Origin of the sequence: Streptococcus suis, from assembly GCF_029616525.1 — a bacterium.
GTDB lineage: Bacteria > Bacillota > Bacilli > Lactobacillales > Streptococcaceae > Streptococcus > Streptococcus suis_AF.
In genome coordinates, this window is the sequence record NZ_JANFME010000001.1 from 62209 (window position 1) to 119879 (window position 57671).

Below are 57671 nucleotides of genomic sequence, written 5' to 3' on the forward strand. Positions count from 1 at the left end.
TACTTAAATAAAAAAATCAGTAGTGAGAGTGAATAGGAAAGGGAAAGACAACTATGGCAACAACTATTACAATGCAATCTAGTACCATTCTTGGAAACTTTATCTTGGTAACAGCCTCATTTGCAGTACTTATTATTCTTATTCGTGTTTTTGCATGGGATAAAATTACAGGTATTTTTGAAGAACGTGCCAATAAGATTGCGAACGATATTGATGCTGCAGAAGAAAAATTAACAGCAGCAGCAAACCTTGTTCAACAACGTGAAGACGAGTTGGTACAGGGACGTATTGAAAGTCAAAAGATTATTCAAGACGCGGTTGAACGCGCAAAACTAGAGAAAAAACGTATTCTTGAGCAAGCAGATGTTGAAATTCAAGGATTGAAGCAAAAAGCTCAATTGGAAATTGAAGCTGAAAAACGTGAAGCACAAGAAAACTTGCGTGTTCAAGTTGCTGAATTGGCAGTTGATCTTGCAAGCAAAATTATTTTGGAAGATTTGGACCAACAAGCTCATAGTAACTTGATTGACCGTTATTTGGACAAACTAGGAGACAAGTAGATGAACGCTAGAGAAAATGCCATCGTGCAAAAATATGCTCTATCATTTGTTGAAAAAGTCAGTGATCATGCAGATATTTGGGATATGTATGACCAGATTTCTGACTTGATTTCCATCATTCATGATAGTAAGCTGAATCGACTCTTGCTGTCAGCGACAGTATCGAGAGAAGAAAAGGCTGATTTTGTAAGGACGGTACGTCAATCTAGTTTCTGGCAAATCAATGACTTGATTGAAGATGTTATTCGTGATGGTCATGCAGACTTGCTTCTTGAAACCCTTGAGCGTGTCCAATTACAAATCAGTAAATTTAAAAATGAATTTGAAGCCCGTGTGGTTTCAGTCTATCCGTTGACAGAAGCTCAAAAAGAGCGTCTCCGTCACTTGGTAGAACAACGATTTTCCTTGCGTGTACGCAATATCACGGAAGAACTTGATCAAAGTCTCCTCGGTGGTTTTATTGTAACGGTTAACCATAAGGTAATCGATGCAAGCGTTCGGACACAGTTGAAGGACGTTAGAAAAAAACTTTAGAAAATAGAAAGTGGTGTTCTTTTGATTAATGCACAAGAAATTAGCGCTTTACTAAAACAACAAATTGAAGGCTTTCAGCCTGACTTTGACTACACAGAGACTGGTGTCGTAACCTATATCGGTGACGGTATCGCCCGTGCGCAAGGTCTTGACAATGCCATGAGTGGAGAGCTTTTGGTATTTGAAAATGGCACCATTGGTATGGCACAAAACTTAGAAACCAACGATGTTGGTATCATCATTCTCGGACAATTTACCGATATTCGTGAAGGATCAGTTGTTCGTCGTACTGGTAAAATTATGGAAGTACCAGTTGGTTCGGCTTTGATTGGTCGTGTCATCAACCCACTTGGTCAACCGGTGGATGGTCTTGGTGAAATTCGTACTAGTAAGACTCGTCCGATTGAATATCCAGCACCAGGTGTTATGCAACGTAAGTCGGTTAATGAACCGCTTCAAACTGGTCTCAAGGCTATTGACGCTTTGGTTCCGATTGGTCGTGGTCAGCGTGAATTGATTATCGGTGACCGTCAGACAGGGAAGACATCTGTAGCTATTGATGCTATTCTCAACCAAAAAGGCCAAGACATGATTTGTATCTATGTGGCTATCGGTCAGAAAGAGTCAACTGTTCGTACTCAGGTTGAAACCCTTCGTCAATATGGTGCTTTGGATTACACAATCGTAGTAACTGCATCTGCTTCACAACCGTCTCCATTGCTTTTCTTGGCTCCTTATGCTGGCGTTGCCATGGCAGAAGAGTTCATGTATGAAGGCAAACACGTCTTGATTGTTTATGATGATTTGTCAAAACAAGCGGTAGCTTACCGTGAATTATCTCTCTTGCTTCGTCGTCCTCCGGGTCGTGAAGCCTATCCAGGGGATGTATTCTACTTGCACAGTCGTTTGCTAGAGCGTTCAGCAAAGGTTTCAGATGAATTGGGCGGCGGCTCCATTACAGCTCTACCATTTATCGAAACACAAGCGGGAGATATTTCAGCTTACATCGCGACCAACGTGATTTCAATCACGGATGGACAAATCTTCTTGAAGGACGATTTATTCAACTCTGGTATCCGTCCAGCCATTGATGCGGGTTCTTCTGTATCACGTGTAGGTGGCTCTGCACAGATTAAGGCCATGAAAAAGGTGGCAGGTACCCTTCGTATCGACTTAGCTTCTTATCGTGAATTAGAAGCCTTTACGCAATTTGGTTCGGATTTGGATGCAGCAACTCAGGCCAAACTCAACCGTGGTCGTCGGACTGTGGAAGTGTTGAAACAACCATTGCATAAGCCACTTCCAGTTGAAAAACAGGTTTTGATTTTGTATGCTTTGACAAATGGCTTCTTGGATTCAGTGCCAATTGATGATATTTTGGCATTTGAAGAAGAACTGTACGCATATTTTGATTTGCACTACGATGGTCTTTTGGATGTTATTCGTACAACAAAAGATCTTCCTGATACAGATGAATTGAATGCTGCTATCCAAGCTTTCAAAGACCAGTCTGTCTTTAAGTAAAGGAGTGAATAATGGCAGGTTCTCTAAATGAAATCAAGTCAAAAATTGCATCAACTAAGAAAACCAGTCAAATCACCGGTGCCATGCAGATGGTTTCGGCTTCTAAACTAGCCAAATCAGAGCAATTAGCGCAATCCTTTCAGATCTATGCTAGTAAGGTTCGTCAGATTACAACGGATCTCTTGCGTGGAGAATTGATGGCTTCAGATACAAGCAATCCAATGCTGATTCGTCGTCCAGTTCAAAAATCTGGTTATATTGTCATTACATCTGATAGTGGACTAAAAGGTTCTTATAATTCCAGTATTTTGAAGGCTGTGATGGGAATGATTGAACAGGACCATGACTCAAAAGATGAGTATGAGATTATTGCTATTGGTAGCATGGGAGCTGATTTCTTCCGTGCCCGTGGTATCAATCCTGTCTTTGAATTGCGCGGTTTAGCAGACAACCCAAGTTTTGAAGAGGTTCAAAAAATCATTTCTAAGTCTGTTGAGATGTACAAGAACGAACTCTTTGATGAGTTGTATGTTTGTTATAACCACCATGTCAATAGTTTGACCAGTCAGGTGCGTGTACAGCAGATGCTTCCTGTAGAAGATTTGGACCACAATGAAGCAGATGGTTATACATCTACTTTTGAATTGGAGCCAAACCGTGAAGTCATTTTGGAGCAATTGTTGACCCAATATGCAGAATCAACCATTTACGGAGCGATTTTGGATGCTAAAACTGCTGAAAATGCGGCTGGTATGACGGCCATGCAGACAGCAACGGATAATGCTAAGAATGTCATTAATGATTTGACAATTCAATACAATAGGGCTCGTCAGGCAGCTATCACTCAGGAAATTACTGAGATTGTAGCAGGTGCCTCAGCCCTTGAGTAATAGAAATAGAGGAAATAGAATGAGTTCAGGCAAAATTACTCAGGTTGTCGGACCAGTTGTAGACGTTGCGTTTGCAGCAGAAGATAAACTTCCTGAGATTAACAACGCACTCGTTGTATATAAAAATGATGATTCCAAACAAAAAGTCGTGCTTGAAGTGGCTTTGGAACTTGGTGATGGCGTTGTACGGACCATTGCCATGGAATCAACGGATGGATTGACACGTGGGATGGAAGTTCTCGATACAGGTCGTCCCATCTCTGTTCCAGTCGGTAAAGAAACGCTGGGTCGTGTCTTCAATGTGTTGGGAGATACCATTGACCTTGAAGAGTCTTTTCCGGCAGATTTCGAACGTGAGCCTATCCATAAGAAAGCGCCGGCTTTTGACGAATTATCTACTTCAAGCGAAATTTTGGAAACAGGGATTAAGGTTATCGACCTCCTAGCACCTTATCTAAAAGGTGGTAAGGTTGGTCTCTTCGGTGGTGCCGGTGTTGGTAAAACCGTCCTTATCCAAGAATTGATTCACAATATTGCCCAAGAACACGGTGGTATCTCTGTATTTACCGGAGTTGGCGAGCGTACCCGTGAAGGGAACGATCTTTACTGGGAAATGAAAGAATCAGGTGTTATTGAAAAAACGGCCATGGTATTTGGTCAGATGAATGAGCCACCAGGAGCTCGTATGCGTGTTGCTCTTACTGGTTTGACCATTGCGGAATACTTCCGTGATGTGGAAGGGCAGGATGTTCTTCTGTTCATCGATAATATCTTCCGTTTCACTCAGGCTGGTTCAGAAGTGTCTGCCCTCTTGGGTCGTATGCCATCAGCCGTTGGTTATCAGCCAACACTTGCGACGGAGATGGGACAATTGCAGGAGCGTATTACCTCAACCAAGAAGGGTTCTGTTACATCTATTCAGGCTATTTACGTACCTGCGGATGACTATACAGACCCAGCTCCAGCGACAGCCTTCGCTCACTTGGATTCAACAACTAACTTGGAACGTAAGTTGACTCAGCTTGGTATCTACCCTGCGGTGGATCCATTGGCTTCGTCATCACGTGCACTTGCTCCACAAATCGTTGGTGAAGAGCACTATGCAGTAGCTATGGAAGTAAAACGTGTCCTTCAACGTTATCAAGAATTGCAAGATATTATTGCCATTCTCGGTATGGATGAATTGTCAGATGAAGAGAAGACCTTGGTTGGTCGCGCTCGTCGTATCCAATTCTTCCTCTCTCAAAACTTCAACGTTGCGGAGCAATTTACAGGTATGCCAGGTTCTTATGTGCCAGTAGCTGAAACGGTGAAAGGCTTTAAGGAAATCTTGGACGGCAAACACGACCATCTACCAGAAGATGCCTTCCGAAATGTTGGTTCAATTGAGGATGTGGTCGCTAAAGCTGCTAAAATGAAATTCTAGAGGTGGCTTATGGGACAAATGACTGTACAAATCGTAACACCAGACGGTATCAAATATGACCATCATGCAGCATTTGTTTTGGTCAAAACGGTTGATGGTGAGATGGGTGTCTATTCTGGACATGAAGAACTGATTGCAGTTTTGGAAATCGGTGAAATGAAAGTGCGTCGTGTTGATGATGAAAACCATGTAGACTGGATTGCGGTCAATGGTGGAATCATTGAAGTCAACAAGGATATTATTACGGTCATTTCTGATTCCGCTGAGCGGGAACGGGATATTGATATTAGTCGTGCGGAACGTGCCAAATTGCGCGCGGAACGTGAATTGGAAGAAGCACAGACTGCTCGTAATATTGATATGGAGATGCGTGCAACAGTCGCCCTCCAACGTGCGATAAATCGTATTCGTGTTGGGAAACATTAATCTATATGGGATTGAACTTGGTTCAGTTCCATTTTTTAATTTCATGGTATAATGGAAACATGGTAATTTCAATTTTACAGTTTTTTAGTCATATATTGTTTATCTATCTGGCTCATCATCTCTTGGTTACAACAGTTGATTGGTCGCGGTGGTTGAAGGTGACTGGGGACAATCAGCGTAAAATCAATTTGCTGATTCTCTTTCTGGCAATAGCACTGGGGTACTTAGTCTCGACTTTCTTTTTAGAATTATTGATGGTGGGACGCTCTTTTGCAAATATGTGATTTAAGTAAGAAAAGGATAAGAAATGGATACAATTATTGTTACAGGTAGTAAAAACGGTTTGAAAGGACAGGTTGAGATTGAGGGGGCGAAGAATGCCGTTCTGCCTTTATTGGCAGCAACAGTTCTAGCAAGTCAAGGGCAAACCAAATTGACTCAGGTTCCTATTTTGTCTGATGTCTATACAATGAATAATGTTGTACGTGGTCTGGGAGTTCGTGTGAAATTTGACGAGGAAACAAAGACTATCGATATTGACGCAACAGGTAAACTTGGTAGTGAAACGCCTTATAAGTATGTGAGTCAAATGCGCGCCTCTATTGTTATTCTTGGTCCGATTTTGGCACGCAATGGCTATGCTAAGGTTTCTATGCCAGGAGGTTGTACAATTGGTAGTCGTCCAATTGATTTGCACTTAAAAGGTTTGCAAGCTATGGGGGCTAAAATTAAACAACGCGCTGGTTATATTGAAGCGAGTGCAGAGAACTTGCAGGGAGCTCAGATCTATCTTGATTTCCCAAGTGTTGGGGCAACGCAAAATTTGATGATGGCTGCAACTCTGGCGCAGGGTACAACGGTATTGGAAAATGCAGCACGAGAACCTGAAATTGTTGACTTGGCTATTTTCCTAAACAAAATGGGGGCAAAAGTTAAGGGGGCAGGTACAGAGACGATTACGGTTACTGGTGTAGAAAAATTGACTGGCGCAGAACATCAAGTGGTGCAAGATCGTATCGAAGCGGGTACCTTTATGGTGGCAGCGGCAATGACTGGTGGCGATGTCTTGGTCAAGGATGCTGTCTGGGAGCACAACCGTCCACTTATTTCTAAGATGTTGGAAATGGGAGTTGAGGTGACGGAAGAAGCTGAAGGGATTCGAGTTCGTTCGCAAGTGGATAAGCTTAAACCTGTAACAGTAAAAACTTTGCCACACCCAGGCTTCCCAACGGATATGCAGGCTCAATTTACAGCTCTAATGGCAGTTGCAAAGGGTGAATCTACCATGATTGAAACGGTATTTGAGAATCGTTTCCAGCATTTGGAAGAAATGCGTCGGATGGATTTGCATTCGGAAATTTTACGAGATACAGCTATCATCACGGGAGGACAAGCTCTGCAAGGTGCTCAGGTTATGTCTACTGATTTACGAGCAAGTGCCGCTTTGATTCTGGCTGGTTTGGTTGCTGAAGGTGAGACGATTGTAGGTAAATTAACGCACTTAGATCGAGGTTACTATCGTTTTCATGAGAAATTAGCTGCTTTAGGTGCAACGCTTGAACGTGTGAGTGGAGAAGATGAAAATGGATAAGGATAATCTTAGCTATGTTGGTAAAAATTTAATCTTAGTAGCAGTTGTTTTGTTGATTGCTATTTTGGTGTTTATTTTAGGATTAATGGTTGGTTACGGTGTCATAGGAGATGGAGACAATGTATTTGCGGTGTTGTCACCAGCTAAGTGGCAAGAATTAATCGGTAAATTTACAGGAAAGTAGGCTGGACCTGCTTTTTTGATGGAGAGAAAATGGCGAAGAAAAATGTAAAAAAACAAGCAATGAGTCTGCTCAGCTTATTGGCTACGATTGTTGTAGTAGCGGGTGGTTATCTTTTAGGCGATAACAAGAGCAGTAACGTTGCCGATTATTCCTATTATGTCAATCAGTCTAAGGCAAGTGAAGGCACACCTAGTCAGGAACTGGCTAGTTCGGTATTGACAGAAGATGTAAAAAAGCAACTGGGGAATTCGATTGAATGGAATGGTGCTGGAGCATTTATTATTAACGGTAATCAAACGGATTTAGATGCATCGGTTGCCAGTGTTCCTTATGGTGATAATAAGACAAAGACTGTCCAGGGAGAGACGGTTCCAACCGTAGCCAATGCGCTTTTAGCTAAATCTACACGTCAGTATAAGGATCGTGAAGCAACTGGTAATGGTAGTACCTCATGGACACCTGCAGGTTGGCATCAGATCCATGATTTAACTGGAGAGTATGATCATGCGGTTGACCGTGGGCACCTACTAGGTTATGCTTTGATTGGTGGATTATCTGGTTTTGATGCTTCAACCAGCAATCCTAAGAATATTGCAGTTCAAACAGCTTGGTCTAACCAAGCTAATGACCAAACTTCAACTGGGCAGAATTATTTTGAAAGTCAAATTCGGCGGGCCTTAGATAAAAATAAGCGTGTCCGCTACCGTGTAACCCTTATCTATGCAGAAAACAATGACTTGATTCCAGTAGGAAGTCATCTAGAGGCAAAAGCAGCAGATGGTAGCTTAGAGTTCAATGTATTTGTTCCAAATGTACAGAGCGGCCTCAGCATTAACTACCATAGCGGTGAAATCACGGTGAATGAGTAAATAATCAGATGAATTCCTTCTTGATAACTCAAATATATCAGACGATTTTCACGTAAAATCGTCTTTTTTTTGCGTATAATTAAAAATATTTACAAAAGCAGTTGACAAATCATCTGATGAATATTAGAATATAGTTATAGAAAACGCTTACGACTTTGTCGTAGAAAAATTTAGGAGGACTTTCCGATGGAAAAACATGTTGAGCAACGTGTCGAAGACGTTACTTATAACAAAGCCAAGTTATGGCAAATCATATTATTTGCGATGAACAATTCATCGACGAATATTTATTTGGTTGCTTTTACTTTCGTGACTTATTTATCGACAGGGGTACTTGGTTTAGCAGCGCTATTTGTTAGTCAGCTCATGGGCTATATTCGTATCTTCGATGGATTTATTGATCCTACAATTGGGGTTATCATTGATAAAACGGATACTAAGTTTGGTAAATATCGTCCTATCTTGGTTTTAGGGAATATCATTACAGCAACTTCTCTTTTTATGATGTTAGGCCTAAGTGGAGTTAGCGAAAATTTGCGTCTACCATTGTTCTTAGTTGTTTTAATTATTCATAAAATTGGTTATTCATTGCAACAAACGATTACCAAAGCAGGACAAGTTGCGCTTACCAATGATCCAAAACAACGTCCGATTTTTAACATTGTTGATGGTATCGCCACAACTGTGTTGATGACAGGTAGCCAAGTGGTCGTGTCAGGAACCTTGGTTCCAAAACATGGTGGTTTTACCCCGGGATTCTTCCAAGAGTTATTCCTTGGTGTAGTAATAATTTCAGCTGTACTGGGTATTCTTGCTATTATCGGTATTTGGGAAAAAGACAATAAGAAATACTTTGGTCTTGGTGAGAAGACACAAGAAACTAAGTTGAAAGACTACTGGAAAGTTATCAAAGGAAACAAACCTTTGCAGGTTCTTTCAATCTCTGCAGCTTTTGTAAAATTTGTTGCTCAACTGTTTGGAGATTCCGTTATCGGGGTTATGCTGTATGGTATTATCTTCGGTGACTATGCTCTTTCTGGAAAAATGTCTATGCTCTTGATTTTGCCAGGTATTCTTGTAACAGTTGGTGCAGCGCAATTGGCTCGTCGGAAAGGTTTGCGTTTTGCATATGTAACGGCCCTTCAACTGGGAATTACAGGTTTGATTATTCTTGCTGTTATGCTTCTTTCTGCTGAACCTGGAATGTTAGATTTAACGAATTGGAATCTCTATACAATCGGATTCTTTGTTGTCTATATTGTAGCACGCTATGCATCTACTGCTCCATCTGGCTTAGTATTGACCATGGGTGCAGATATTACAGACTATGAAACTTCAGTATCTGGTCGTTACTTGTCAGGTATGATTGGGACTATCTTCTCATTGACGGACTCAATTGCTTCTTCATTTGCTCCGATGGTGGTTGGTTTTGTATTAGCAGCGATTGGATTTGGCAAAGAATACCCAACCGTTGAAACAGCCTTCTCTACAGATTTGAGAATGGCATTGATTGTCCTATTGACAGTAATTCCAGTAGTAGTTTTGAGTCTATCCTTGTTCTTGATGAAATTCTACAAACTTGATCGTGAAGAAATGGCCCGTATTCAAGAGAAAATCCATGTTATGAAAGCGGCAAAAGATGAAGAACGTGTGCGTGCAATCGCGAAAAATGTTCCATTATCTGATATGGATTATGTAGATGTTACTCAATATAAGGTTGACCAATACGATGATAAGTAACTAATATCGAATAACTGACCTAGTTGGAGGATTCCAGCTGGGTCTTTCATCTAGGAGGCGGTATGAAAAAAATATTAGCGTTTGGAGAAGTTTTATTACGGCTATCTCCTCCTCAATATCAAACTTTGACACAGGCATCTAGTTTAGAATGTCAATTTGGTGGCTCAGAGTTGAATGTCTTGGCCAGTTTAGCACAGTTGGGGCATTCAGTTGAGTTGGTGACGGCACTTCCGGAAAATGAAGTGGGAAAAATGGCAGAACACTTTCTCTTTGCACGGCAGATTGGACAGAAGCATCTGATTCGAAAAAAAGGAAGGTTGGGGATTTATTATTATCAAAAGGGCTTCTCTCTTAGACCTAGCCAGGTGACCTACGACCGTGATTATTCTGCCTTTAGCTTATCCAAGGAAGAAGATTATGATTTGGAAGGAATATTTGAAGGTGTAGACTGGTTCCATGTTAGTGGTATAACGGTCGCTTTGAATCCAGATATTTATCGACTGGCCTTTCGTTTAATGGAGATAGCAAAGGAGCAGGGTGTAAAGGTTTCCTTTGACTTGAATTATCGCGAAAGTTTGTGGTCTTCTTTTGAAGAAGCGAGGGAAAAACTATCTCCATTTGTGCAATTGGCAGATATTTGCTTTGGTCTAGAGCCTATTCAACTCTTCAATGAATCTGGAAAAGATGTGAAGGATGAATTGGGGCTGGAACGTCCTTATGAAAATAAAGAAGTCTTGTTAGCGGTGGTTAAAGGTCTGGCGGAGACTTATTCTTTGCAGGGTCTTGCTTTTACCCAGAGGGAAATGACCTACAATAATGAATATTTGTTGAAGGCATACTTGTATCAAGATGGTATTCTTTATGAAACGGAAAAAGAATCCATTCAAGTTCTGGACCGAGTTGGGACAGGGGATGCCTTTACAGCAGGAATTATTTTGGGCTATTTGCAGGAAAAAACGGCACAGGAAATACTCGACTTAGGTATGGCTAGTTTTCAATTCAAGCATACCATTGAAGGGGATGTCAATATCATCAGTCAATCAGATATTGATTTGTTATTGAAAAAAGGGTCACGTGAAATAAAACGATAGAAAGAAGGAAAAAGTATGTTGTATCCAATACAGACAAAAACACGCTCAGTTTATTCTTTAAATGGAATATGGAAATTTAAGCAAGGACAAAATGATGCTCATACTCTGTTAGATACAGATGAAGTAATGGTTGTACCAAGTTCTTTTAATGATCTTGTTGTTGATAAGGACAAACGTCGTTTTGTCGGAGATAATTGGTATGAACTTATGGTAGCTCTTCCAGTCGTATCAGCTGATGAAGAGTTGGTTGTGCGTTTTGGTTCGGTGACACATCAGGCCAAAGTCTATGCAGATGGTCATTTAATCGGGGAGCACAAGGGTGGTTTCACACCTTTTGAATGCTTGATTCCATCAAACTTATACGATGCTGATCAATTCCGATTGACAGTCTGTGCCAATAATGAGTTGAATTACACAACCCTCCCAGTAGGGAATTATAGTGAAGAAATGGATGAGAATGGCCAAATTGTGAAGACCGTCAAGGAAAATTTTGACTTTTTCAACTATGCTGGTATCCAGCGGACGGTTCATCTCTATAAACGTCCAAAAAATAGGATTGAGGATATTGTTATTCGGACGGAGCTAAATCAAGATTTGACTCAGGCGGTAGTGAATGTTGATGTGAAGACAGTTGGGCAGTACGATTCCATCCGTATGTCTATTTTAGATCAAGAGGGACAGGAAGTGGGGATTCTTGAAAATGGACAAATGGTCATTGAACATCCACGCCTTTGGGAGGTCTTGGATGCCTATCTCTATACTGCTAAAGTTGAATTATTTGACGGAGAAAACTTGCTAGATACCTACTCAGAACAATTCGGTATTCGTAGTGTTGCGGTTGAAAATGGGCAGTTTTTCATCAATGGAAAACCTTTCTATTTCAAGGGATTTGGTAAACATGAAGATACCTTCATCAATGGGCGTGGTTTCAATGAAGCAGCCAATCTGATGGATTTGAATTTGCTTAAAGATATTGGAGCAAATTCTTTTAGGACCTCCCATTATCCTTATTCAGAAGAAATGATGCGTCTGGCAGATCGTTTGGGAATTGTCGTCCTTGATGAAGTGCCAGCAGTTGGCCTATTCCAGCTTTTCAATGCAGCCTTGAATTTGACAGGGGATTCTGAAGAGGTAAAAAGCACCTGGGAAGTTATGCAAACCAAGGATGCTCATGAATTGGTGATTGATGAATTGATAGCGCGTGATAAGAATCATCCTTCTGTAGTGATGTGGGTTGTTGCCAATGAACCGGCAGGGCATGAAAAGGGAGCGCGTGCTTACTTTGAACCTCTGATTCAGCGCATGAGGGACAGAGATCCTTCTAAGCGTCCTGTGACCTTGGTCAATATCATGACGGCAACACCTGATAAGGATGAGGTTATGGATTTGGTCGATGTTGTCTGTCTCAATCGTTATTATGGCTGGTATGTTGCTCATGGTGACTTGAAGACAGCAGAGAAGGGACTTCGTAAGGAATTAGAGACTTGGCAGGAACTTTATCCAGATAAGCCGATTTTGATTACAGAATATGGTGCAGACACCTTGCCGGGCCTACATTCGATATGGGATATTCCTTATACGGAAGAATTTCAGGTGGATTACTACGATATGAACCATCGCGTTTTTGATTCAATATCGAATTTAGTGGGTGAACAAGTCTGGAATTTTGCAGATTTTGAAACTACAGTTGGTATCATTCGCATTCAAGGAAATCACAAAGGATTGTTCTCAAGAAATAGACAACCCAAGCAAATTGTAAGAGAAATCAAGAAACGTTGGACTGCCATTCCAAACTACCATTATAAGAGGAAATGAGCTATAATAGTAGCAAATAGAAAGTTGTATTGGAGGACCAAGCACATGGCGAAACCCTTGGTAGAAAAAGCATCGGAACGCTTATTGGAATTGATTTTGGAAAGAGGATATGAAGTTGGTGATAAGCTTCCAAATGAGTATGAATTGGCCCAAGATTTAGAAGTTGGACGTTCGACTGTTCGTGAAGCTGTTCGAAGTTTGGCTACTCGAAATATTCTGGAGGTGCGCCAAGGGTCGGGAACCTATATCAGCTCTAAAAAGGGAGTATCAGAGGATCCTTTAGGTTTTTCTTTGGTCAGAGACCGTGTGAAGTTGACGACAGATTTGTTTGAAGTGCGGTATTTGCTTGAACCGAGAATTGCGGAGCGTGTTGCACAGTTTGCCTCGGATGAAGATATTGCAAGGTTGGAAGAAATTGTCGTAGCTATTGAAGAGGCGGTAGCTGCTGGAGATTCGAAGCATCTGGAATTGGATGTACAATTCCACTGTATGTTAGCTGAGATGAGTGGGAATCTGGCAATAACTAGTCTCATGCCTGTCATTAACCAGTCTATCCATCTAATCAATGAAAACTATTCAAATCGTCAGATGAAAGCAGATAGTCTACAGGCACATAGGAATATCTTAATGGCTATCAAACAACGGCACCCTGTTGCGGCATATGATAGCATGTTGGCGCATATTATAGCAGTAAGACAGGTTGTGTTAAGTGAGTGGTTTGATAAAGATATGACCATACATGGTCTGAATAATCATAAATAGAAATAAAAAATATACTGCCCAGAATAATTTTCTGGGTATTTTTTGCTTTTTTTATTGACAAATCATCTGATGAATTGTATACTATAGCTATAAATGACAACGCTTTCTAATTGGAGGTCAAGATGTTAAAGCAATTAAAAGAAAATTACTTTTTTGCAGTGATTCGCGGAAAAGATGAAGAAGATGCGAAAGAAATCGCTCGCCATGCGATTTTGGGAGGTATTCGAAATATTGAAATTACATTTTCGACTCCAAATGCCGCGACAGTTATCAAAGAATTACAAGAGGAGTTCTCAGATGATTCATCCGTAGTCATTGGTGCAGGAACTGTAATGAATGTATCTCTCGCACAAGCGGCCATTGATGCAGGTGCTAGTTTCCTGGTTAGTCCTCATTTTGATAAAGAAATTCAAGACTTGGCACAAGAGGCTGAGGTATTCTACTTCCCAGGCTGTGCAACTGCAACAGAGATTGTCACAGCTAGTCAGGCGGGATGTCCTATTATCAAGCTTTTCCCTGGTGGTGTCTTGGGGCCTGGATTTATCAAGGATATTCACGGACCAGTGCCCCAAGTGGATTTGATGCCTTCTGGTGGCGTATCAGTTGAAAATGTTGCAGATTGGAAGAAGGCAGGTGCTTGTGCTGTTGGAGTCGGTTCGGCTCTGGCAAGTCGAGTGCAGGCTGAAGGCTATGAAAGTGTAACGACGATTGCTCGCAGTTTTGTTGCTGCTTTGGAGGGATGAAATGAGTTTTAATGATAAAAACTTTATGCTAAAAAACGAGCCTGCTAAGGAGCTTTACGGGAAAATAGCAGAGCTTCCTATCTATGATTTCCATTGTCATCTGGATCCTAAGGAAATTTTTGAAGATAAGGTTTATGAAGATATTGTTGATCTGTGGCTGGGGGGTGACCATTATAAGTGGCGCTTGATGCGGGCTAATGGTATCTCAGAAGAAGAAATCACAGGTTCAGCAAGTAAACTAGATAAGTTTAAGGCCTGGGCAAGAACCTTGGAACGGGCTTTCGGAAATCCTCTCTATCATTGGAGCCATTTGGAATTGCGACAGGTTTTCGGTGTTGAGGAATTGTTGACCGAAGAAAATGCAGAGCGACTCTATCATCAGCTCAATGCTTATTTGCAAGAACATCAAGTTAGTCCACGTAAGCTGATTGCGGATGCTAGGGTGACCTTTATTGGGACAACTGACCATCCTCTTGATAGCTTGGAATGGCATAAGCGCTTGGCTGAGGACTCGACCATAGATACTGTAGTGGCACCGACTTTCCGACCAGATGAAGCCTTTATAGAACATCGAAATTTCAATCCATTTATTAAACGCTTGGAGGAAGTAACAGGGGTAACAGTAAGAGACTTTGCAAGTTTTGTAGAAGCACTTGGTCAGCGCGTTTCCTATTTTGCTCAACACGGTTGCCGAGCAAGTGATATCAGTTTTACGGCTATTTCATACGAAGAAGCAAGCCTTGAAGAGCTTGATGATATTTTACTAGCAAGACTTGCAGGTAAAGAGGCTGGTCAATCCAGTATCAATAAATGGCAGACTGCCATCTTTAGAGAATTGTGCCGATTGTACAAGAAACATGGCTTTGTGACACAAGTTCACTTTGGTGCCTTACGGAACAACCATACCGGACTGTTTGAAAAACTTGGAGCAGATGTAGGTGTGGATTCGATTGGAGACCAGACATGTCTGACTGTGAATTTGAATCGTTTGTTAGATAACTTGGTCAAGGAAAATGCCCTTCCAAAAATGATTTGGTACAATCTCAATCCAAGTTACAACATTGCTCTGGCCAATACTTTGGCGAATTTCCAGTCCAATGAGGAAGGGCTTCGTAGTCAGCTACAATTTGGTGCTGGTTGGTGGTTCAATGACACCAAGTTGGGCATGATTGACCAGATGAATGCCTATGCAGAACAGGGTATGCTTGCTAATTTTGTTGGTATGTTGACAGATTCTCGTAGCTTTTTATCTTATCAACGGCATGATTATTTCAGACGGATTTTAGCGACCTATGTCGGCCAATGGATTGTTGATGAAGAAGTGCCTGAAGATTACAATCGTTTAGGGCAGTTTGTAGAAGCCATATCCTATTACAATGCCAAAGAATTTTTTGAACAATAAAGGAGAGTAAATCATGAAAATGTCATTTCGATGGTATGGGAAAAAGGATCCTGTGACACTTGAAGAGATTAAGGCAATTCCTGGTATGCAGGGAATTGTGACAGCTGTCTATGATGTGCCAGTTGGTCAAGCTTGGCCCCTTGAAAACATTCTAGAGCTGAAAAAAATGGTAGAAGAGGCAGGACTTGAAATTACTGTTATCGAATCCATTCCTGTTCATGAAGACATCAAACAAGGGAAGCCAAATCGTGATGCGTTAATCGAAAACTATAAGACTTCCATCCGTAATGTTGGGGCTGCAGGTATTCCAGTTGTATGCTACAATTTCATGCCTGTGTTTGACTGGACACGTTCAGACTTGCACCACCCACTTCCAGATGGCTCAACCTCTTTAGCTTTCCTTAAATCTGATTTGGCTGGTGTTGATCCTGTGGCGGATGATTTGAATTTACCTGGTTGGGACTCGTCCTATTCCAAGGAAGAAATGAAGGCTATTATCGAAAATTATCGTCAGAATATCTCTGAAGAAGATTTATGGGCGAATTTGGAGTATTTTATCAAAGCGATTATACCAACGGCTGAGGAGGCTGGCGTCAAAATGGCCATTCACCCTGATGACCCTCCGTATGGAATTTTCGGATTACCTCGTATCATCACTGGTCAAGAAGCCGTTGAACGATTTTTGAATCTCTATGATTCAGAACACAATGGAATTACCATGTGTGTAGGATCCTATGCTTCTGATCCGAAAAATGATGTCCTTGCCATGACGGAATATGCTCTCAAACGCAATCGCATCAATTTTATGCATACGCGCAATGTGACGGCAGGTGCTTGGGGCTTCCAAGAAACAGCACATCTGTCACAGGCTGGTGACATTGATATGAATGCTGTTGTTAAATTATTGGTGGACTATGACTGGGCTGGAGCCTTACGTCCAGACCACGGTCGTCGTATCTGGGGAGACCAGACCAAGACACCTGGTTATGGTCTGTATGACCGAGCCCTTGGGGCAACCTACTTTAACGGTCTCTATGAAGCCAATATGCGAGCAGCAGGCAAGACACCAGATTTTGGAATTAAAGTAAAAACAGTTGGAAATAAGGAGAGCTAATATGTCACGTGTTATTGAATTTAAGGACAAGGTTGTTGTTATTACAGGTGCAGGAGGCGTTCTTTGTGGCTATTTGGCAAAAGAATTTGCTAAGGCTGGTGCAAAGGTTGCGCTTTTGGACTTAAATGAAGCTGCGGCTCAGGTCTTCGTTGATGAGATTGCAGTAGCAGGAGGCGTAGCAAAAGCCTATAAGTCAAACGTTCTTTCTAAGGAAAATTTGGAAGAAGTCCGCCAGCAAGTCCTAGCAGATTTTGGACCAGTAGATATTTTAATCAATGGTGCTGGAGGCAATAATCCCAAAGCGACAACGGACAATGAATTCCATGAGATTGGACTACCAGCTGATACCAAAACTTTCTTCGACTTGGATGAGGCAGGTATCAACTTTGTATTCAATTTGAATTATCTAGGAACCTTATTGCCAACACAGGTCTTTGCACAGGATATGATCGGTCGCTCGGGAGCAAATATTATCAATATTTCCAGCATGAATGCCTTTACTCCTTTGACAAAAATTCCAGCCTATTCAGGTGCCAAGGCTGCTATTAGTAATTTTACCCAATGGTTAGCAGTCCATTTTTCAAAAGTTGGCATCCGTTGTAATGCGATTGCGCCTGGATTCTTGGTTACCAACCAAAACCGTGGTTTGCTGTTTGACGAGTCGGGTCAACCGACCGCACGTGCCAACAAGATTTTGACCAATACACCAATGGGGCGGTTTGGTGAAGCGGAAGAGCTAGTCGGCGGAGTCTTCTTCTTGGCAGACGAGAATTTGGCAAGTTTTGTCAACGGTGTTGTTTTACCGATTGATGGTGGCTTCTCAGCCTATTCAGGAGTCTGATGATGAAAACGGATTACGTATTTTGTGTGGACTCTGATGGCTGCGCCATGGACACCATGACCTACAAACATAAACTCTTTTTCGGCCCCTTGGCTGCGGAAGTTTTTGGTGTTGAAGATAAAGAACCGTTTTTAGCTGAATGGAATCGAGTTAATCTCTACTCTCGAGAACGTGGCATTAACCGTTTTGTAGGCTTAGTTAAAGGCCTAGATTTTGCAGGTGTGACTGGTATAGACAACTTGAAAAATTGGGTTGCTACAACAGATTCTTTGTCAAATGCTTCTCTGGAAAGATTGATAGAGGAGCAGCCATCAAAAGACTTGGAATTAGCTTTAGAATGGTCCAATCAAGTCAATCAAGCCATTAAGAAGTATAGTGGACCAGTTTTAGCCTTCATCGGCGTTCACAAGGGCTTGGAAAAATTGAGCCAGTTAGGAAAAGTCTACGTAGTTTCTTCTGCTAATAAGGAAGCGGTAGAAGAAGAGTGGACAGACCAGGGTTTGATGGACTTTGTTACAGAATTGTACTGTCAAGACCGTGGCAAGAAAGAAGATGTCATCAAACTGTTAATAGAGGAAGGGTATTGTCCTGAGCAGATTATGATGATTGGTGACTCGCCAGGTGATTTGAAGGCGGCGAAACTCAATAATGTTCACTTCTATCCTATTTTAGTAGGACAAGAGATGCAATCTTGGGCGGATTTGACAGAAACGATTGCAGATGAATTTGTTCATCAATTATTCACAGATGAGAAAGAAACAGAATTGATACAGGCATTTTGGAATAATTTAGACGACTAGAGAAGGGCTAGAGGCGCTATGCCCTCTAGCTTTTTTGGAGGCAAACATGACACATTTAGTAGATTTACGGAAGAAACCTTACAGCCTTGATGATGAGGCAATTTCTTGGATTGAAGAAACCATTGCTCAGATGACCTTGGATGAAAAAATCGGTCACCTCTTTGTCAATATGGGGAGCCAGCGGACGGAAGACTATCTGACTGGAGTATTAAATGATTATAAGATTGCTGCTGTTCGTTACAATCCTGGCCCTGCTGCAGATATTTGGGAGCAAAACTATATTTTGCAGACCAAGTCTAAGATTCCCCTTTTGATTGCAGCCAATACCGAATCTGGTGGGAATGGCGCCGTTACGGACGGAACGAAAATTGGGGATGAAATCAAGATTGCTGCGACAACCAATCTCCGCTATGCTTATGAAATGGGGAAAGTTGCAGGACTTGAAGCAGCTGCAGTAGGTTGCAATGCCTCCTTTGCACCGATTATGGACCTCAGTCGTAATTGGCGCAATCCTATCATTGCAAACCGAACTTGGGGAGCTAATGTAGACCAAGTCATTGAATTATCCAAAGAATACATGCGTGGCATTATGGAGCATGGCATTGTGCCGTTTGCTAAGCATTTCCCAGGCGATGGTATTGATGAACGTGACCATCATCTCTCTTTTGCTTCGAATCCCATGACCAAGTCTGAATGGATGGAAACATTTGGACGGATTTACGGTGAGATGGCTGAAGCAGGTCTTCCAGGTATCATGGCGGGGCACATTCATTTGCCAAATGTTGAGAAAGAAATGCACCCAGAACGTGAATTGGATGACATGTTACCAGCTTCGCTGAATAAAACCCTCTTGGATGAGTTGCTTCGTGGAGAGTTAGGTTATAATGGAGCCATTGTCACGGATGCCAGTCATATGATCGGTATGACAGCTTCTATGTCCCGTCGTGAGCTATTGCCTACAGCTATTGAGGCAGGATGTGATCTTTTCCTTTTCTTCAACGATCCAGAAGAAGATTTGCAATGGATGAAAGAAGGATTGGAAAATGGTCTGCTTTCTGAGGAACGTCTACATGATGCCCTTCGTCGTACCTTGGGTTTGAAAGCTAAACTCGGTCTTCACTTGTTTGAAGGTCGTCGTCAGGAAATCATGGTTCCAAAAGAAGAAGCGCTGGCTTTGATTGGTAGAGATGAGGCGAAACAGCTTGCAAAAGAAGTAGCTGACAAGGCGATTACCCTGGTAAAAGCCAAACAAGAAGGAATTTTCCCAGTCAATCCAGAACGCTACAAACGTATTTTGTTGGTCGAAGTAGATGGCTATAAGGGTGGTTTTGGTGCCATGATCAATGCTGGCAAGAAGAGAGCAGCTGATACGCTGAAAGAACTATTAGAAGCTCGAGGCCACCAAGTATCTATCTGGGAAAATACAGAAGCACGGATTGCCAAATTGCCAGAAGAAGAAAGACCAGCAGCGATTGCAAATGTCTATGCTTCCAAGCGTCCAATTGCCGAAATCACAGATAACTATGATTTGATTATCAATTTAGTTGATGTCAACTCAGGAGGGACAACTCAGCGGATTATTTGGCCAGCTGCCAAGGGAACACCAGACCAGCCTTTCTATGTTCACGAAATTCCAACCATTGTTGTCTCTGTTCAGCACCCGTTCGCACTTGCAGATATGCCACAGGTTGCAACCTATATCAATGCCTACGATGGCTTGCCTGTCACATTAGAAGCCTTGGTTGCCAAACTAGCAGGAGAGTCAGCCTTTACAGGAGTATCACCTGTTGATGCCTACTGTGGCTTGGTAGATACACAGATTTGGCGCGGAAAATAAGGAGGAAAACATGCCTAGATTAGTTGATTTGCGGAAGAAACCCTATTATTTGAATGAAGAGCAGATTTCTTGGGTGGAAGATACCTTGGATCATCTGACTGATGAAGAAAAAATCGGTCAATTGTTTGTCAATCTATTCTTCTTCGGAGGAGACGCTTTTAGCGGAAATAATCTGAGTAATCAGGAATTGATGAACCGATATCACATAGGTGGTGCTCGTTATATGAATGGCAGTCCAGAACAGGTACAAGGACTGATTAACGAGTTGCAAAGCTATTCAAAAGTACCTCTCTTGGTTGCAGCGAACTGTGACTCAGGTGGAGATGGGGCTGTGAAAGGCGGAACCTATATTTCCTCAGGTGCTCAATCGGAAGCCAGTCGGGATCCTCGTATTCCCTACCTAGTTGGTCTCGTATCTGCGAGAGAGGAGACTGCATTAGGTGTAAATGTCAACTTTGATCCGTGCGTGGACATTGTTCAGAACTGGCGCAATACCATTGTCAATACCAGAGCCTACGGCACAAATGCGGATGATGTTATTGCTTATACCAGTGCCTATCTAGAAGGATTGACTGCTGAAAGAGATGTTATTCAATGTATCAAGCATTTCCCAGGAGATGGTACAGAAGAGCGTGATCAGCACCTAGTCCTCGGTGTCAATGAGCTCTCTCCAGAAGAATGGGACAAGAGCTTTGGTCGTGTCTATCGTCATCATATTGAAGCTGGTGTTGAGATGATTATGGCGGGTCATATTGCCTTGCCATATTACCAACAACGACTCAATCCAACTTTGAAGGACGAAGACATTTTGCCTGCAACACTGGCTCCTGAATTGATTCAAGATTTATTGAAAGAAAAACTGGAATTCAATGGCTTAGTCATAACAGATGCCAGCCACATGTTGGGGATGACAGCAGCCATGCGTCGTGAAGACTACGTACCTGCAGCCATTGCTGCGGGTTGCGATATGTTCTTATTCTTCAATAACTTAGAAGAAGATTTTGAATTTATGCTTAATGGCTACCGCAAGGGAGTGATTACTGAAGAACGCCTTCATGATGCTCTCCGTCGCATTTTAGGTCTGAAAGCCAAACTCAATCTGCATATCAAGCAAGCGGAAGGAACCTTACTAAAATCAGCTGATGAATTGGCTATTATTGGCTGTGAAGAACACTTGGCTTGGCAACGTGAAGCAGCAGATAAAGCAATTACGTTGTTGAAGGATACCCAGAAAAATCTTCCAATTAGTCCAGAAACCCACCGCAGAATCCGTTTGTATTACCTAGAAGGTGAAAAAGAAGGGATTATGGCGGCAAGTACAGAAGTGGTTGATAACCTTAAAGCTGCCCTAGAGGCGCGTGGTTATGAAGTGACCGTCAATGATGGTACGACTCGTATCAAAGGAAAAACGCTGCAATACCGAGAAGAAGTTGATTTAGCCTTGACTGTTGCCAATGTCATTGGATATGGAGCGCAGAATAATTACCGCATCCAGTGGAAAACGGCCATGTCAAATGAGGTTCCTTGGTATGTACATGAAGTTCCAACCGTTTTCGTTTCACTAAACTATACAACTCACCTTCACGATGTTACCATGGTCAAAACTGCTATCAATGCCTACCATCACAATAAAAATACTATCGAATCCCTCCTTAATAAATTAGAAGGAAAAGATGACTTCTATGGTGTGCCAAATGAGAATGTTTGGGCCAATAAATGGCAGGCAAAACTATAAAACTAAACTCCTTTCTACCCTAGATAGAGAGAGTTTTCTAGGAAGATTTCTTGCCAAACTTTCTTCTTTTTGATAGAATATTCTTAATTGAATAGAAGTCTGTGAGACTAGTACACCTATGGAAACTGCCCAGGGAGTTGAGCCGTGACTGCAAGCTCAATCAGTGAAAGTTGGTCGAATTCACTCACACATGGACTTAGAAACAAGGTCTGCCTTGCAGATGAAAACGGATGGTACCGCGTGACAACGCTCCGATACGAGTGGTGTCATGCGTTTTTTTATTGGAGGAATTATGTCAAACATTGAACAACAGTTGGCTGAATTAAGCCAAACGACACTAGAAAAGTTAAAAGAAATCCAGCACCAAGGAGAAAAAGAACTACAAGACCTGCGTGTTGCGGTTTTGGGTAAAAAAGGGTCTTTGACGGACTTGTTGAAAGGCTTGAAAGACCTGTCTAACGACATGAAACCAATCGTTGGTAAACAGGTTAATGAAGTGCGTGATGTGCTGACAGCTGCTTTTGAAGAAACAGCTCAAAAGGTTGCAGCAGCAAAAATCCAACAGCAATTAGCATCTGAAACTATTGATGTGACCCTGCCAGGTCGTCAGGTTAAGGTCGGAAAACGCCATGTATTGACTCAAACTTCTGAAGAAATCGAAGATATTTTCTTGGGCATGGGCTTCCAGATTGTTGATGGTTTTGAAGTGGAAAAAGACTACTACAACTTTGAGCGGATGAATTTGCCTAAAGATCATCCAGCCCGTGATATGCAAGATACCTTCTACATCACAGAAGAAATCCTTATGCGGACCCATACGTCGCCTGTTCAGGCGCGTACCATGGACCAACATGATTTCTCAAAAGGTGCCTTGAAGATGATTTCGCCTGGACGTGTTTTCCGTCGTGATACGGATGATGCGACCCACAGCCACCAGTTCCACCAGATTGAAGGCTTGGTTGTCGGTGAAAATGTATCCATGGGCGATCTCAAAGGTACGCTTGAAATGATTATCAAGAAAATGTTTGGTGAAGAGCGTCAGATTCGCCTGCGTCCATCATACTTCCCATTCACTGAGCCTTCTGTTGAGGTGGATGTTTCCTGCTTCAAGTGTGGTGGTGACGGCTGTAACGTATGTAAGAAAACAGGCTGGATTGAAATCCTCGGTGCCGGAATGGTCCACCCACAAGTATTGGAAATGAGTGGGATTGACTCAACCAAGTACTCTGGATTTGCCTTTGGTCTTGGTCAGGAACGGATTGCCATGCTTCGTTACGGTATCAATGACATCCGTGGTTTCTACCAAGGCGATGTACGATTCTCGGAGCAGTTTTGATGTGAGACCTGTTTCTGATACTGAAAGTATCTAGAAACAGGACGGTAGCCGCTCTAGTGGCCTACCTACTCCCCTCACTAGTTTTCTTGTTGAAAAAGTATCGTTTTCAACAAGAAACCGTCGTAACTCCGCACGAGTAAGTGAAGGGGAATCGCTATTGAGCGACTTTCCTAGTAATCCGATACAGTTATTAGCTTGTTGTTTGAGAGAAACGGTAACCGCGCTAGCGGCCTACCTAGTCCACTTAGATAATGAAAGGCAATGAGATGAAGATTGATCCTATACGTTTAGAAGAGGTTTCCGTTTTGCAGGAGCTGGCCAAGCAGACCTTTGCTGAAACCTTTGCTCATGACAATGATCCAGAGGAGTTGGAAGCATTCTTCGAGGAGGCTTATTCCGTGGAGGTTTTGACAAGGGAGTTGTCTGATCCCAATTGCCAGCATTATTTTTTAAGGGTTGATGAACAGGTAGTTGGTTATCTCAAGTTCAACCAAGGTTCTGCCCAGACGGAGCAGGAGTTGGAAAATGCCTTTGAGATCCAGCGTATCTATCTCTTGCAGGCTTTTCAAGGCCGCGGTCTTGGGAAGGTCTTGTTTGAATTTGCTTTGGAAAAAGCAGAGCAGTCTAGTTGTGACTGGGTCTGGCTGGGAGTTTGGGAACATAATTACAAGGCTCAGCAATTCTATGCAAAATACGGTTTTGAAAAATTTGGCCAGCATGAATTTGCGGTCGGTGATAAGATTGATGTGGATTGGCTACTGAAACGGCCTTTGCACCAGAAAGGATAATATGTTAGTAAGTTATAAATGGTTAAAAGAACTGGTTGACTTTGATGCGACAAGTCATGACTTGTCTGAAAAAATGTCAACAACAGGAATTGAAGTAGAAGGGGTTGAGCAAAAGAGTGCTGGCCTTTCTAAGTTGGTTGTCGGGCAGGTTGTGTCTGCTGAGCCAATTCCAGATACCCACCTCAATATCTGTCAGGTCAATGTGGGTGAGGAAATCACGCAAATCGTTTGCGGTGCTCCAAATGTTAAGCCAGGCATCAAGGTGATCGTCGCTCTGCCAGGTGCGCGTATCGCTGGCAACTACAAGATCAAGAAAGGCAAAATTCGCGGCGTTGAGTCTTTGGGTATGCTCTGCTCATTGAGCGAAATCGGTGTGTCCGACTCTGTGGTGCCAAAGGTCTATGCGGACGGTATCTACCACCTGCCAGAAGATGCAGTCGTGGGTGAGCCAATCTTTTCATACCTGGACCTGGACGACGAGATTATCGAGCTGTCCATCACACCAAACCGTGCCGACGCTCTCTCTATGCGTGGCGTGGCTCACGAAGTGGCAGCTATCTATGACAGCAAGGTCAACTTCAAGCCTGTTGTCTTGGAAGAAAGCGACAAGAAGGCCAGCGATGTGATTGAAGTGGCTATTGAGTCAGACAAGGTGACTGCCTACACGGCCCGTGTCATTGAAAATGTGACCATCGCACCAAGCCCACAGTGGTTACAAAATCTGCTCATGAACGCAGGTATTCGCCCGCTTAACAACGTGGTTGACATCACCAACTATATCTTGCTCTACTTCGGTCAGCCAATGCACGCCTTTGACTTTGACAAGTTTGATGGCAAGAAAATCGTGGCTCGTCAGGCAAAAGAGGGTGAAAACTTGGTGACCCTTGACGGTGAAGAGCGTGACTTGATTGCCGATGATATCGTCATTTCCGTTGCGAACAAGGCAGTTGCCCTCGGTGGTGTCATGGGCGGTGCCAACACAGAGATTGACAACAACTCTAAGACCGTTGTGCTGGAAGCTGCCCTTTTTGACGGCAAGTCTATCCGCAAGACCTCAGGTCGCCTCAACCTTCGCTCTGAGTCCTCTTCTCGCTTTGAAAAAGGCATCAACGTGGCAACTTTGACGGAAGCTATGGACACAGCAGCTGCTATGATTGCGGAACTGGCTGGCGGTCAGGTCTTGTCTGGCATCGTTTCTGCGGGCAGCGTGGATACCTCGGATGTCCCAGTCACAGCAACCATTGATTACGTTAACCGCTCGCTTGGGACCAACCTCGACTATGCCCAAATCGCAGACATTTTCCGTCGTTTAGGTATGGAAACAACTGGCGATGCAAGTCAGTTCACAGTAGCAGTACCGCGTCGTCGTTGGGACATTCGCATTCCAGCAGACTTGGTAGAGGAAATCGCTCGTATTTATGGTTACAATAATCTGCCGACCACTCTTCCGAAAGAGGATGGAACAGCAGGTGAGTTAACCCTGACCCAGAGCATCCGTCGCCAAGTGCGTAGCCTGGCAGAAGGTGCAGGCCTGACAGAAATCATTTCTTATGCTTTGACAACGCCTGAGAAGGCTGTGGAGTTTGCGGCTCGTCCAACCACAGTCACCGAACTCATGTGGCCAATGACTGTTGACCGCTCTGCCCTTCGTCAGAACATGGTGTCTGGTATGCTGGAAACAGTGGCCTACAACGTGGCTCGTAAGAACAAGAACTTGGCTCTCTACGAAATCGGTAAAATCTTTGAACAGTCTGGCAATCCAAAAGAAGACCTGCCGCAAGAAATTAATAAGTTTGCCCTTGTTTTGACTGGTTTGGTGGTTGAGAAAGACTTCCAGACACCAGCTGTACCAGTTGATTTCTTCCATGCTAAAGGTATCTTGGAAGCTATCTTTGCTCATTACAAGGTGGCTGTTGACTTTGTGGCGACTAGTGAGATTGCTGCTCTGCATCCAGGTCGTACAGCTGAAATCCATTTGAATGGGGCGGTTATCGGCTTTGTCGGTCAGGTACACCCTCAAACGGCTAAGGACTACGGTATTCCTGAAACCTATGTGGCTGAAATCAATCTGGATGCGATTGAAGAAGCTCTCCAGCCAGCTCAGCCATTTACCGAAATCTCCAAATTCCCAGCGGTTAGCCGTGATATTGCCCTGCTCTTGAGCAGTGATGTCAAACATCAGGATGTCCTGGATGCCATTGCGGCTGCGGGCGTGAAACGCTTGACCAAGGTGACCCTCTTTGACGTCTATGCTGGCAGCAATATTGAGGCTGGTAAGAAGTCTATGGCTTATAACCTGACCTTCCAGAATCCTGCGGATAGCCTGACAGATGAGGAAGTGGCTAAGTATATGGAGAAAATTAGTAAGTCGCTCGAAGCGCTTGGTGCTGAAATTCGTTAACATGTAAATCTTGTGAAATCCTAGTCAGCGGGCTAGGATTTTTTGGAGGGAAGTATGAACACTCAAGATATTCAAGAAAAATTTTTCCGAGATGGAAAGTTGCTTGTCATTCCGAAGAAATTAAAAAGTAAGCAGGTCTTGTTTGCCTATTTACAAGAAGAGTTAGCTAAGAAAGGCTTAGCATTCACCGAAAAAGAGGTTAATGCCTTTCTAGCTGAAGTCTATGATGATTATGCTATATTGAGACGCTACCTGGTGGACTACGGCTACTTGTCGCGCGACCAATATGGTTTGGAATACAGAATAGAAGAAAAGAGATGATTGCGGTCATCTCTTTTGTCTTACAAAATAAAGGGTTCAATCTTCAACTCTATCTGGTTGCCATACTTGGCTAGTAAATCGTCTGCCAGGGGATGATAGAGTGTTCGTAGTTGTTCAATCTTGTCAGGGAATTGCTTGCCGATGTAGTCAAACTTGCACTCGATGGTTAAGAAAAGTTGGTGGAAGAGTTCGTTAATCTCATTCAAGCGGGCAATCATTTCTTCGTCTTCTTTGAGAAAATCAGGGATTTCTGAGCGATTGTTGACAAAACCGTCGATGAGTTTTACGGGGAAAGAGCCGTATTCTAGGACAAATTCGTACATGGGTTTCTCCTTGCCTTACTATTGATAGGACTATTGTAGCATAGATTAGAATATGACAAAAGAATTTCAACTTTATTGTAGTTTAAGTTTTGTTTAATTTTATTTTCAGTTTCATTTAAAGCTAGGTCGGTAAACTATATCTTGTAAACAAGACAGGGACCTGTCAAAATTTAGGATAGAAGAGGCACAATAATGAAAACAAGAATCGTACAAAAGCAGTTTAAGCGTAAAGAGACTAAATATATCGTTGATAAAAAAACTTTTGAACTTTTAGAAAAGGAACTTCGTCAGTACATGATGGCAGATGAGTTTGCGACATCAACGATTACCAATATCTACTTTGATAATGAAGATTTTGATATGATTAAAGATTCACTTGCCAAAAAGAATGGACGTGAGAAAATTCGGATGCGTGTCTACGATTCTAAACCTTCTGAATCAAGTCAAGCTTTTCTTGAAATCAAGAAAAAAGAAAATAAAATTGGCTATAAATACCGTTTAACCTCAAACCCTGTTTCTGTAACAAACTATATCGAAAATGGAGTGATTGATTCCACAATCAAGGATGATAAGGTAACCTCAGAACTCGAAATGTTGAGAGAACGCTATGGTACTATTAAGCCGAAGATGTATATCTACTACGATCGCGTATCCTATAAAGGAATCGAAGACAAAAAAGTTCGTCTCACAATCGATAAGAACTTACTTTATCGAGACTACGATGTGGATGCAATGGAAGGTAAATTTGGTAAGAACCTATTAGACCCAACCAAAGTAATCATGGAAGTAAAGGTTCCAGAAGAACGACCAGACTGGTTGGTAGCTCTTCTCGAAAAATACCAAATCGAAAAACAATCATTTTCAAAATATGGCAATGCCTATAAGCTTGCCCACAACATCACTGGAGAGGAAGTAAGCAAACATGCAGCTGTTTAATAGTATCTTTTCAACGGCCAATAGCAATATTACCTTAGCGCAAATGTCCATGGTTTTTGGAGTTAGTCTATCCATGGGGGTACTCTTAGCGGCTGTTTATAAATATAAATCTAATTATACAAAGGAATTTGTCATCACACTAAGTTTAATGCCAGCTTTGATTGCTGTTATCATTGCATTAGTTAATGGTAACTTAGGAGCGGGAGTTGCGGTAGCAGGGACCTTTAGTCTTATTAAATTCCGCTCAGCAGCAGGTTCTTCGAAGGAAATGCTTGCAGTCCTCTTAGCGATGGCTATCGGTCTAGCGACAGGAATGGGCTTCCTAGGTTTGGCTGTCTTTATGACGGTCATCCTATCTGCTTGTATTTTGATTTTTGAAAATATCAGTTTTGCCCAAGTCAATCAAAATCGTCGACATCTCTTGGTAACAGTGCCAATGAATTTTGACTACGACCAATTTTTTGAAAATCAATTTGGTAAATCTTGCAAGCAAGCCGACTTGATTTCCCTCAAGTACAAGAAGAAAAAAGAAGCACTGATCTTAGAATATCAAGTTCTCCTTGATAAGAAGATTACAGACAAACGTTTGGTAGATACGGTATTATCAGCCGGTCCCTTGGATGTCGTATTGAACAAGCAAATGCCGAAGAAGAAGTATTTGTAATATCAAAGAAGCCCTGGATTTCCAAGGCTTTTTCGTTTTTTATTAGCTTATTCTTCATAAAAATCAACGCTATAATCAAGCAGTTTGTCCCCATCATAGCGGAAGCAAGCGGAAAAAAATGGTTTGTCCTCTAATAGCCATTCTTGAAAGTGTCTGTCCCCTTCCCAGGTTGGTTTGGAGAGCACTTGATCATAAGGAACCCATTCTAAATCGCCTTCGTTGCAGTCAATAAGACTTCCTTCAAAACCGGTAATCTTAAAGATATAGGTGTACCAGTCTGTGTTTGGAGTAAAGTCTGGGAAGGTTATCACTCCTTTTAGAGCATGCATCGTTACAGTAAGCCCAGTTTCCTCAAATACTTCTCGAATAGCGCAAGCCTGTGGTGTTTCACCAGGTTCCAGTTTGCCACCAACTCCAATCCATTTACCTTGATGGACGTCGTTTTCTTTCTTGTTTCGATGAAGGAGAAGAAATTCCTTACCATTATCAATGTAGCAAATCGTAGCCAGTTGGACAGGTTTCTTGGTCATAGTAGCTCCTTGTAGTTAGTTTGTTCCTATTATATCACAAAGGTGAGAGTGTCTGGCATTCTGAACGGGGACAGTTTGTTGTTTAGAATGTTGAAAGCCCTTTTCTGAATACAGTTTTTAGGGTATAATAAGAACATCAAACTATTTAGGATGTACTATGTCAAAACAAGAACAAATCGAACAAACCATTTATCAATTATTGGAATTACTAGGTGAAGACCCTAACCGTGAGGGCTTGCTGGATACGCCAAAACGTGTAGCTAAGATGTATTTAGAAATGTTTAACGGCTTAGAAGAAGATCCCAAAGACCAATTTACAGCTGTCTTTTCAGAAGGTCATGAAGAGGTTGTTTTGGTCAAGGATATTCCTTTTCATTCTATGTGTGAACACCATTTGGTACCCTTTTATGGCATTGCCCATGTAGCTTATATTCCGAGTAAGGGGCGTGTGACAGGTCTTAGCAAATTGGCGCGTGCAGTGGAGGTAGCAAGTCGTCGCCCTCAATTGCAGGAGCGTTTAACTCATCAAGTTGCTCATGCACTTCAAGATGCCCTTGAACCAGAAGGCGTTTTTGTCATGGTCGAAGCAGAGCATATGTGCATGAGTATGCGTGGTATTCGCAAGCCAGGTAGTAAGACAGTGACCACAGTTGCCCTTGGAAAATACAAGGAAGATGCCATCTTGCGCCGTGAACTCTTGTCCATGATTCACAATAAATAGGAGGTCCTATGTCCATTCAAGACTTAACGAATCAAGTGACTATTATGGGAATTCTCAATGTGACCCCAGATTCATTTTCAGATGGTGGTCACTATAATGAGGTGGAGTCTGCTTTGGTACAAGTAGAAAAGTTGTTGGCTGAGGGTGCTACTGTCATTGATGTTGGTGGTGAGTCCACTCGTCCAGGTGCAACATTTGTGTCTGAAGAAGACGAGATTGCTCGCGTGGTTCCGATTATCCGCGCTATCAAAGAAAACTATGACTGTCTTGTCAGCGTCGATACCTATAAAACAGGAACTGCACGTGCAGCCTTGGAAGCAGGCGCAGATATTTTAAATGATGTCTGGGCAGGACTTTATGATGGAGATATGTTAGCCCTGGCTGCGGAATACAAGGTACCAATTATTCTCATGCACAACCAGAAAGAAGAAAGCTATGCGGATGTTGTTGGAGAGGTCAGAAACTTTCTAACAGAGCGGGCTCAGGCTGCTCTGGATGCTGGTATAGCTGCAGACAAGATTTGGTTAGACCCAGGATTTGGCTTTTCAAAGAATGTCCAATATAATCTAGATCTCATACAAGGTTTGGAACAGATTACTGCCCTTGGTTATCCCGTTCTATTTGGAATATCTCGTAAGCGCGTGGTGGATTATCTGCTTGGGGGCAATAGCTTACCGACTGACCGCGATCAAGCAACGGCAGCCTTGTCTGCCTGGGCAGTCCAAAAAGGCTGTAAAATGGTCCGTGTTCACAATGTCGCTGCCAATCGTGACATCGTTAAAGTTTGGGACCAATTGACTTCTGGAGGTCAACATGGATAAGATTTCTCTCAATAAATGTCGCTTTTACGGCTACCATGGTGCCTTCAAAGAAGAACAAGTTCTTGGTCAAATTTTCACAGTTGACTGTGATTTGTTTGTTGACCTGACAGCAGCTTCACAAACTGACAATTTAGAAGACACCGTTCACTATGGTATGGTTTTTGAAACTATCAAGGCGGTTGTGGAAGGTAAGCCCTATCGCCTGATCGAAAAGGTAGCAGGTGTTATTTGTCAGGAGATTTTTGAACAATTTCCAATGGTAGAAAAGATTCGCTTGGCCATTTACAAGGAAAATCCGCCCATTGCTGGACACTATGATTCTGTCGGAATTGAATTGGAGCGTGAACGACCATGAAGCATCTAGCCTATCTCAGTATCGGAGGGAACATGGGCAATCGGCAAGCCTATTTACAGGCAGCCCTAGACAAATTAGCCAGTCATCCAGGTTGCCAGCTTGGCTTAGTTTCCAACATTTATGAAACTCCAGCTTGGGGCAAGACCGACCAGGCTGATTTCCTCAATCTAGCCTGTCAAGTGTATACTGATTTGTCTGCTCAAGATTTTCTAAGCGTTTGCCAGAACATCGAACAAGAGTTGGACCGAGTACGGATTGAAAAATGGGGCCAACGCACCATTGATTTGGATATTATTTTTTGGGATGAGGAGAAGATTCAAGAAGAGGATCTGATTGTTCCCCATCCTTATGCACATGAGAGGGCATTTGTTCTTTTGCCGTTGGCTGACATTTCTAGAGATTTTTGCCATCCTATCCTTGGTCAAAAAGTAGAAGAGTTAGTAAGCAATTTAGGAGATACATCAAACATCAAGAAAATCTCCCTTGACTAAGATGGGAAAATAAGGAGAACTATGGAAATTTTAACAATTATAGGAGTTTTACTGGCCGTTGTGGCCATTATTTATTGGACTACAAAGAATCTACATGTAATTGTTGCAGCGCCATTGGCTAGTTTGATCATCATCTTGACCAATCGGATGAATATTTTAGAAGTTATGCTAGGCAAAGAACAGTCCTATATGGCGGGATTAGCTGTTTTTTTGATTAATAACTTTGCTATCTTTATGTTAGGATCGATTTTGGCTCGTTATATGGAAGCGAGTGGAGCTACCCAGACGATTGCCAATAGTATTTTGAAAGTAATGGGAAAGGATAGTCCCTATAAGGGCTTGTTAGCTATCACTTTGATTGCTTCCATTCTGACCTATGGCGGTGTGAGTATTTTTGTAGTTATTTTTACCTTGCTTCCCCTTTCACGCCCCCTCTTTAAAGAGTTGAATATCAACTGGGCACTTTTTCCGATTCCTGTCTTTTTGGGAGCAGGTACCTATACGATGACAACTCTTCCTGGGGCACCTTCCATCCAGAATGTCATTCCGACAAAAGTTTTGGGAACTAGCTTGACCGCGGCACCCGTTATCAGTTTGGCAGCCAGCTTGACGCTATTAGTATTTGGCCTGCTCTACATGGCCTACTGCCTCAAGAAAAGTCTAGCAAATGGAGAGACGTATACAGAAGAAGAGGATGAAACTGCAGTAGTGGTAGCTGATAAGACACCAAATCTATTTTTATCAGTCTTGCCTCTATTCAGTCTTATTGGGACGATTTTCCTAATGAGTAAAACTCCGAATGTCCTGGCAATTGGATTGTTGGTCTCTATCCTTCTATCAGCCTTGATTTTTTATCCATATCTGCCAAATCAAAAAGAAATTTTGAATGCTGCGACAACAGCATCTATAGTGCCTGCTTTTGCAACTTCTAGTACAGTAGCATTTGGGACGGTGTTAACCTTGTCAGCGGGTTTTGCTGTCATTCAAGAATGGATTCAACAAATACCAGGATCGCCGCTGATTAGTTTATCTGTTTCGACAGCATTGGTTAGTGGTATTATCGGTTCCTCTTCTGGTGCAGTAGGTATTGCTTCAAGTAATTTCCTTCCCGCCTATTTAGAAAGGGGGATTAATCCAGAGTTGCTGCATCGTGTAGTAGTTGTTGCATCAGCTATCTTGACAGTTGTGCCTCAGTCTGGCGTGATGATTACCTTCCACAATCTTTCGAAATTAAGTATGAAACGTGGACTCAAGTATTCATTTATCCTAGTGACAGTTGGGCATTTGTTAGCCTTACTTGTGATTTTACTGTTGGCGCCTTTGCTATATTAGGATTGATTAATAAACAAATAAAAGCCCTGCCAAATGGCGGGGCTTTTATGCACGAATAACAAGAAGTGGCTTAAGACCAAAACTTCTCTGCAATTTCTTGGCCTTGTTTAATTTTTGCCCACTGTTGCGGGATAGCCAATTCATTACCTGAATCACATGAAGCGAATCCACATTGATGCGACAAGTAGAGACGCTCTTTTGGAATAATCTTGCTTGCTTCCTCGAGTAATTTGTAAACACGTTCTTCATCATCCAAATCAGAAGTTTTACTTGAAAGTAGACCAAGAACGACTTCGACATTCTTGTCACGCAAGCTTTCCAAAGCTTTTAAATCACCTGCACGTTCATCATCCCACTCAAGGAAGAATCGATCGTATTTTTGGTCACGCAGGAATTTTTCAGCAATAGCTTCGTAAGTTCCGCCAGCTGCAGAGCGGCTTTCATAGTTACCACGGCAGTTGTGCGTCCAGACGGTCAAGCCAATTTCATGTCCGTAATCAATAACAGCATTATTGATAGCAACAAACTCGTCAGCCAAGGCAGCCAATGCTTCAGAATCGTCTTGTGGCAAGAAAGGTACAGGGTTAGCAGGGTCGAATAATTCCCAAAGGCAGTCATCAAATTGAACGATTTGTCCACCAGCTTCCTTGTACTGGTCTAAAAATTCCTTATAGGCAGCGATGAGCCCGGCTTTTAATTCATCACGAGTCTTGTAGACCTGATTTGGTCCGACTTGTCCATTGAAAATTGTCAATTCATTAAAGGCATGGGCTGGACCGAAAATAGTTTGTTTGGTTACAGTTTCTCCTGCTAATTCTTTCACTTGTTTGAAAATATCAATGAAATGGTGATTTTTTGCAGAAAGTGGAGCAGTAATACGCAATCCAATATCCTTACGTGTTTCAAAAATCTGTCCATCATGGTCTTTAAATGGATAACCATGCTCAGCAATGTAACGCTCGATACCGTCGAAGCCCCAGAGAAAATCTAGGTGCCACATTGAACGACCAAATTCTCCATCTGTTACAATATCCAAACCGTTTTCTTTTTGTTCTGCAACAATTTTTTGGATGAGTGAAGCTTCAGTTTCTTTGTAACCATCGAAGTCATCATAGAATGGGTATTTGATGTCTTCACGAGCTTCGATTTGTCGTTTAAATTCTCCTAAGTTTGCTGGTCGAAGAAGTGAACCGACTAATTGGAATCTTGAAGTTGTCATATGTGTGTCTCTCTTTCGTTTTAGTGATGAACCTATTCTAACTCATAAGCTATCATTTGAAAAATAGTTATTTTCATGGCAAATCCATAGTTAAAAACTATAACTAGAAAAAATAGACGGAAATAACTTTCTATCATTTGTCAACTATGGTATAATCGAAAGTGCTGAAATCCGAACATTAGGAGACTTAGGAGAAAAATGAAAAAACAATCACCCTTTATAATTGCAGGAATCGTCATGCTAGGGGTCGTGATGCGTGCCCCCTTTACAGCTTTACCTGCTATTTTGACAGATGTGGCAGCAGGACTGGGAGTAGAAGTGAGTTCATTAGGAATTTTAACCTCTATTCCGCTCATCATGTTTGCTCTCTGTTCATCCTTAGCACCTCGTCTTGCGGCTAAGTTTGGCATGGAAAAACTAATGGCCCTAGTCTTACTGGTTATGGTGCTGGGTTCAGGAATGCGAGTTCTCAACTTACCAGCCCTTTACATTGGTACAATGCTTGTTGGTGCTACAATAGCATTTATTAATGTTTTGCTACCAAGTTTGGTTGCGGCTAATTTTCCAAAGAAAATTGGTCTGTATACGACGATTTATATCACTCTCATGGGGGTGGCGGCAACAGTTGCATCTATGATTGCTGTTCCAATTGTATCCTCTAGTTCTTGGGAATTTTTTATTCTATTAATTACAGGATTGGTGTTTATGGCTTTCCTAATCTGGTTGCCTAATGTAAGAAATAACCATCGATTTGCAAGTGAGAACCAAGGAAACCAGAAATCATCTATCTGGAAAAATAAAGCAGCGATTGCCTTTTTGATATTTGGTGGGCTACAATCAGTCCTCTACTATACAGAGATTACCTGGTTGCCAACTATTTCTCAATCAGTTGGCTTTAGTAAGGCAGAAGCAGGTCTAATGGCTGGCCTCTTCAATATGACAGCTATTCCCATGTCTATGATTATCCCAGCTGTTCTTTCCCGTCAGACAAAAGAAATGCGTCGAAATATCATGCTGGCTATTTCATCTGTTACCTTGCTTGGTTTGGTCATGATGGCATTGATTCCGACCAATCTCATTCTTTGGTCAGCGCTTCACATTATTTTAAGTTTTTCAAATGCAGCCCTCTTCCCTTATATGATGTTGAGCTTTACTTTGAAAACAAGCAACAGCCAGGCTACTGCCCAGTTATCAGGAATGGTGCAGACAGGTGGCTATCTCATTGCAGCATTTGGACCAGGCCTTCTCGGTTATAGCTATCCAATCTTCGGAAACTGGATGCCATTGATTCTGGCTCTGGCTATCGTCACACTTGCCATAATGTGGACTATTGTTCTCATTGAAAGAGAAGATATTATCTTATAAAGTATAATCCCTTAAGAAGGCTGGCATTTTTCTGTGAAAATGGCAGAGCTTCTAAGGGATTTTTTTTTTCAAACAAAAAAAGCTAGACATTTGCCAGCTTTTTAATGTGCCACACGGCGACGTGCAGCTTTTTTACGATTTTCCTCAATGAAGGCTTCTTTCTTTTCTTCTGGTTCAATGATTGTTTTGTGAACAGTGAAGACTGCGCCTGCTGCAAGAGCAACTGTAGAAAGAACACCTGTTAAGAAACCTTTACCAAAACCTTTAGCCATAGTTATTTCTCCTTTACTTGTGTTATAATAGATTTTAGCGAAAAAACAAAATATTTTCAAGGAAAAAGATGAAAACTAAAGTTATTGTGGTCATAGGACCGACTGCGGTAGGAAAAACTGCCCTTGGCATAGACTTGGCCCAGCGCTACAATGGAGAAATTATTAGCGGTGATAGCCAGCAAGTCTATCGCAAACTGGATATCGGTACGGCAAAAGCTAGTCCTGAAGAGCAGGCTGCTGCGGTTCATCACTTGATTGATGTCCGAGATGTGACCGATGGCTATTCGGCTTATGAATTTGTAGCGGAAGCCAAGGCCTTAATTGCAGACATTACTAGTCGTGGAAAGTTGCCCATTATCGTTGGAGGTACGGGACTTTACATCCAAAGTCTGTTAGAAGGCTACCACCTGGGCGGTCAAGTTGACCAGGAGCAAGTTCTTGCTTATCGGGCGGAACTCGACTGCTTGTCTGACGAGGATTTGGAAACAATGGCAGAGCAGGCAGGTTTGATGGTCGAGGGAAACAGCCGACGGAGAATCATTCGTGGGTTGGAGTTGAAAAAATTTGGCGAAAACTTAGAAAATACAGAGTCAGGATATAAGCCACTTTACATCTGCCTGACGGATGACAGACAGGTTCTTTACGACCGCATCAATCAGCGAGTGGATAAGATGATGGCGGCGGGCTTGCTAGAAGAAGTCAGCTGGCTCTATCAAGAACATCCCCAAGCCCAAGCTGCTATGGGGATTGGCTACAAGGAGTTTTTCCCTTATTTTGCAGGTGAGCTTTCGCTAGAAGAAGCAATTGATAAGGTCAAGCAAAATAGCCGCCGCTTTGCCAAACGCCAATTGACTTGGTTCAGAAATCGCATGCAGGTTCCCTTTTATTCAGTAGGCGAGCCAGATTACAAGTCGCAGATTTTCACTGCCGTGGAGGAATTTTTAAATGATTGAAACGCAGAAAGAACAAGAACGCGCCCTCCTGGTTGGAGTGGAACTACAGCAGACAGATAATTTTGACATGTCCATGGAGGAGTTGGCAAGCCTTGCTAAGACAGCTGGCGCTCTGGTCAAGGGAGTTTATACCCAGAAACGAGAAAAATACGACAGCAAGACCTTTGTCGGCTCAGGGAAACTAGAAGAAATTGCCCAGATGGTCGAAGCTGATGAGATTGATACCGTCATTGTCAATAACCGACTGACACCCCGTCAGAATGTCAATTTGGAGGAAATTCTGGGGGTTAAAGTCATCGACCGTATGCAGCTGATTTTGGATATTTTTGCCATGCGGGCACGAAGCCACGAGGGCAAGTTACAGGTCCACCTAGCCCAGCTCAAGTACATGTTACCACGCTTGGTTGGTCAGGGCATCATGCTTAGCCGTCAGGCAGGTGGTATCGGCTCTCGTGGACCAGGTGAAAGCCAGTTGGAGCTCAACCGTCGAAGCATCCGCAACCAGATTCATGACATCGAACGCCAACTCAAAACAGTGGAGAAAAATCGGGCGACTGTCCGTGAACGCCGCCTGCAATCAGGTGTCTTCAAGATTGGTTTGATTGGCTACACCAACGCTGGCAAGTCAACGATTATGAATGCCATGACCGACAAGCGACAATACGAGGCAGACGAACTCTTTGCCACACTTGATGCCACGACCAAGCAGATAAACTTGGCTGACAAGTTCAACGTGACCTTGACCGATACGGTTGGTTTCATTCAGGACCTGCCGACCGAGTTGATTTCCGCCTTCAAGTCCACCTTGGAGGAGTCCATGAACGTGGACCTCTTACTCCATGTCATCGATGCTTCTGACCCTAATCATAGTGAGCAGGAGCAGGTAGTCTTGGACATTCTAAAGGACCTGGATATGCTGGACATTCCTCGCCTGGCCCTTTACAACAAGTTGGACAAGACCGATGACAGCTTTACACCCAGTCAGTTTCCTCATGTCATGCTGTCCGCTAAGGATGAAAATGCCAAAGGCCATATACAGATGATGGTCTTGGCCAAGATAAAGACCATGTTTGAACGATTTGAGGTCAGGGTGCCACTTGCTGAAGCCTACAAATTGCACGATTTAGCAACTCTTGCACTGATTGAAAATCGAACCTATGAAGAGGATGTGGAAGTGGTATCAGGCTATATCGCTTCCAGCAATAAATGGAAGTTGGAAGAATTTTATGACGGATTATCTTGATTTGGCAATGAAATACGGTGGCTTTACCAGTCTGGACAAGGTCTATCTGGCGAATAAATTAGCTGATTTGACTGACCAACAAAAACTAGATTTTATCACGCCACCGCCTTCGGTTATCAATGCCTATTTTGCGGAAATCTACCAGAAACAAGGGGCAGAAGAGGCGACGGACTATTATCTGACTTTATCCCAGCAGCTGAGCCTTTTTCAAAAAGAACCCAGCTTTGCTGAAGACAAGCCCTTTGTCCGCCTGAATTTATCTGGTAAGTCCTTCGGATTTGCCTATGTGTCGGCGGACGGTCTGGCCCAGGTTTTTTCGGAAGGTGTAGAGGAAGTGACTGATAGCTTGCTCTTTGAAATCGCCCAAGTCTTTCCCCACTATGTCGTCTTTGTGGAGGAGGGCAAGATTTTCATGAAAGTCAATCCCTTTGAGGAAGCCGAGTTAGAGGAAGTTGAAACAGACTACCTTTTGACCCAAGTGGCGACAGCGAAAGGTTTGGTCAAGATTTCAGGCTTTAATCAGGAAGAAGTGCTGGAAGTGGCGGACGGCTATGCTGGTCAGCATTACTATGTCTGGTCGGGTCGCTCTGCAATTTTATATATAAAACATTAGAAAGTAAACAATGCAAATTCAATTTTTAGGTACGGGGGCTGGTCAGCCCTCCAAGGCTCGAAATGTATCCAGTTTGGCCTTGAAACTCTTGGATGAAATCAATCAGGTTTGGCTATTTGACTGTGGCGAAGGAACTCAAAATCAAATTTTAGAAACGACTATCCGTCCACGTAAGGTCGCAAAAATCTTTATCACTCACCTGCACGGAGACCATATTTTTGGACTGCCAGGTTTTTTGTCTAGCCGTTCTTTCCAGTCTAGTGAGGAGCAGACGGATATTGATATTTACGGTCCTGTGGGCATCCGTTCTTTTGTCTTAGCAAGTCTGAAAGTATCAGGGACACGTCTACCTTATCGCATTCATTTTCATGAGTTTGATGTGGATACAGTCGGTCAGGTCCTAGAAACGGACAAATTTACGGTATTCGCTGAAAAACTGGACCATACCATTCCTTGTGTCGGCTATCGTGTCATCCAGAAAGATTTGGAAGGGACCTTGGATGCAGAGGCTCTGCGCGCGGCGGGTGTACCATTTGGTCCTCTCTTTGGGCAAATAAAAAATGGTCAAAATGTAATGCTAGAAGATGGGACTGAAATTATCGCGAGTGACTATATTTCTCCTCCTCGGCCTGGTAAGGTGGTGACCATTCTTGGTGATACGCGCAAGTGCCATGCTAGTGTCCGTCTGGCTGTCAACGCTGATGTGCTGGTGCATGAGGCGACTTACGGAAAAGGCGATGAGAAAATTGCTCGCAAGCATGGGCATTCGACCAATATGGAGGCTGCTCAGGTTGCCAAGGATGCTGGTGTCAAGCAGCTCCTGCTCAATCATATCAGTCCACGATTTTTATCCAAGGATATTAGTCAATTACGGAAAGATGCAAGTACTATTTTCGAGCAGGTTCATATTGTCAAGGATTTAGAGGAAATTGAGCTATGAGAACCATTCTAATCACAGGTGCCTCTGGTGGCTTGGTACAGGAAATGGTGCCATTGCTGAAAGATGATTTTTTGATTTTACTAGGTCGTGATGTGGCAAAAATTGAGCAGTTCTATGCTTACCATGAAAAAAAGGCTGTCTTTGATGTAGACATCCGAGATGAAATAGCTCTGACAGCATTTTTTGATGAACTGGATAGTCAGTTTGGTCAGATTGATATTTTAGTTAATAATGCTGGCTATGCCATTTATGATGATTTTGAGAATTTTTCCAGCCAGCAGGTGCAGGCTATGTTTGACATCAATACTTTTGCTCTGATGACCATGTGCCGTTTAGTAGGTAAACGGATGAAGGCCAGACGGAGCGGGCAGATGATCAATATTATTTCCATGTCAGGCTTGATTGCATCAAGCAAGTCATCGGTTTATTCGGCAACCAAGTTTGCAGCTATGGGTTTTTCCAATACCATTCGCTTGGAATTAGCCCAGTATGGTGTGACAGTTACAACTGTTAACCCAGGTCCAATCGCAACCAGCTTTTTCGACCAAGCAGATCCAGATGGTACTTATCAAGAAAGTGTCAAGGCTTTCTTGCTGCAACCAGACTATGTTGCCAAGAAGATTGTTTCAGCTATGGGGACGAAGAAACGAGACATCAATCTGCCTTGGTCACTAGCAGCTGCTCATAAGCTATATACTCTTTTTCCGAGACTGGCTGATTATCTGGCCAGTACGGTCTTTAATTTGAAATAAAGAAAAGTGAACACATAATATGACCTAGATGGATTAATGCCATTCTAGGTTTTTTTGATCTAATCGGTTGACATTTTTTGACTACAAGTGTAAACTATAATTGTAAATCGATTACAAATGTAGACAGAAATGGGAGTTATCTTATAAATAGGAGTTATCTTATGAACCATTCAAAAGAAAATAAGCAGGAACACCAACATATGATGCATTCTGAGGAAGTTGGTCAGACCAGCCATCATTCTCATCAGCAGGAGCATCCTCATGAAGAGGGGGTTCACGCCAATCATTATTCTGACCATCACGTCCATCACGACCATCATCATGTAGGGGGCTCTGACGTCAGTCATCATTCTCATCATACTCATGATGCTCATCAGCATCACCAAGGGCATGACCATGACATGATGGAGCATGGTGGGCACATGATGCACATGGGGGATATGAATACAAAACTCAAAGTCGCAGTGGCAGTCACGTTTCCCCTACTTGCCATTTCTCCAATTGCAGGTTTCACTCATTTACGTTTTCCGGGTGTTGAACTTGTCCAGCTGATATTAGGTTCTATTATCTTCTTCTACTCAGGAACACCTTTCTTTAACGGAGCTAGAGGGGAGTTGCAAGCTAAAAAACCTGCAATGATGACCCTGATTTCCATGGGGATTATTGTTTCCTATCTTTACTCCGTTTATGCAACAATTTTAGCGCTATTGGGACAAGAAAGCATGAACTTTTGGTTTGAGTTGTCTACGCTGATTGTCATTATGCTGATTGGGCATATCATTGAGATGAAGGCGGTTATGGGAGCAGGCGATGCCCTGAAAGACTTGGCCTCTCTCATTCCGAAAAAAGCCCATCTCAAGGATGGGACAGATGTTGCGGTAGAGGACTTGCAGATTGGGGATTTCCTCTTAGTCAAGGAAAATGAAAAAATTCCGGCTGACGGTAAGATTTTGAGTGTTGCTCATATTGATGAATCCATGATTACTGGGGAATCTCGAGCTGTCAAAAAAGAGGCGGGGGATAGGGTATTCGGTGGTTCGCTCAATCAAAACATGCCCTTTGAAATGGAAGTGACCAGTCTTGGTAAGGATAGCTTTTTGGCGCAGGTGACCGAAATGGTCCGTCAAGCGCAAAACCAGAAATCCAAGCTTGAAAATATGGCTGACCGCGTAGCCTCTTGGCTCTTCTATGCAGCTTTAATTGTGGGGATTTTGGCCTTTATTTATTGGACCATGACGGCTAATCTTGCCTTTGCCTTGATGATGGCAGTTTCTGTTTTTGTCATTGCCTGTCCGCATGCCCTTGGTCTAGCCATTCCCCTTGTTGTGGCGCGATTGACCACGATTTCTTCAAAAAATGGTCTTTTGGTTCAGAACCGAACAGCTCTTGAACAGGTTAACCAGATTCGGTTTGCCTTGATGGATAAGACCGGAACCTTGACCGACGGAAAATTTCAAGTTCGCCACAGCCAAGATTTGGTTGAGGGAGCGGATGCGCTGGCCAAAATGGCAGCATTAGAAGTTCTTTCAACCCACCCAATTGCCCTTTCGATTGTGGAGGCGGCAGGTCCACTTTTCTATCAAGCAGAACGGGTTGAGAATATCCCTGGTAGTGGGATTCGAGGCGTCTTGGATGGAAGGATTTATGAAATTATTTCCTACAAAGGTCTGCAGGAAATAGGTTTGTCAGTGGATCAGGACGTGATTGCTCCCTATCTTGATTTGGGTCTAACCTTGAGTTTTTTGGTGACTGATCATGTGGTCTTGGGATTTGTAGCCTTGGGCGACCAGATAAAAGAAGATGCTAAAGATTTTGTAGCAGGCTTGAAAGCGCAGGGTATTAGTCCTGTGATGTTAACGGGTGACAATCCAGCTACCGCACAAAAAGTAGCCATTCAGTTGGGCATAGAGGATTACCGAGCTGAACTTAAACCAGAGGATAAGGCAAAACTGGTCAAGGACTATCAGGCGCGTGGGGCAGTTCTTTTCATCGGCGATGGGGTCAATGATTCGCCTGCTCTAGCGACGGCAGATTTAGGCTTTGCCATTGGCGCAGGAACTTCTGTTGCCATCCACTCTGCAGATGTGGTCTTGGTTCAATCCAATCCATCAGCAGTCTTGGATATGTTGAGCATTGCCAAGACAACCATCCGCAAAATGAGGCAAAATCTCTGGTTTGGGGCAGGATACAACATCATTGCCATTCCTTTAGCTGCTGGAATCCTTTATCCAAGCATGGGCATTATGGTGGATCCTTTATTGGCGGCCGTGCTCATGAGTCTATCGACGGTTATTGTCGCTATCAATGCTATGGGTTTACGTTACGGTAAACCGTAGAAATTTTGACAGATAATATATATAAGTAAAACACCGGTCATGTCGGTGTTTTATGATGTAGGAGATAGTGGTGCTGTTTTCAAGTAAGAACTGCGAGAAATCTACTGCGATAATTAGTAGGATATTTGACTATAATCTGGTATAATGGGAAAAAACATCGTGAGAGTGTAGTATGAAAAAATTGTGGAAAATTATTTATAGTCGGGTTTTTATAGTTCTTGCCCTTTTATTATTGACAGTCTTTGCGATAGTTTGGGTGGTTGGCTCACTAGCAGTCTATGTCCCAGCTATCTTGACGGCATTACAAGTTTTTTCTATTATTGTAGCCATTTCCATCATCAATCGCCCAATGAACGCCAGCTTCAAGTTGACCTGGATTGTCTTTGTTATTGGTATCCCGATTTTTGGAGCATTATTTTACTATATTCTCCAATCCAACATTGAAACCCGTCGCTACCGTAAAACGTTTCAACATCAGGCAAATTTATTGGGGCAGTATGGAAAGACTTCTGACAAGGTGATGAATGGACTGGCAAAAGAAGACAGGGAGCAACTGAAACTGGCCCATTACATGAGCGAGTATGTTGGCTATCCTCTTCATACCAATACTGATGCGGTTTATTTTTCGTCAGGTGAGGCAAAGTTTGAAGCGCTTCTTGAGGAGTTGAAAAAAGCAGAGCAGTACATCTTTATGGAGTACTTCATTGTTGATGAAGGCTTTATGTGGGAGTCTATCTTGGACGTTCTCAAGGAAAAGGCGGCTCAAGGTGTAGAAGTCCGATTTATGTATGACGGAATGAATTCACTCAGCAATCTCCCCTATTTTTACTATAAAAAATTGAGGAGTTTTGGCATACAGACCAGGGTCTTTTCTCAGATTATTCCCGCCCTTTCTACCGTTCAGAACAACCGTGACCACCGTAAAATTGCGGTCATCGACGGCAAGGTGGCATTTACAGGCGGTGTCAACATTGCAGATGAATACATTAACAAGATAGAACGTTTTGGTCACTGGAAAGATGCGGCAATCATGGTCAAGGGCGAGGCTGTTTCCAACTTTACTCTCATGTTTTTGCAGATGTGGAACCACAATGAGAAAAAGCCAACGGATGATTTGAAATACTTGAAAGCGGCGCGTGAGGCGGAAGTGGAAGAAGTGACTGGTCAAGGCTATTTTCTGGCCTACGGTGAAAATCCCTTCGATAATGATGAAGTTGCCAAGCGTGTTTATTTGGATATGATCCAGTCCGCAACAGATTATATCTACATCATGACTCCATATCTAGTCTTGGATGATGAAATGATTGATAACCTGACCTATGCTGCCAAACGTGGTGTGCGGGTTAGGTTACTCTTGCCACATATCTATGACAAGCAATCGGCCTATCTGGCCGCTCGGATGGATTTTAGAACTTATTTAGAGGCTGGCATTGAGATTTATGAATACACGCCAGGCTTTGTCCATTCAAAAGTCGTTCTGGTAGATGATAAGAAGGCAACTGTTGGGACGGTCAATATGGATTTTCGTTCCTTTTATCTCAACTTCGAGTGTGGCTTGTATGTTTATAACCACAAGCAAGTTTTGGCAGATATTTTACAGGATTTCGAAAACTCCTTTGCCCAGTCCGAACGGATTACCCTAGTTGGTTTTGAAAATACCTATCCTTGGTATAAGCGATTAGCTGGTGCCTTGATGAATATTATTTCTCCATTGCTTTAAAAATAATCTTGCATAGTTGGAGCAAGGGTTGATTGATTAAATTCAGTTCTCCCTCTGCTCCATTTTTCTATGAAAATGGTATAATAGAAAGACATCTTGAAGGAGTGAAACACGTGATAAAACCCAATTATGACTGGCAATTACTGACCGGTTTTTCTGATGAACAATTTATCAAAGTCGCTAAAAAAGAAGGATTGGACCCTGTAGCTGCAAAGTTACTCTACGAACGTGGTATTCAGTCGGCAGAAGCTTTGCAAGCTTTTTTACAACCAAGCCTCGAAGACCTCCACGATCCCTATTTGTTACATGATATGGACAAGGCAGTTGAGCGGATCCGTCGGGCCATTGAAGATTATGAACAAATCTTGATTTATGGGGATTATGATGCGGACGGTATGACCTCGGCATCTATTCTGAAAGAAACTCTGGAGGAAATGGGGGCAGAAGTCCAAGTTTATCTTCCCAACCGTTTCACAGATGGTTATGGTCCCAATCAGTCGGTTTATAAGTATTTTATCGAGCAACAGGGGATTTCTCTTATTGTGACGGTGGACAATGGCGTAGCGGGTCATGAAGCGATTGCCTATGCCCAGGAAATGGGTGTCGATGTGATCGTGACAGACCACCATTCCATGCAGGAAACCCTTCCCAATGCCTATGCTATTGTACATCCAGAGCATCCAGAGGGAAATTATCCCTTCAAACATTTGGCAGGCTGCGGTGTAGCCTTCAAATTGGCCTGCGCTCTTCTTGAAACTGTTCATGCAGACTTGCTGGATTTGGTCGCAATTGGCACCATCGCTGATATGGTTAGCTTGACCGATGAGAATCGTGTCATGGTCAAATATGGTCTCTCGCTTCTCAAACAGACTGATCGAGCAGGTTTGCAAGAGTTGATAAAGATAGCTGGTATTGACATAGACAGTATTGATGAAGAAACAGTTGGTTTCCAACTTGCTCCGAGGTTGAATGCCCTTGGTCGACTCGACGATCCTAATCCAGCCATCGAATTACTGACTGGTTTTGATGACGAAGAGGCCCATCAAATTGCCCTCATGATTGACAGTAAAAATGTAGAACGCAAAGACGTCGTCCAAGCAATTTACGATGAAGCAAAGACCATGCTCCGTCAGGATAGACCTGTTCAAGTTCTGGCTAAAGAAGGTTGGAACCCAGGTGTTTTAGGGATTGTAGCAGGACGCCTACTAGAAGAATTGCAGCAACCTGTTATCGTCTTGTCTATTGAAGATGGTAAGGCAAAGGGTTCGGCTCGTTCGGTTGAAGCAGTTGACATTTTCAAGGCTCTTAAAGATCATCAGGACCTATTTATTGCCTTTGGTGGTCATGCTGGTGCAGCAGGTATGACCTTGGAAGTTGACAAACTTGAAGAGCTTGCTCTGACCTTGACAGACTACATTATCGAAAATAAATTGGATTTATCCAGCAAGTCTTCGTTGGTCTTAGATGAAGAATTGGATTTAGAGGAATTGACCCTAGATACTCTAAAATCTTTTGAGAAGCTTGCGCCTTACGGCATGGATAATAAAAAGCCAGTATTCTACATCAGACAATTTCAGGTGGAATCAGCAAGAACCATGGGACAAAACAATGCTCACCTGAAAGTACGAATTACAAAAGGTGCTGCAGGATTTGATGTCGTTGCTTTTGGTAAGGGCAATCTAGCCTTGGAATTTTCACAGGCCAAGGGCTTAGAACTAGCTGTCACCTTGTCTGTCAATCAATGGAATGGCAATACCAGTCTTCAGCTCATGTTGGTTGATGCTCGGGTCAATGGTGTTCAACTTTATAATATTCGTGGAAAACAACATCCTATTCCCGCAGGAGTCCCAATTTTGGACATTGAAAATCCAGTAGCAGATAACAAAGCAATTGTCTTGGCTAACTTGCCTGAGGACCTCAGTAGTCTGCGTAGCTATTTTCAGGAAAGAGAATTTGAAGCCATTTATTTTAAAAACGAAATTGCCAAACCGTACTATCTAGATGGTTATGGTAGCCGAGAACAATTCGCTAAATTGTATAAGACTATTTACCAATTTGATGAGTTTGATGTTCGCTACAAACTGAAAGATTTGGCTGTTTACTTAAAAATTAAGGACAGTCTATTGGTTAAAATGATTCAGATTTTCCAAGAATTAGAATTTGTCACGATTACGGATGGGGTCATGCGGGTCAACAAAGAGGCACAGAAGCGAGAGATTTCAGAAAGTCAAATATATCAAGAATTGAAAGAAACAGTTATCCAACAAGAGCTGATGGCGCTTGGCACCGTTCAGGAAATTTATGAATGGCTATGTGGTCGCGTTTGATGACAGTAGAAGCTCTGGTTGTTGTTGGAGTGATTGGAACGCTTCTCTATACTTATTGGTTTATCAGGCAGAAAAGCCTGTTGAAAAATCTTGAACAGATAACCGAAATAAAGCACGCACTGATTGAATTACGGCGAGTAGGATGGTCAGAAAGAGCCATCAAAAAGGTTTTCCTGAAACAACTGTTGCCTCTAAAACAAGAAGACATCCCAGCATTTGTTCAAAATTTCATAAAAGAAGCTACTATTTTTGCCTCAACTAGCTTTTATCAGTTGATAAGAGTTGACAGTCGCTCTTTAAGCCAAGAGAAAGCGACGGCTTTATTGGAGCAATGTATGAATATGTTAGATTTTCCTGAGGAATTAAGTCACGGGATATTACCTGAACTTTTGCAGAAGATGGATGTGAATTGTCCTCCACACCATCCGTTTTGGCGGTACTTTGCTAAGCTAGTTGATAAGGCTTTTCCAGTTCGGGAATTAGAAGTCAAGCGGTCGTTAAACAGACAGGTCCATCAGCTGCGCTACCTTATTTCCTATCAGCAGGCTTTTTGGGTGCGTCAGCAGTTTGGAAAAGGAAAAACAGATTGGCAGGCTCTGATAGCCTATTTACGTAGCCTACCTCGATGGGCTTACCGCTTACGAGAATCTGCCCGCCTGCACAATAAACAACTGTTCGGCAAGAAAAATCAGAAGACTTTGCCAGTCAATATGAAGATTTTGATTCACTTTCACAGCGAATTTATCCTAAATCAAGATGGACAATTTGCCTTGATTTTAGAAGAACGACCTCATGTCAATGGCGTGGTAAACGGGGCTTCCTTTAATTATGCCAGAGCTAATAATAAGCGTCATAGACAACTTGATATGGCTCCAGTTGGCAGGCAGGATCCCGTTTTTCGGAAAGAATTGCTACGCTCAAAGATGGGAGTCTATTTATCGCCTACTCGCTTTCGTCGCTATCAAAAAGGAAGAAATGAGGTTGGCTGGGAGCAGTCTTACTTTAATCAGCAAGGAAGCTTTTCCTATGGTGGGCATAGCAGGGCAGCTTGTGTGGCGAATTTGAGGAGACGATTTGCTAAAGATATAGGTCTGAAATGTACCAAAAAACAATTTCATGGTATAATGAAGAGTAAAAATTATTTTTAAAAAGAGAGAGACAAATGAACTTAAAAGATTACATCGCAACAATTCCTAACTATCCAAAAGAAGGTATCGAATTCCGTGACATTAGCCCTTTGATGGCAGATGGAAATGCTTATAGCTATGCAGTACGTGAAATCGTTCAGTATGCGACAGATAAGCAAATCGATATGATTGTTGGGCCAGAGGCGCGTGGTTTCATCGTTGGATGTCCAGTTGCCTTTGAATTGGGAATCGGTTTTGCACCAGTTCGTAAGCCAGGTAAGTTACCACGTGAGGTTATCTCAGCTGATTATGAAAAAGAATATGGTGTAGATACATTGACGATGCATGCAGACGCAATCAAACCAGGACAACGTGTCTTGATTGTCGATGACTTGTTGGCGACTGGTGGTACTGTAAAAGCAACGATCGAAATGATTGAAAAGCTTGGCGGTATCGTTGCTGGCTGTGCCTTCTTGATTGAGCTAGATGATTTGAAAGGCCGCGAAGCAATCGGTGATTACGACTACAAGGTTTTGATGCACTATTAATCTAAGGTTATAGCCAAAACTTATAACTGGTCCTATTTTTATTCTAATTGAATTGCATAGCAACCTGTCTTATAATAAATATAAGAAAATTGGGAGGTTGCTTATGCCAATTAAAATTGAAAAATCATTACCAGCAGTTGAAATTTTGAGAAAAGAGAATATTTTTGTGATGGATAGTGACCGAGCCAGTCATCAGGACATTCGTCCTATCAAAATCCTTATTCTCAATCTCATGCCACAGAAGATAGTGACGGAGACTCAGTTGCTCCGTCTTTTGGCTAACACTCCTTTACAGCTAGAGGTTGAATTTCTCTACATGGCTAGTCACGAGTCCAAAAATACACACTCGGACCATTTGAAGCAGTTTTATAAGACTTTTGAGCAGGTCAGGGATAGCTATTTTGATGGGCTCATCGTGACAGGAGCACCAGTTGAAAACTTACCTTTTGAGGAAGTTGATTACTGGCAAGAACTTACTCAAGTTTTTGATTGGTCAAAAACACATGTTTATTCAACATTGCACATTTGTTGGGGTGCACAGGCAGGTTTGTATGCACGCTATGGTGTACCCAAACACAGTATGTCTCGAAAACTATCAGGCGTATATTGTCAAGAAGTGACTAATCCAACTAGCCCTCTTATGCGTGGATTTGACGATGAATTTCGTTCACCACACTCCCGTTATACGGAAGTAAGAGAAGCAGATATTGCCCATCTGAGTGAGTTGACGATTTTATCACAAGGTCCAGAAGTTGGCCTATCCATTTTAGCCAGCAAGGATTTAAGAGAAATTTATAGTTTTGGACATTTAGAGTATGATAGGGATACACTAGCTAAGGAATACCAACGTGATTGTATAGCTGGAAAAAATCCCCATTTACCGGAAAATTATTTCAAAGAAGATGACCCTGCAAGCAAACCATCTCTCTCTTGGAATTTACCAGCAGCACAATTCTTTACCAACTGGGTGAATTATGCTGTCTATCAAGAAACTCCATACGACTGGCATATCTTTGAACAATCAGCCCAGTCAGCTAGTCTTTAAAGAGGAAGTATGAACTATTCACAGCAATTTCGTCAGGGACATTTGGTCCTGCCAGCAGCAATATTATTCCACTATCAAGAGCTTTTTCCGTCGGCAGATGATTTTTTGATTTGGCAGTTTTTCTTATATCAAAATTCTTCAGCTATCGAATCATTAGCGCCTAGTGAGATTGCTCAAGCTACTGGTAAAACAGTTGCTCAGGTCAATCAAGCTATTGAAAATCTCCAAGATGCTGGACTCTTAGAATTTAAGACAATCAGTATTGCTGGTGAAATTGAAATGATATTCGATGCACTTCCTGCTTTTGAAAAATTGGATGTTCTGTTAACTCCAAAACAGGCAGTTGAGATTGTGCAACCAGAGAATGATTTGAAGACCTTGGTGGGTGATTTTGAACGTGAATTGGGCCGCTTTTTATCGCCGTTTGAAATCGAAGATTTGCAGAAGACTATTGAGGATGACAAAACTTCGATTGATTTGGTTCGTGCAGCCTTGAAAGAAGCTGTTTTTAACAACAAAACAAATTGGAAATACATCCAAGCCATTCTACGAAACTGGCGCCGTGAGGGAATTACTACAGTTGCGCAAGTAGAAGCGAAAAATGCAGAAAGAGAAATTCAGACTCCTAAGAATGTGACTGTTTCAAGTGACTTTCTTGATGCAATGGATCTCTGGAAAGATTGATATGGAAACAAAATTATCTAAAAGGCTGGAAACAGTCGCAAGTTTTGTCCCACAAGGGGCACGTCTAGTTGATGTAGGGAGTGACCATGCTTATCTCCCTCTTTTTTTGGTAGAGCAGGGGCGTATTGATTTTGCCATTGCGGGGGAAGTCGTTCAAGGTCCCTATCAGTCAGCGCTCCAGAATGTAGAGCAGGCGGGACAAACAGAAAAAATCCTAGTCCGTTTGGCAAATGGCTTAGGTGCATTTGAGACGTCTGACCAGATGACTGCCGTGACCATAGCAGGTATGGGGGGACGCTTGATTGCGGAAATCTTAGAAGCAGGAAAAGAAAAGCTTGCGACCATTGAACGTTTGATACTCCAGCCAAATAATCGTGAAGATGACGTGCGTCGATGGTTGGAAAAAAATGGTTTTAGATTGGTTGCTGAAAAGATTCTGGAAGAAAATGGCAAGTTATATGAAGTCCTCGTTGCAGAATCAGGACAGATGAGATTGTCAGAAGTTGAACATCGTTTTGGTCCATATCTACTAGAGGAGGCCTCACCAGTTTTCGTCAAAAAGTGGAGAAGAGAACTTGAAAAATTAAGTTCTGCTTTGGAACAAGTTCCATCTGAACGCCAAGGTGACCGCTTTGCCATTTCCCAAAAGATCCAACAAATTCAGGAGGTAGTCCATGTTAGCTAGTCAGGTTATTGAGCGCTATCAAGCCTTTTGTCCCCCTTCTTTGGCTATGGAAGGCGATGTCAAAGGGCAGCAAATCGGTACCCTTAATAAAGAGATTCAACGTGTTATGGTGGCTCTGGATATTCGTGAGACAACAGTGGCAGAGGCGATTGATAAAAAGGTGGATTTGATTATCGTCAAGCATGCTCCGATTTTTCGTCCAATAAAGGATTTGGTGGCTGACAATCCGCAAACTAAAATGTATCTTGATTTGATTAAGCATGATATTGCAGTCTATGTTAGTCATACAGATATTGATGTGGTTGAGGGTGGTCTCAACGACTGGTTCTGTGAACTATTAGAAATTCAAGATACTACCTACTTGATTGAAACTGCCGAGGGGCAGGGGCTTGGCCGTGTGGGGACAATAGCAGAGCAGACCTTGGAAGAATTGGCTTTGAAAGTCAAATCTGTCTTTGGTCTAGATGCTGTCCGTCTAGTGACCTATGGGCACCAAGCCAAGCAGTATGTCAGCCGTGTAGCCATCTGTGGAGGCAGTGGTGGGTCTTACTACCATGCGGCTCTGGCCAAGGGAGCAGATGTTTACATCACAGGCGATATTTACTACCATACTGGGCAGGACATGCTGACTCAGGGCTTGCTGGCTATTGATCCAGGCCATCATATCGAAGCCTTGTTTATCAAGAAAATTGCTGAATTGTTGGAAACATGGAAGGCAAAAGAAGGTTGGGATGTCGAAATTCTACCTTCAACTGTTTCAACCAATCCGTTTAGACATTTGTGATAAATTAATCAGCATTTGATTGTGGAAAGACCAAGACGACATTTAATGTAGTTTTAAGTCTTTTATTTTCTAGATATTTCTTATTTATTTAAGTGAAAAAGCTTGAATTTTATAATAAATTAGGATATCTTAATTTATAGGATATGCAAGATTAAACAGAATAGGATGTTAGTTATGACTTGGTTTACTAATCAGTCTGTAGTTCTACAGGCTTTGCTAGGTGGTTTATTCACATGGTTTTGTACGATTGTGGGGTCTGCCGTTGTATTTTTCTTTAAGACAGTTAGTCGTCGTTTGCTAGATACCATGCTAGGCTTTGCAGCTGGTGTTATGATTGCAGCTTCTTTTTGGTCTTTATTAGCCCCATCGATTGAGTATGCTGAAAGTTCATACGGTAATCTGGCTTGGATACCAGCGGCAGTAGGTTTTGCAGCAGGTGGTATTTTTTTACGCTTGGTAGATGCCTGGGTTCCGCATTTGCATTTGGGAAATGATAAAGATAAGGCAGAAGGCGGTGGTGAGAAGGATAGAAAAAATCTATCCAAAACAGCCCTGCTCTTCTTAGCTATTACAATTCACAATATTCCTGAAGGCTTGGCGGTCGGTGTGACATTTGGTGCACTTGCTTCTAACTATAGTCCAGCAGCTTTTATCGGCGCAATCGGTCTTGCTATTGGGATTGGTATACAAAATATTCCTGAAGGGGCAGCCTTGGCTATTCCAATTCGTACAGACGGCGCATCTAGGTGGAAAGCTTTTTACTGGGGATCAATGTCAGCAATTGTCGAGCCGATTGCAGCAGTCATCGGGGCTTTTGCGGTCACCTTTATGACACCTATTTTACCTTATGCCCTCTCCTTTGCGGCAGGAGCCATGATTTTTGTCGTCGTAGAAGAGCTCATTCCAGAATCGCAGACAAACGGCAATACGGATATTGCAACTCTGGGCTTAATGGCTGGTTTTATCATCATGATGATTTTGGATGTTGCTCTAGGATAATTTGTTAAAGTCTGTCGTCACAGGCTTTTTTCTTATGACAATATCTTTAAAAATATGGTATAATGAACTGATATTAATTTAGGGAAGGTACTCTTATATGAAAGGTATTATTCTAGCTGGTGGGTCAGGTACACGCTTGTATCCTTTAACGCGCGCAGCTTCAAAACAGTTGATGCCAATTTACGATAAACCAATGATTTATTATCCATTGTCAACATTGATGTTGGCTGGGATTAAAGAAATCTTGATTATTTCTACTCCTCAGGATCTACCACGTTTTAAGGACATGCTTGGTGATGGTTCTGAATTGGGAATTTCTCTCTCTTATGCTGAACAACCAAGTCCAGATGGTTTGGCGCAAGCCTTTATTATCGGTGAAGAATTTATCGGTGATGACAATGTAGCATTGATCCTTGGTGATAACATCTACCACGGCAATGGATTGACCAAGATGTTGCAACGTGCTGCTAGCAAAGAAAAGGGAGCGACTGTCTTTGGGTATCAAGTAAAAGATCCAGAACGTTTTGGTGTTGTTGAGTTTGATGCAGATATGAATGCCATCTCTATCGAAGAAAAACCTGAAGAGCCAAAATCAAATTTTGCTGTGACTGGTCTTTATTTCTATGACAATGATGTTGTGGAGATTGCGAAAAACATTAAGCCATCTCCTCGTGGTGAGTTGGAAATCACTGATGTAAACAAGGCTTACTTAGATCGAGGTGATTTATCAGTTGAATTGATGGGACGTGGTTTTGCATGGTTGGACACTGGTACACATGAGAGTCTCTTGGAAGCGGCCCAGTACATCGAAACGGTTCAACGTTTGCAAAACGTTCAAGTGGCTAACTTGGAAGAAATTGCTTACCGCATGGGCTACATTACAAAAGAACAAGTGCATGAATTGGCACAGCCACTTAAGAAAAATGAATACGGACAATACTTGCTCCGTTTGATTGGAGAGGCCTAATGACAGAAAATTTTTTCGGTAAAACACTAGCAGCTCGCCCAGTTGAAGCTATTCCAGGAATGTTAGAATTTGACATTCCTGTTCATGGCGACAACCGTGGCTGGTTTAAGGAGAACTTCCAAAAGGAAAAAATGTTGCCTCTCGGCTTTCCTGAAAGCTTCTTTGCAGAAGGAAAATTGCAGAATAATGTTTCCTTCTCTCGTAAAAACGTTCTTCGTGGTCTTCACGCAGAGCCTTGGGATAAATACATTTCAGTAGCAGACGGCGGTAAGGTTTTGGGAACTTGGGTCGATCTACGTGAAGGCGAAACCTTCGGTAATACCTACCAAACCGTTATCGATGCTTCAAAAGGTATCTTCGTTCCGCGCGGAGTAGCGAATGGTTTCCAAGTCTTGTCAGATTTCGTGGCTTACAGCTACTTGGTTAACGACTACTGGGCTTTGGAACTCAAGCCTAAGTATGCTTTCGTCAACTACGCTGACCCTAGCCTCGATATCCAGTGGGAAAACCTAGAAGAAGCAGAAGTTTCAGAAGCAGATAAAAATCACCCACTCCTCAAAGACGTCAAGCCTTTGAGAAAAGAGGACCTCTAATGTTTCAAGCCTTTTTGGAAATAGCAGAGCAGTTAAACAAGTTAGGAATCACTCCCTTGTTAATGGGCTCAGTTGGTTTGGAAAGGCGTACAGGGAGGGACTGGCAGGCAGGAGATTTAGATATTCATGTTCCAAGTGATCCGCGTGGCTGGGAAGCCCCAGATGACGAACGGATTTATCAGGCGGACTCCTTGATTTCTATGATGAATCAGCTAGGTTATGTCCTGGTTGACCGTCATGAACATGAATTCCATAAAGACAGCTTATCTGTTGAATTTGGAGGCCTACATTCACTGCCTGAATTTGCTTGTGTAGAGCTAGAAGATTTGGAAGAACTAGAAACAGCAGGTGTTCGCTATTACCTACCGACACTTGAACAATACCTGAAAATCTATCAAGCCTCTTCCAAAGATTCCTACCGTGCAGAAAATAACAATCAAAAAGACTTTGCCAAGATTGCTTACTTGAAGGAAATCTTGAGGTAAAAAAAGCGAGCGAAGCGAGCAGTTCTGCGTGTCATCGCCGTAGTGAGAAGCTCCTTTGCTTTGCTAAGGAGCGGGGGAAACCATGAGACCTTAGGCTCATGGTTTAGTAATGAAACACCTTGGTGGTTGCTTACGATCCCACTACCTAAGATGACACACAAAAAAGAAAAAACTTTTCGGAGAAAAAAATGTCTCAATTTAAAAATATTATCGTAACTGGTGGAGCTGGTTTTATCGGTTCCAACTTCGTACACTATGTATACAACAACCATCCAGAAGTCCACGTGACTGTTTTGGATAAATTAACATATGCAGGAAACAAGGCGAACTTGGAAGCTATTCTTGGTGACCGTGTTGAGCTTGTTGTTGGCGACATTGCAGATGCTGAATTAGTTGACAAATTGGCTGCTAAGGCAGATGCCATTGTTCACTATGCGGCAGAAAGCCACAACGACAACTCTCTCAACGATCCAAGCCCATTTATCCATACCAACTTTATTGGTACCTATACTCTTCTTGAAGCGGCTCGTAAATACGATATCCGTTTCCACCATGTATCGACCGACGAAGTATACGGTGACCTTCCTTTGCGTGAAGATTTGCCAGGTCATGGCGAAGGTCCAGGCGAGAAATTTACTGCGGAAACCAACTACAACCCATCATCACCTTACTCATCAACCAAGGCTGCTTCAGACTTGATTGTTAAAGCATGGGTGCGTTCGTTTGGTGTTAAAGCAACGATTTCAAACTGTTCAAACAACTACGGTCCTTACCAACACATCGAGAAATTTATCCCACGCCAAATCACCAACATCTTGGCAGGTATTAAGCCAAAACTTTACGGTGAAGGGAAAAACGTCCGTGACTGGATTCATACCAACGACCACTCGACTGGTGTTTGGGCAATTTTGACAAAAGGCCGTATGGGTGAAACTTACCTAATCGGTGCTGACGGTGAGAAGAACAACAAAGAAGTGCTTGAATTGATTCTTGAAAAAATGGGTCAACCAAAAGATGCTTACGACCACGTGACTGACCGTGCAGGACACGATTTGCGCTATGCTATTGACGCAAGCAAACTTCGTGATGAGCTAGGATGGACACCACAATTCACAGACTTTTCTCAAGGTTTGGAAGAAACTATCCAGTGGTATACAGATAACCAAGACTGGTGGAAGGCTGAAAAAGAAGCTGTTGAAGCCAATTATGCTAAGACACAGGAAGTTATTAAATAAGACAATTGAAGGCTGGGGCTTTGGCCCAAGCCTTTCTTGAAACGAGGAGCAAACATGATTTTAATTACAGGTGCAAATGGTCAGTTGGGTACAGAATTGCGTTATCTCTTGGATGAGCGTGGCGTTGAGTATGTGGCCGCTGACGTAGCAGAAATGGATATCACGGATGCAGACAAGGTAGATGCCTTCTTTGCAGAAGTTAAGCCAAGCGTTGTCTACCACTGTGCAGCCTACACAGCGGTTGATATGGCAGAAGATGAAGGCAAGGAGCTCAACTACAAGATCAACGTAACAGGTTCTGAGAATGTTGCTAAAGCGGCAGCTAAATACGGTGTAACACTCGTTTACATCTCTACAGACTATGTCTTCAATGGTGATTTGCCAGTCGGTCAAGAGTGGCAAGTAGATGACCAACCAGATCCTCAATCAGAATATGGTCGTACCAAGCGCTTGGGTGAGGAAGCAGTTGAGAAATTTGCTGACAAATTCTACACTGTTCGTACAGCTTGGGTCTTTGGTAACTACGGTAAAAACTTTGTTTTCACCATGCAAAATCTTGCGGAAACTCGCGATACTTTGACGGTTGTCAATGACCAACACGGTCGTCCAACTTGGACCCGTACCCTTGCGGAATTCATGGTACACTTGGTGGACACCAAGCAAGCATTTGGTTACTACCATTTGTCAAATGATGCGACAGAGGATACAACTTGGTTTGACTTCGCGACGGAAATCCTCAAGGATACTAATACCAAGGTATTGCCAGTAGATTCTAGTCAATTCCCAGCCAAAGCCAAACGTCCATTTAACTCAACCATGAGCTTGGACAAGGCAAAAGCCACAGGCTTTGTCATCCCGACCTGGCAAGAGGCTTTGGAAGCATTTTACAAACAAGAAAAGAAATAATCTACAGGAGATGTGTATGAAAAAGAAAGCGATTGTTAAGCCGTTGTTGACGTCAGCAATCCTTCTGGCTTTACTAGGAGGTGCTACATTACCGTCCGGAGCTGTTTCAGTTGTAGCAGCAGAGACAAGTCAAAGTACGACCTATCATTTAACTGATGATGAAAAAGTTGCCGTACGTGAATATATTCAAGCTAAAATGACTATTGATATGCAAGAATATAGTTTGGCGTTTCTTGAGGGAATGATGGAAGAAATGGCTTCGGGTAGTGCTGAAGCTGCATGGGATGAAGAAATTGCAGACTTGAAGGCAAACTTAACAGCAGAGCAAGTTGTTGTTTTAGATGAACTCGAAGCAAATTTAATTGGTAGCATAGCCCAACATTACCATTACTTATTTGAGACACATACAGTCGCTGGAAAAAGCGGAAGAGAAGAAGCAGCGGCTATAGTTTCTAAGTACGAGTCTGAAGATGATGCAAGTACTCCTGAAGCCGAATTGGCTGCATTGAAATACGCTAGAGAAGTTATCGTTGAACTACTGAATAAAGAGTCGGCAGCGATTGATAATTATATTGCTTATGCAGAAGCAACTGGACAAGAATTAGCTGGATTATTGGAAAGTGGAAACTCTAATTTAGAAACTATTACATCTGCAACTATAGGATATGGTCAAGCTCTTGCAACTGCTTCGCAACCAAAATTTCCATATGACTTTTCAGAAATAGACCGACAGATTGCAGAACTAACTGCTAGTCTACAATCAAAAGTCGAGGATAAAAGTACAGCTAATATTGAAAATACTGGGGCACAAACAAGTCAAAGCGCTACAAATGGCTCAAATGATTTGCAAGATGTTCCAGGTCAAGGGGATGGTCAGATTTCTGATGTAGCTACAGGAAAAGGCAGTATTTCCGAAGCAGGTCAGAAAAAGGTTATACCAAATGATAAAGCTAAAGTATTACCAAAAACT

The 57671-nt window shown here is 42.5% G+C and carries 59 protein-coding genes (2 of these 59 only partly in view); 55 read left to right on the top strand and 4 right to left on the bottom strand.

Annotation, left to right across the window (positions count from 1 at the left end; translation table 11 throughout):
* The 26 genes from atpB to NOL38_RS00425 all read left to right on the top strand — a co-directional run.
* Positions 1 to 36, top strand: the end of a protein-coding gene (atpB, locus tag NOL38_RS00300) for a F0F1 ATP synthase subunit A (RefSeq protein WP_002936020.1). Its footprint begins 681 nt before the window's first position; only the last 36 of its 717 coding nucleotides appear in the window; its start codon lies beyond the left edge, outside the window; the stop codon is at positions 34 to 36.
* 17 nt (positions 37 to 53) lie between these two features.
* The gene (gene atpF / locus NOL38_RS00305) at positions 54 to 560 is read left to right on the top strand and encodes a F0F1 ATP synthase subunit B (protein WP_002936017.1); all 507 of its coding nucleotides are present in this window, start codon (positions 54 to 56) and stop codon (positions 558 to 560) included.
* A complete protein-coding gene (locus tag NOL38_RS00310) occupies positions 561 to 1094 on the top strand; it encodes a F0F1 ATP synthase subunit delta (RefSeq protein WP_024400742.1) in 534 nt (177 codons plus the stop codon). It abuts the gene before it with no gap.
* A gap of 3 nt (positions 1095 to 1097) precedes the next feature.
* Positions 1098 to 2618, top strand: coding sequence for a F0F1 ATP synthase subunit alpha (gene atpA, locus NOL38_RS00315; RefSeq protein ID WP_032497571.1), 1521 nt, complete (start codon positions 1098 to 1100; stop codon positions 2616 to 2618).
* A gap of 11 nt (positions 2619 to 2629) precedes the next feature.
* Entirely contained in the window at positions 2630 to 3508 is an 879-nt protein-coding gene (locus tag NOL38_RS00320; protein ID WP_024398204.1) for a F0F1 ATP synthase subunit gamma, read from the top strand.
* Positions 3509 to 3527: 19 nt separating this feature from the next.
* The gene (gene atpD / locus NOL38_RS00325; RefSeq protein ID WP_002936008.1) at positions 3528 to 4934 is read left to right on the top strand and encodes a F0F1 ATP synthase subunit beta; all 1407 of its coding nucleotides are present in this window, start codon (positions 3528 to 3530) and stop codon (positions 4932 to 4934) included.
* A 9-nt stretch (positions 4935 to 4943) separates the two neighbouring features.
* Entirely contained in the window at positions 4944 to 5360 is a 417-nt protein-coding gene (locus NOL38_RS00330; protein ID WP_002936007.1) for a F0F1 ATP synthase subunit epsilon, read from the top strand.
* 59 nt (positions 5361 to 5419) lie between these two features.
* Positions 5420 to 5644, top strand: a complete 225-nt coding sequence (locus NOL38_RS00335) for a DUF1146 family protein (protein ID WP_024387485.1) — start codon at positions 5420 to 5422, stop codon at positions 5642 to 5644.
* A gap of 23 nt (positions 5645 to 5667) precedes the next feature.
* Positions 5668 to 6951, top strand: a complete 1284-nt coding sequence (gene murA / locus NOL38_RS00340; protein ID WP_277941068.1) for a UDP-N-acetylglucosamine 1-carboxyvinyltransferase — start codon at positions 5668 to 5670, stop codon at positions 6949 to 6951.
* On the top strand, positions 6944 to 7135 hold the full coding sequence (locus NOL38_RS00345) for a DNA-directed RNA polymerase subunit beta (RefSeq protein WP_012775177.1): 192 nt from the start codon (positions 6944 to 6946) through the stop codon (positions 7133 to 7135). Before murA ends, NOL38_RS00345 begins: the two co-directional genes overlap by 8 nt.
* Positions 7136 to 7164: 29 nt before the next feature.
* A complete protein-coding gene (locus tag NOL38_RS00350) occupies positions 7165 to 8004 on the top strand; it encodes a DNA/RNA non-specific endonuclease (protein ID WP_277941069.1) in 840 nt (279 codons plus the stop codon).
* Between the two features lie 186 nt (positions 8005 to 8190).
* Positions 8191 to 9744 carry an MFS transporter gene (locus NOL38_RS00355; protein WP_174850725.1) on the top strand — a complete coding sequence of 518 codons (1554 nt, stop codon included), beginning with the start codon at positions 8191 to 8193 and terminating at the stop codon, positions 9742 to 9744.
* Between the two features lie 62 nt (positions 9745 to 9806).
* The gene (locus NOL38_RS00360) at positions 9807 to 10835 is read left to right on the top strand and encodes a sugar kinase (RefSeq protein ID WP_277941070.1); all 1029 of its coding nucleotides are present in this window, start codon (positions 9807 to 9809) and stop codon (positions 10833 to 10835) included.
* Between the two features lie 15 nt (positions 10836 to 10850).
* Positions 10851 to 12650 (top strand): beta-glucuronidase, encoded by a 1800-nt coding sequence (uidA, locus tag NOL38_RS00365; RefSeq protein ID WP_277941071.1) that lies wholly within the window; start codon positions 10851 to 10853, stop codon positions 12648 to 12650.
* Positions 12651 to 12695: 45 nt separating this feature from the next.
* Entirely contained in the window at positions 12696 to 13412 is a 717-nt protein-coding gene (locus NOL38_RS00370; protein ID WP_172061782.1) for a FadR/GntR family transcriptional regulator, read from the top strand.
* 122 nt (positions 13413 to 13534) lie between these two features.
* Positions 13535 to 14155: a bifunctional 4-hydroxy-2-oxoglutarate aldolase/2-dehydro-3-deoxy-phosphogluconate aldolase gene (locus tag NOL38_RS00375; RefSeq protein WP_024382352.1), complete on the top strand. Its 621-nt coding sequence runs from the start codon at positions 13535 to 13537 to the stop codon at positions 14153 to 14155.
* A 1-nt stretch (position 14156) separates the two neighbouring features.
* The gene (gene uxaC, locus NOL38_RS00380; RefSeq protein ID WP_044670938.1) at positions 14157 to 15557 is read left to right on the top strand and encodes a glucuronate isomerase; all 1401 of its coding nucleotides are present in this window, start codon (positions 14157 to 14159) and stop codon (positions 15555 to 15557) included.
* A 13-nt stretch (positions 15558 to 15570) separates the two neighbouring features.
* A complete protein-coding gene (locus NOL38_RS00385) occupies positions 15571 to 16671 on the top strand; it encodes a mannonate dehydratase (protein WP_277941072.1) in 1101 nt (366 codons plus the stop codon).
* Between the two features lies 1 nt (position 16672).
* Positions 16673 to 17512 carry an SDR family oxidoreductase gene (locus tag NOL38_RS00390; protein WP_105160975.1) on the top strand — a complete coding sequence of 280 codons (840 nt, stop codon included), beginning with the start codon at positions 16673 to 16675 and terminating at the stop codon, positions 17510 to 17512.
* On the top strand, positions 17512 to 18312 hold the full coding sequence (locus tag NOL38_RS00395; RefSeq protein ID WP_105160974.1) for an HAD family hydrolase: 801 nt from the start codon (positions 17512 to 17514) through the stop codon (positions 18310 to 18312). Before NOL38_RS00390 ends, NOL38_RS00395 begins: the two co-directional genes overlap by 1 nt.
* A gap of 46 nt (positions 18313 to 18358) precedes the next feature.
* Positions 18359 to 20149, top strand: coding sequence for a glycoside hydrolase family 3 protein (locus NOL38_RS00400; protein ID WP_277941073.1), 1791 nt, complete (start codon positions 18359 to 18361; stop codon positions 20147 to 20149).
* A gap of 10 nt (positions 20150 to 20159) precedes the next feature.
* Positions 20160 to 21884, top strand: a complete 1725-nt coding sequence (locus NOL38_RS00405) for a glycoside hydrolase family 3 protein (protein ID WP_277941074.1) — start codon at positions 20160 to 20162, stop codon at positions 21882 to 21884.
* Positions 21885 to 22176: 292 nt separating this feature from the next.
* Positions 22177 to 23220, top strand: coding sequence for a phenylalanine--tRNA ligase subunit alpha (gene pheS / locus NOL38_RS00410; protein ID WP_002939760.1), 1044 nt, complete (start codon positions 22177 to 22179; stop codon positions 23218 to 23220).
* A 266-nt stretch (positions 23221 to 23486) separates the two neighbouring features.
* Positions 23487 to 24008 carry a GNAT family N-acetyltransferase gene (locus NOL38_RS00415; RefSeq protein ID WP_105206552.1) on the top strand — a complete coding sequence of 174 codons (522 nt, stop codon included), beginning with the start codon at positions 23487 to 23489 and terminating at the stop codon, positions 24006 to 24008.
* Position 24009: 1 nt separating this feature from the next.
* Positions 24010 to 26409 carry a phenylalanine--tRNA ligase subunit beta gene (gene pheT, locus NOL38_RS00420; RefSeq protein WP_277941075.1) on the top strand — a complete coding sequence of 800 codons (2400 nt, stop codon included), beginning with the start codon at positions 24010 to 24012 and terminating at the stop codon, positions 26407 to 26409.
* Positions 26410 to 26463: 54 nt separating this feature from the next.
* Entirely contained in the window at positions 26464 to 26730 is a 267-nt protein-coding gene (locus NOL38_RS00425; protein ID WP_277941076.1) for a DUF2087 domain-containing protein, read from the top strand.
* A gap of 20 nt (positions 26731 to 26750) precedes the next feature.
* On the opposite strand, the gene NOL38_RS00430 is transcribed toward NOL38_RS00425, so the two are convergent.
* Positions 26751 to 27053 (bottom strand): hypothetical protein, encoded by a 303-nt coding sequence (locus NOL38_RS00430; protein ID WP_023369992.1) that lies wholly within the window; start codon positions 27051 to 27053, stop codon positions 26751 to 26753.
* Positions 27054 to 27245: 192 nt separating this feature from the next.
* Here NOL38_RS00430 and NOL38_RS00435 point away from each other — a divergent pair, with 192 nt between their 5' ends.
* Together NOL38_RS00435 and NOL38_RS00440 are read left to right on the top strand one after the other, a co-directional pair.
* Positions 27246 to 27989, top strand: coding sequence for a polyphosphate polymerase domain-containing protein (locus NOL38_RS00435; protein ID WP_277941077.1), 744 nt, complete (start codon positions 27246 to 27248; stop codon positions 27987 to 27989).
* The gene (locus NOL38_RS00440) at positions 27976 to 28653 is read left to right on the top strand and encodes a DUF4956 domain-containing protein (protein ID WP_024403147.1); all 678 of its coding nucleotides are present in this window, start codon (positions 27976 to 27978) and stop codon (positions 28651 to 28653) included. Before NOL38_RS00435 ends, NOL38_RS00440 begins: the two co-directional genes overlap by 14 nt.
* A 47-nt stretch (positions 28654 to 28700) precedes the next feature.
* On the opposite strand, the gene NOL38_RS00445 is transcribed toward NOL38_RS00440, so the two are convergent.
* Entirely contained in the window at positions 28701 to 29183 is a 483-nt protein-coding gene (locus NOL38_RS00445; protein WP_277941078.1) for an NUDIX hydrolase, read from the bottom strand.
* Positions 29184 to 29340: 157 nt separating this feature from the next.
* On the opposite strand from NOL38_RS00445, the gene folE reads away from it, so the two are divergent.
* From folE to NOL38_RS00470, 5 genes are read left to right on the top strand one after another with little or no spacing between them, the layout of a single operon-like run.
* Positions 29341 to 29904 (top strand): GTP cyclohydrolase I FolE, encoded by a 564-nt coding sequence (gene folE, locus NOL38_RS00450; protein WP_002938082.1) that lies wholly within the window; start codon positions 29341 to 29343, stop codon positions 29902 to 29904.
* 8 nt (positions 29905 to 29912) lie between these two features.
* The gene (gene folP, locus NOL38_RS00455; protein WP_277941079.1) at positions 29913 to 30725 is read left to right on the top strand and encodes a dihydropteroate synthase; all 813 of its coding nucleotides are present in this window, start codon (positions 29913 to 29915) and stop codon (positions 30723 to 30725) included.
* Positions 30718 to 31080, top strand: coding sequence for a dihydroneopterin aldolase (folB, locus tag NOL38_RS00460; protein ID WP_277941080.1), 363 nt, complete (start codon positions 30718 to 30720; stop codon positions 31078 to 31080). Before folP ends, folB begins: the two co-directional genes overlap by 8 nt.
* Entirely contained in the window at positions 31077 to 31571 is a 495-nt protein-coding gene (folK, locus tag NOL38_RS00465; RefSeq protein ID WP_277941081.1) for a 2-amino-4-hydroxy-6-hydroxymethyldihydropteridine diphosphokinase, read from the top strand. The genes folB and folK overlap by 4 nt, the downstream gene beginning before the upstream one ends.
* A 21-nt stretch (positions 31572 to 31592) precedes the next feature.
* Positions 31593 to 32903, top strand: a complete 1311-nt coding sequence (locus tag NOL38_RS00470) for a GntP family permease (protein ID WP_172017602.1) — start codon at positions 31593 to 31595, stop codon at positions 32901 to 32903.
* A 70-nt stretch (positions 32904 to 32973) separates the two neighbouring features.
* On the opposite strand, the gene NOL38_RS00475 is transcribed toward NOL38_RS00470, so the two are convergent.
* Positions 32974 to 34122: a cobalamin-independent methionine synthase II family protein gene (locus tag NOL38_RS00475; RefSeq protein WP_014637706.1), complete on the bottom strand. Its 1149-nt coding sequence runs from the start codon at positions 34120 to 34122 to the stop codon at positions 32974 to 32976.
* A 198-nt stretch (positions 34123 to 34320) separates the two neighbouring features.
* Between NOL38_RS00475 and NOL38_RS00480 the strand changes: the two genes are divergently transcribed.
* Complete coding sequence (locus tag NOL38_RS00480; protein WP_277941082.1) at positions 34321 to 35487, top strand: MFS transporter; 1167 nt, start codon at positions 34321 to 34323, stop codon at positions 35485 to 35487.
* Between the two features lie 101 nt (positions 35488 to 35588).
* Here NOL38_RS00480 and NOL38_RS00485 read toward each other — a convergent pair whose 3' ends face one another.
* The gene (locus NOL38_RS00485; RefSeq protein ID WP_002941416.1) at positions 35589 to 35759 is read right to left on the bottom strand and encodes a DUF3042 family protein; all 171 of its coding nucleotides are present in this window, start codon (positions 35757 to 35759) and stop codon (positions 35589 to 35591) included.
* Between the two features lie 68 nt (positions 35760 to 35827).
* On the opposite strand from NOL38_RS00485, the gene miaA reads away from it, so the two are divergent.
* The 21 genes from miaA to NOL38_RS00590 all read left to right on the top strand — a co-directional run.
* Positions 35828 to 36712: a tRNA (adenosine(37)-N6)-dimethylallyltransferase MiaA gene (gene miaA, locus NOL38_RS00490; RefSeq protein WP_277941083.1), complete on the top strand. Its 885-nt coding sequence runs from the start codon at positions 35828 to 35830 to the stop codon at positions 36710 to 36712.
* Positions 36705 to 37955 (top strand): GTPase HflX, encoded by a 1251-nt coding sequence (hflX, locus tag NOL38_RS00495; protein ID WP_044670531.1) that lies wholly within the window; start codon positions 36705 to 36707, stop codon positions 37953 to 37955. The genes miaA and hflX overlap by 8 nt, the downstream gene beginning before the upstream one ends.
* Positions 37939 to 38568, top strand: coding sequence for a cystathionine beta-lyase (locus tag NOL38_RS00500; RefSeq protein WP_277941084.1), 630 nt, complete (start codon positions 37939 to 37941; stop codon positions 38566 to 38568). The genes hflX and NOL38_RS00500 overlap by 17 nt, the downstream gene beginning before the upstream one ends.
* A gap of 10 nt (positions 38569 to 38578) precedes the next feature.
* On the top strand, positions 38579 to 39508 hold the full coding sequence (rnz, locus tag NOL38_RS00505; protein ID WP_172003032.1) for a ribonuclease Z: 930 nt from the start codon (positions 38579 to 38581) through the stop codon (positions 39506 to 39508).
* A complete protein-coding gene (locus tag NOL38_RS00510) occupies positions 39505 to 40260 on the top strand; it encodes an SDR family NAD(P)-dependent oxidoreductase (protein WP_277941085.1) in 756 nt (251 codons plus the stop codon). The genes rnz and NOL38_RS00510 overlap by 4 nt, the downstream gene beginning before the upstream one ends.
* Before the next feature lie 161 nt (positions 40261 to 40421).
* Positions 40422 to 42596: a copper-translocating P-type ATPase gene (locus tag NOL38_RS00515; RefSeq protein WP_277941086.1), complete on the top strand. Its 2175-nt coding sequence runs from the start codon at positions 40422 to 40424 to the stop codon at positions 42594 to 42596.
* A gap of 172 nt (positions 42597 to 42768) precedes the next feature.
* Positions 42769 to 44316, top strand: a complete 1548-nt coding sequence (gene cls / locus NOL38_RS00520; protein ID WP_277941087.1) for a cardiolipin synthase — start codon at positions 42769 to 42771, stop codon at positions 44314 to 44316.
* Between the two features lie 113 nt (positions 44317 to 44429).
* Positions 44430 to 46643, top strand: a complete 2214-nt coding sequence (gene recJ / locus NOL38_RS00525) for a single-stranded-DNA-specific exonuclease RecJ (RefSeq protein ID WP_277941088.1) — start codon at positions 44430 to 44432, stop codon at positions 46641 to 46643.
* The gene (locus NOL38_RS00530) at positions 46622 to 47791 is read left to right on the top strand and encodes a DUF3114 domain-containing protein (protein WP_277941089.1); all 1170 of its coding nucleotides are present in this window, start codon (positions 46622 to 46624) and stop codon (positions 47789 to 47791) included. Before recJ ends, NOL38_RS00530 begins: the two co-directional genes overlap by 22 nt.
* Before the next feature lie 14 nt (positions 47792 to 47805).
* Positions 47806 to 48318 (top strand): adenine phosphoribosyltransferase, encoded by a 513-nt coding sequence (locus NOL38_RS00535; RefSeq protein WP_002937136.1) that lies wholly within the window; start codon positions 47806 to 47808, stop codon positions 48316 to 48318.
* A gap of 103 nt (positions 48319 to 48421) precedes the next feature.
* Complete coding sequence (gene metA, locus NOL38_RS00540) at positions 48422 to 49363, top strand: homoserine O-acetyltransferase MetA (RefSeq protein ID WP_277941090.1); 942 nt, start codon at positions 48422 to 48424, stop codon at positions 49361 to 49363.
* A gap of 9 nt (positions 49364 to 49372) precedes the next feature.
* Positions 49373 to 50047, top strand: coding sequence for a DnaD domain-containing protein (locus NOL38_RS00545; RefSeq protein ID WP_002937132.1), 675 nt, complete (start codon positions 49373 to 49375; stop codon positions 50045 to 50047).
* Position 50048: 1 nt separating this feature from the next.
* Positions 50049 to 50732 carry a tRNA (adenine(22)-N(1))-methyltransferase gene (locus NOL38_RS00550; protein ID WP_024385623.1) on the top strand — a complete coding sequence of 228 codons (684 nt, stop codon included), beginning with the start codon at positions 50049 to 50051 and terminating at the stop codon, positions 50730 to 50732.
* Positions 50722 to 51516 (top strand): Nif3-like dinuclear metal center hexameric protein, encoded by a 795-nt coding sequence (locus NOL38_RS00555; RefSeq protein ID WP_277941091.1) that lies wholly within the window; start codon positions 50722 to 50724, stop codon positions 51514 to 51516. Before NOL38_RS00550 ends, NOL38_RS00555 begins: the two co-directional genes overlap by 11 nt.
* Positions 51517 to 51690: 174 nt before the next feature.
* A complete protein-coding gene (locus NOL38_RS00560) occupies positions 51691 to 52515 on the top strand; it encodes a ZIP family metal transporter (protein WP_014637722.1) in 825 nt (274 codons plus the stop codon).
* 97 nt (positions 52516 to 52612) lie between these two features.
* Positions 52613 to 53482 carry a glucose-1-phosphate thymidylyltransferase RfbA gene (gene rfbA / locus NOL38_RS00565; RefSeq protein WP_024384788.1) on the top strand — a complete coding sequence of 290 codons (870 nt, stop codon included), beginning with the start codon at positions 52613 to 52615 and terminating at the stop codon, positions 53480 to 53482.
* Positions 53482 to 54075, top strand: coding sequence for a dTDP-4-dehydrorhamnose 3,5-epimerase family protein (locus NOL38_RS00570; protein ID WP_002937119.1), 594 nt, complete (start codon positions 53482 to 53484; stop codon positions 54073 to 54075). Before rfbA ends, NOL38_RS00570 begins: the two co-directional genes overlap by 1 nt.
* A complete protein-coding gene (locus tag NOL38_RS00575) occupies positions 54075 to 54560 on the top strand; it encodes a hypothetical protein (RefSeq protein WP_029171197.1) in 486 nt (161 codons plus the stop codon). The genes NOL38_RS00570 and NOL38_RS00575 overlap by 1 nt, the downstream gene beginning before the upstream one ends.
* A gap of 188 nt (positions 54561 to 54748) precedes the next feature.
* Positions 54749 to 55795, top strand: a complete 1047-nt coding sequence (gene rfbB / locus NOL38_RS00580; protein ID WP_105256003.1) for a dTDP-glucose 4,6-dehydratase — start codon at positions 54749 to 54751, stop codon at positions 55793 to 55795.
* 54 nt (positions 55796 to 55849) lie between these two features.
* On the top strand, positions 55850 to 56701 hold the full coding sequence (gene rfbD / locus NOL38_RS00585) for a dTDP-4-dehydrorhamnose reductase (protein WP_105256004.1): 852 nt from the start codon (positions 55850 to 55852) through the stop codon (positions 56699 to 56701).
* Between the two features lie 16 nt (positions 56702 to 56717).
* On the top strand, positions 56718 to 57671 hold the 5' portion of the coding sequence (locus NOL38_RS00590) for an LPXTG cell wall anchor domain-containing protein (RefSeq protein ID WP_105256005.1). The gene runs 90 nt beyond the window's last position; only the first 954 of its 1044 coding nucleotides appear in the window; its start codon is at positions 56718 to 56720; the stop codon falls past the right edge of the window.

Coding starts and splice junctions, on each gene's coding strand:
- folP (WP_277941079.1), top strand. CDS start 29,913: ATGTCCATTCAAGACTTAACGAATCAAGTGACTATTATGGGAATTCTC.
- NOL38_RS00360 (WP_277941070.1), top strand. CDS start 9,807: ATGAAAAAAATATTAGCGTTTGGAGAAGTTTTATTACGGCTATCTCCT.
- uidA (WP_277941071.1), top strand. CDS start 10,851: ATGTTGTATCCAATACAGACAAAAACACGCTCAGTTTATTCTTTAAAT.
- NOL38_RS00575 (WP_029171197.1), top strand. CDS start 54,075: ATGTTTCAAGCCTTTTTGGAAATAGCAGAGCAGTTAAACAAGTTAGGA.
- folB (WP_277941080.1), top strand. CDS start 30,718: ATGGATAAGATTTCTCTCAATAAATGTCGCTTTTACGGCTACCATGGT.
- NOL38_RS00515 (WP_277941086.1), top strand. CDS start 40,422: ATGAACCATTCAAAAGAAAATAAGCAGGAACACCAACATATGATGCAT.
- NOL38_RS00440 (WP_024403147.1), top strand. CDS start 27,976: ATGCAGCTGTTTAATAGTATCTTTTCAACGGCCAATAGCAATATTACC.
- pheT (WP_277941075.1), top strand. CDS start 24,010: ATGTTAGTAAGTTATAAATGGTTAAAAGAACTGGTTGACTTTGATGCG.
- folE (WP_002938082.1), top strand. CDS start 29,341: ATGTCAAAACAAGAACAAATCGAACAAACCATTTATCAATTATTGGAA.
- NOL38_RS00350 (WP_277941069.1), top strand. CDS start 7,165: ATGGCGAAGAAAAATGTAAAAAAACAAGCAATGAGTCTGCTCAGCTTA.
- miaA (WP_277941083.1), top strand. CDS start 35,828: ATGAAAACTAAAGTTATTGTGGTCATAGGACCGACTGCGGTAGGAAAA.
- NOL38_RS00375 (WP_024382352.1), top strand. CDS start 13,535: ATGTTAAAGCAATTAAAAGAAAATTACTTTTTTGCAGTGATTCGCGGA.
- NOL38_RS00320 (WP_024398204.1), top strand. CDS start 2,630: ATGGCAGGTTCTCTAAATGAAATCAAGTCAAAAATTGCATCAACTAAG.
- NOL38_RS00475 (WP_014637706.1), bottom strand. CDS start 34,122: ATGACAACTTCAAGATTCCAATTAGTCGGTTCACTTCTTCGACCAGCA.
- NOL38_RS00425 (WP_277941076.1), top strand. CDS start 26,464: ATGAACACTCAAGATATTCAAGAAAAATTTTTCCGAGATGGAAAGTTG.
- NOL38_RS00400 (WP_277941073.1), top strand. CDS start 18,359: ATGACACATTTAGTAGATTTACGGAAGAAACCTTACAGCCTTGATGAT.
- rfbB (WP_105256003.1), top strand. CDS start 54,749: ATGTCTCAATTTAAAAATATTATCGTAACTGGTGGAGCTGGTTTTATC.
- NOL38_RS00560 (WP_014637722.1), top strand. CDS start 51,691: ATGACTTGGTTTACTAATCAGTCTGTAGTTCTACAGGCTTTGCTAGGT.
- NOL38_RS00385 (WP_277941072.1), top strand. CDS start 15,571: ATGAAAATGTCATTTCGATGGTATGGGAAAAAGGATCCTGTGACACTT.
- rfbD (WP_105256004.1), top strand. CDS start 55,850: ATGATTTTAATTACAGGTGCAAATGGTCAGTTGGGTACAGAATTGCGT.
- NOL38_RS00405 (WP_277941074.1), top strand. CDS start 20,160: ATGCCTAGATTAGTTGATTTGCGGAAGAAACCCTATTATTTGAATGAA.
- NOL38_RS00485 (WP_002941416.1), bottom strand. CDS start 35,759: ATGGCTAAAGGTTTTGGTAAAGGTTTCTTAACAGGTGTTCTTTCTACA.
- NOL38_RS00430 (WP_023369992.1), bottom strand. CDS start 27,053: ATGTACGAATTTGTCCTAGAATACGGCTCTTTCCCCGTAAAACTCATC.
- NOL38_RS00500 (WP_277941084.1), top strand. CDS start 37,939: ATGACGGATTATCTTGATTTGGCAATGAAATACGGTGGCTTTACCAGT.
- NOL38_RS00470 (WP_172017602.1), top strand. CDS start 31,593: ATGGAAATTTTAACAATTATAGGAGTTTTACTGGCCGTTGTGGCCATT.
- rnz (WP_172003032.1), top strand. CDS start 38,579: ATGCAAATTCAATTTTTAGGTACGGGGGCTGGTCAGCCCTCCAAGGCT.
- murA (WP_277941068.1), top strand. CDS start 5,668: ATGGATACAATTATTGTTACAGGTAGTAAAAACGGTTTGAAAGGACAG.
- pheS (WP_002939760.1), top strand. CDS start 22,177: ATGTCAAACATTGAACAACAGTTGGCTGAATTAAGCCAAACGACACTA.
- NOL38_RS00395 (WP_105160974.1), top strand. CDS start 17,512: ATGATGAAAACGGATTACGTATTTTGTGTGGACTCTGATGGCTGCGCC.
- NOL38_RS00510 (WP_277941085.1), top strand. CDS start 39,505: ATGAGAACCATTCTAATCACAGGTGCCTCTGGTGGCTTGGTACAGGAA.
- NOL38_RS00555 (WP_277941091.1), top strand. CDS start 50,722: ATGTTAGCTAGTCAGGTTATTGAGCGCTATCAAGCCTTTTGTCCCCCT.
- metA (WP_277941090.1), top strand. CDS start 48,422: ATGCCAATTAAAATTGAAAAATCATTACCAGCAGTTGAAATTTTGAGA.
- uxaC (WP_044670938.1), top strand. CDS start 14,157: ATGAGTTTTAATGATAAAAACTTTATGCTAAAAAACGAGCCTGCTAAG.
- rfbA (WP_024384788.1), top strand. CDS start 52,613: ATGAAAGGTATTATTCTAGCTGGTGGGTCAGGTACACGCTTGTATCCT.
- NOL38_RS00435 (WP_277941077.1), top strand. CDS start 27,246: ATGAAAACAAGAATCGTACAAAAGCAGTTTAAGCGTAAAGAGACTAAA.
- NOL38_RS00335 (WP_024387485.1), top strand. CDS start 5,420: ATGGTAATTTCAATTTTACAGTTTTTTAGTCATATATTGTTTATCTAT.
- NOL38_RS00345 (WP_012775177.1), top strand. CDS start 6,944: ATGGATAAGGATAATCTTAGCTATGTTGGTAAAAATTTAATCTTAGTA.
- NOL38_RS00550 (WP_024385623.1), top strand. CDS start 50,049: ATGGAAACAAAATTATCTAAAAGGCTGGAAACAGTCGCAAGTTTTGTC.
- NOL38_RS00415 (WP_105206552.1), top strand. CDS start 23,487: ATGAAGATTGATCCTATACGTTTAGAAGAGGTTTCCGTTTTGCAGGAG.
- atpF (WP_002936017.1), top strand. CDS start 54: ATGGCAACAACTATTACAATGCAATCTAGTACCATTCTTGGAAACTTT.
- hflX (WP_044670531.1), top strand. CDS start 36,705: ATGATTGAAACGCAGAAAGAACAAGAACGCGCCCTCCTGGTTGGAGTG.
- NOL38_RS00355 (WP_174850725.1), top strand. CDS start 8,191: ATGGAAAAACATGTTGAGCAACGTGTCGAAGACGTTACTTATAACAAA.
- NOL38_RS00480 (WP_277941082.1), top strand. CDS start 34,321: ATGAAAAAACAATCACCCTTTATAATTGCAGGAATCGTCATGCTAGGG.
- NOL38_RS00310 (WP_024400742.1), top strand. CDS start 561: ATGAACGCTAGAGAAAATGCCATCGTGCAAAAATATGCTCTATCATTT.
- NOL38_RS00545 (WP_002937132.1), top strand. CDS start 49,373: ATGAACTATTCACAGCAATTTCGTCAGGGACATTTGGTCCTGCCAGCA.
- NOL38_RS00445 (WP_277941078.1), bottom strand. CDS start 29,183: ATGACCAAGAAACCTGTCCAACTGGCTACGATTTGCTACATTGATAAT.
- NOL38_RS00570 (WP_002937119.1), top strand. CDS start 53,482: ATGACAGAAAATTTTTTCGGTAAAACACTAGCAGCTCGCCCAGTTGAA.
- atpD (WP_002936008.1), top strand. CDS start 3,528: ATGAGTTCAGGCAAAATTACTCAGGTTGTCGGACCAGTTGTAGACGTT.
- NOL38_RS00535 (WP_002937136.1), top strand. CDS start 47,806: ATGAACTTAAAAGATTACATCGCAACAATTCCTAACTATCCAAAAGAA.
- cls (WP_277941087.1), top strand. CDS start 42,769: ATGAAAAAATTGTGGAAAATTATTTATAGTCGGGTTTTTATAGTTCTT.
- folK (WP_277941081.1), top strand. CDS start 31,077: ATGAAGCATCTAGCCTATCTCAGTATCGGAGGGAACATGGGCAATCGG.
- NOL38_RS00370 (WP_172061782.1), top strand. CDS start 12,696: ATGGCGAAACCCTTGGTAGAAAAAGCATCGGAACGCTTATTGGAATTG.
- NOL38_RS00530 (WP_277941089.1), top strand. CDS start 46,622: ATGGCTATGTGGTCGCGTTTGATGACAGTAGAAGCTCTGGTTGTTGTT.
- NOL38_RS00390 (WP_105160975.1), top strand. CDS start 16,673: ATGTCACGTGTTATTGAATTTAAGGACAAGGTTGTTGTTATTACAGGT.
- NOL38_RS00330 (WP_002936007.1), top strand. CDS start 4,944: ATGGGACAAATGACTGTACAAATCGTAACACCAGACGGTATCAAATAT.